Consider the following 57,357-nt stretch of genomic DNA (forward strand, 5'->3'; position numbering starts at 1 on the left):
GAACGGATTAGGCAATGGATTTCACTTTCGACTCGACTACTGAGGACTATCGTTCGCGGTTGCTGGGTTTCATGGACGAGTTTGTTTATCCGAATGAGCATTATTTTCATGACCGGCCGGGCGAGGGCTCTCTGCAGTGGGAGCGGCCGGCAGTCATGGCGGATCTGAAGGAGCAAGCGCGTAGCCGTGGCTTGTGGAATCTCTTTTTGCCTCATCACGCAGAGGGTGCGGGTCTGTCGAATCTGCAGTACGCACCGCTGGCCGAGATCACGGGCTGGAGTCCAGAAGTCGCCCCCGAGGCTCTGAACTGCAATCCGCCCGATACGGGGAACATGGAGTTGTTGACCATGTTCGGGTCTGAGGCTCAGAAGCACGATTGGCTGGCGCCGTTGCTCGATGGGAGCATTCGGTCTGCGTACTGCATGACCGAACCGAATGTGTCGTCTTCTGATGCGGCCAATCTGGTCACATCGATCACCGAAGACGGGGACCACTGGGTGGTGAACGGCACGAAGTGGTGGTCGACCGGTGCGATGAGCAGCGATTGCAAGGTGCTGATCGTGATGGGTGTGTCCGACCCTGACGCGGATGCTCGGGGGCGGCACAGTTTGGTTCTGGTACCGACCGACACCCCTGGTGTGACCGTTGAGCGGGGTCTGGAGATCTTCGGGTTCACTCACGGTGCGCATGGTGGTCATGCGCAGGTGCGTTTCGATGGGGTCCGGGTTCCCAAGGCGAACATGCTGGGGGAGCGTGGTCGTGGGCAGGCGTTGGCGCAGGCGCGCTTGGGGCCAGGGCGGATCCATCACTGCATGCGGATGATCGGTATGGCCGAGCGCGCGATCGATCTGATGTGCCGCCGCGCCAATGAGCGCGAAGCATTCGGTAGTCGTCTGGCCGATCAGGGCATTGTGCAGCATTGGATCGCGCAGTCTCGGGTCCGTGTTGATCAGCTGAGATTGTTCGTTCTTCGTGCGGCCTGGTTGATCGACACCGTGGGGGCGCGCGAGGCGCGTACGGATATCTCTGCTATCAAGGTGGCGGCGCCGGACACCACGGAGTGGGTGTTGGACAAGGCGATTCAAGTTTTCGGGGCGGGTGGGATGACGCAGGACCATCCTTTGGCGATGCTGTGGGCGCAGGCCAGGACGATGCGCTTCATCGATGGTGCCGACGAAGTCCATCGGATGGTTGTAGCGAAAAGCGAACTGCGTCCGCGGGCGGTACCTGGTGGTTGAAGTGTTCAGGCGACCCGGGCGGCGTTCGCACCTCAGGGCATGACGATGCCGCCATTGACACTGAGAATCTGGCCGGTGGTATAGGACGAGAGGGGCGAGCACAGATAGTCGACGGCTGACGCCACCTCATCTGCGGTGCCGAGTCGGCGCATCGGGATTCCCCCGCGCAGTTTCTCCATGAAATCGGGATTGCCGCTGGCAACATCCTGCAGCATCGCCGTCTCGATGAGTCCGGGACAGATGGCGTTGCTGGTAACGCCCCTTTTGGCTGTTTCCCGGGCCAGCGATTTTGCGAAGCCGAGCAACCCTGCCTTGGTGGCGGAGTAGGCGCACTCGCCTCCGCCGCCCGCGCGGGCACTGTCTGTGGAGACGAAAACGATTCGTCCCCACCCGCGCTCGATCATGTGAGGAACAACCAGCTGTGACAGCAGCATGGGGGCGCGTAAGTTCACCTGCCACATCGCATCCCACGTCGCCGGTTCGCTCTCCGTGAATCGCTCGACACGGGTGAGTCCGGCGTTGTTCACGAGAATGTCTATCTCGTCGAGCCCGCTCAGTCGCGCGGTGATCTGATCGGGGTCACCAAGGTCGACCTCGCAGACTTCGGCATCCGTCAGGGTGTCGGCGACTGATTTCGCGGCTGCGCCGTCGCGGTCGACCACCACGACTTTTGCGCCCTGCGCAGACAGATTCCGGGCGATGGCGGCACCGATACCCGCCCCCGCCCCGGTCACCAGAGCAGTCTTGCCTGCCAGTTGTGAGGAAGTCATAGCGATGATTCTACGAGATCAAGCAAGCATTTGGTCAAATAAATCCCAAGTTCCTCCGATCACGAGAACATTCCGGCGCAACCAGCTAGACAAGCGCTTGTTCAAGTAACTACTCTGTGTGGCATGTCACTAGTTGCACCCAGCGCGGCACACGGATATGCCCTCGGGATCGATGTCGGCGGAACCTTCACCGACGTCGTACTCGCCGGACCGTTCGGTCAAGAGGCCGTGGCCAAAACCCTGAGTACTCACAACGACCCGACCGAGGGGATACGAACCGGCGTACGACGCGCATTGGACGTGGCCGGAGTACGGCCCGACCAGGTGACGCGCGTCGTTCACGCCACCACGTTGGCGACGAACGCGATCTTGGAGAACAAGGGCGAGCGGGTTGCCCACATCGGCACAGCCGGTTTTCGCAGCCTTCTGCCGCTCGGTCGGTACGCACGTGTGGAGGAAGACCGGTTCGACACCTTTTTCGACCCACCCGCCGCACCGATACCCGCCGAGGACTGCTACGAGGTCGTTGAGCGGATGGACAGCGCCGGACAGGTCGTCGTGGCTTTGGACGAATCGTCGGTGCGAGACGTTGCCGAGCGGATTCGCCTGCGCGGGATCGAGTCGGTGGCAATCACGCTGCTCCACAGCTACGCGAACCGTCGTCACGAAGACCGCGTCGGCGAGATCGTCCGCGAGGTTCTGGGTCCTGACGCCACCGTGGTGACATCAGCAGAGATCTGGCCCGAGGTTCGTGAATACGAACGTACGACGACCACATTGATGTCGGCCTACATCGGACCGGTGATGGTGAAGTATCTGCGCAACCTGGAGCGGCGTCTTGCGGATATGGGGGTCGAGGCCCGGGTGCAGGTCATGGAGTCGGGCGGTGGCGTGATGTCGGCCGACCTCGCGGGTCGGCGAGCGGTGGCAACCATCGAATCGGGTCCTGCGGCAGGTGTACTCGCCGCGCGCGCGGCGGGCCTGGCCGCCGGCAGATCTGACGTCATTTCCTTCGACATGGGAGGCACCACTGCCAAGGCGTCCGTGATCCGGAACGGGATCGCCGCCATCACAACCGAGTTCCATGTCGGCGGCAAGGGGAGTTTCGGCGGACGACGCGCGGGTACAGGTGTCCCGATCAAGACCCCTGCCATCGACTTGGCGGAGGTCGGTGCCGGCGGCGGCAGTATCGCGTGGGTGGATCACGGTGGTGCACTGCGCGTGGGACCGAACTCGGCCGGCTCCGAGCCGGGCCCCGCCTGCTACGGCAACGGCGGTTCGGATCCCACTGTGACCGACGCCAACGTGGTCCTCGGGTATCTGGATCCGATCGGATTCGCCGGCGGCTCACTGGAACTGCGGCCTGATCTCTCGGCGAAAGAGATCGAGGAGAAAGTGGCTGGTCCGATGGGCGTCGACCTGTCGGCGGCGGCCAACGCAATTCATCAGATCGCCAATGCGGCAATGGCATCTGCGGTCCAGGTCGTCACGGTACAACGCGGGCTCGACCCCAGAGGTTTTGCGGTCGTCGCGTTCGGTGGTGCCGGTCCGATGCATGCAGCCCGGGTCGCCGAGCCATTCGGCATCGACACTGTGATCGTGCCACCGTCATGTGGCGTCGGATCGGCGGTGGGTCTCCTCGGTACAGATCTGAGCACGGACCGGGTGATGACCCGGATATGTCACGAGAACGACCTCGCCGCAGCGGATGTCGATGCCGCCTTCGCAGAATTGGCAGCTGCGGGAACTGTAGATCTCGGCGTCGACATCGATGGTCCGTCGACACGGATCGAGAAGTCGCTGGACGTCCGGCTGGCGGGTCAGGCACACGAACTGACGATTCGGCTGAGCGACGACGCCGACAATTGGAACGATGCTTCGCTCGAGAAGCTGCGCGTCGGATTCGCGGAGAAGTACCAGGAGGCGTACGGAATAGACGGCACCGGTCCGATCGAGGTGGTCAGTTTCCGGGTTCGGGTGACCAACCTGGTGGAGAAAGTTCCACTGGGTCAAAGGGCGACACCCAGTGCCGTCCAGGGTCCCTCGCGCAAGCGGGCGGTGTGGTTCCAAGAGTTCGGCGAATACCGCGAGACGCCGGTGTACGAGCGCGACGGTCTGATCGGTGGGACGTCCGTGAGCGGACCGCTCGTCGTGGCCGATTCTGAATCCACAATCGTGGTCCCACCGACCTGGAGTGCGCGGGTCGACGACGAGTTCAACGTTATTTTGACCCGTACCGCCCAGGAGGCGAAATGACCGATGTGATTCTCGACGACCGGCTCGATGCGGCTGACGACCTGACGTCCGAGGTGCTGCGTAACGCGTTGGTGGTGGCAGCGGAGGAAGCCAGCATCGTTGTGGTGCGCTCGGCGTATTCGACCTTCGTGGTCGAAGGATCCGACGCCTCGGCTGCGTTGCTGGACAAGACCGGCCGGCTCATCGCCCATTCGATGGCGACCACGCTCATGAACAGCATGGCGTTGTCTGTCGCGGTTCCGTTCCTCCTCGAGGACATTCCTGCCTCCGAGATGCGTCCCGGTGATGTTTTCGCCACCAATGATGCCTACAAGGGTGGGGTTCATACCAACGACATCCTCATCTTCAGGCCGATATTCGTCGCCGGGGTCGTGGAGTATTTCGCTGCCACCCTGATTCACGTGTCGGACATCGGGGGCGCTTCCGCGGGCGGAATGGCTTCGTTGGCAACGGAGATCTTCTCCGAAGGCCTCCAGCTACCGCCGGTGCTCATCGCCACCGCCGCTGGACTCGAGCGCCCGATCATGGAGATCCTGGCCCTCAACAGCCGGACTCCGGAGAAGGTCAAGGGCGATGTCCGTGCGTTGATCGCCGGCGCGAGTACTGCGGCGCGGCGGGTCGAGGAACTGATCGACACCTACGGCGCGGCGGGTTTCTCCGACGGAGTCACGGCGTACCTCGATTACACCGAGACACTGACCCGCAAGGCGGTCGCTGAGCTGCCCGCCGGCACCTACGTCGCCGACTACACCATCGACGACGACGGAGTGACCGATATCCGGGGACACCGGGTTCAGGTGACGGTCACGATCGACGGTGACGGAGTCCGGCTGGACTTCACCGGCACGGACGGGCAGGTCGCTGCAGCCGTCAACTCGAGCATCTCGCAGTCGCTGGCCGCTGCAGTGTTCGCATTCCGCTGCTTCATCGACCCCGAGATACCCATGAACGATGGATGTCTGCGCGTACTCGACGTCCACCTACCCCTGGGGTCGCTTCTCAATGCGGAGGCCCCCTACCCGTGCGGCGGACGCTTCCTTCCGGCCTACGCTGCCATGGAGGCGGTCCTGACGGCACTGTCGGATGCGGTTCCCGAGCGGGCCATCGCCGCATCGGGCATACTTCAACCCTTTTCGATCGCGGCCACAACCGCTCCGTATTGGGTGCACCTCGCCTACGAGTTCGGCGGCGTGGGTGCTCGATACGGCAAAGACGGACCCGACGCGACGGGGATCCACTTCGGCTTGGGACGGAACTCGGTTCCTCAGGTCGAGCCGGTCGAGACGCGCTGCCCCCTGCTCGTCGAGGGCGTCGAGTACATCCCCGACTCAGGTGGGCCGGGAAAGTGGCGTGGTGGGCTGGGCACCAGGACCACGTTCAAGCTGCTCGCGGATGCGTACATCACCACCCGTGGAGATCGACTCGCCATGGGCCCGCGCGGCCGCGACGGAGGAATGCCCGGAGTGACCGGAGCATTCCTCCGGCGAACCGTCGACGGTGAGACGATTCGACTCGCTTCCAAAGTCAGCAATCACTTCTTCGCCGCCGGGGACCGCTTCATCGTCGAGACCAGCGGGGGTGGTGGCATCGGCGATCCGTCGACGCGCTCTAGGGACGATATTGCTGCCGATCATCGATCCGGCCGCATCACCAAAGAAGGCGCCCGACGCGATTATGACGTCGTGATCGATGACAGTGGAGAAATCGTGTCCGGCGCCGGCAATGCCGCACCCCCTGCGTGAATCCGTTCGAGTCGAGTTTCAAACCAAACTAAGGAGTGACCGCCGGTGACCGCACGCGAGAGCAGGATGAAGTTCGGGGTGTTCCTCGGTCCTGAGCACAAGCCATCAAACAATCCGACCTGGGACCTCGAACGGGACCTTCAGTTCATCGAGCACCTCGACCGTTTGGGTTATGACGAAGCCTTTGTCGGAGAGCATCATTCGAGTGGGTGGGAGATCATCTCCAGTCCCGAGCTGTTCTTGGCCGCGGCCGCGCAGCGGACGCGGGACATCAAACTCGGCACCGGGGTGATCTCGTTGCCTTACCACCATCCACTGATGGTGGCCGAACGAATGACCCTGCTCGACCATCTGACACGAGGCCGGTTGATCATGGGTGTCGGACCGGGTGCGCTTCCGTCCGACGCCGCGATGATGGGGTTGGAGTATTCCTCGCTGCGCGAGCGCATGGAGGAGTCCCTAGAAGCGATACTGGCACTGTTTCGCGCCGATGGACACATTGATCGCAAGACCGAGTGGTTCGAACTGCGGCAGGCACAGTTGCAGATGTTGCCCTATTCGCGTCCGCATCCGGAAGTTGCTGTTACTGCCGTGATCTCGCCAGCCGGTGCGACGTTGGCGGGTCGATTCGGGTTGCCCATGTTGGCGCTGGCCGCTGCCACCGACGCCGGTAGCAAGGTACTCGCCGAGCACTGGGACATCTACTCCGAGCAGCGCGAGCTGCACGGTCACGGACCAGGAAACCGGGCAGATTGGCGACTGGTCAGCGTGATTCATGTGGCGCCTACCCGTGAAGAGGCCGAGCGTCAGGTCTCGTACGCCATCGAAGAGGCCGGTCGCTACCTCTTCCGCGATGCGAGTTTCCTGAAGGCGATCTTCCAGACGTCGGGCATGGACCCGGACGCACCAATTCTCGACATCTTCCGGGCGTCGAATCTCGGCGTTGTCGGCACACCCCAGGACGCGATCGACCACATCGAGAAGATGCAGGAGATGTCCGGAGGCTATGGAACACACCTGATCCGCGTCCTTGATTGGGCGTCCCCGAGGGACACGCTCGACTCGTACGAGTTGTTCGCACGTGAGGTCGTTCCGCACTTCCAGGATTCGAATCGGCGCCGAATCGAGAACTGGAACACGTTCCACAACTCCGAGGACGACTTCCAGGTGGCACTCGGAGCAGCAAACGCTCGGGCACGTGCACGCTACGAGGCAACCAAGAACAACGCAGTGTAAGAGAGGGAAAATGACACAACAGGTTTCGGTGGGGAACGTACTGTACCCCGTGAAAGACGTCGATGCGGCCGTGAACTTCTACGCGTCCGTGCTGTCGCTGGCGACCAAGTTCCAAGACGGTACGCGATTCGCTGCGCTCGACGGTGGCAGCGTGAGTGTGGCGTTGGCCGGAGACGAAGAAGACGTGACCGACGGGCGAGTCGCCGCCTCGTTCAAGGTCGACGATGTGCAGCAGGCCGTCGACAGCGCGGTGAACAACGGTGCGAGAGTGTTGCGCGCGCCGGAACAAGGACCGCACGAGATCCGCGCGGTCCTGATCGATCCCTGGGACAACCCGTTGGTCGTGTATTCGCGGACCTGACCGGAGATCATCACCTCACCTACGACAAGAGCCATAGCCCGTGGGGCTATGGCTCTTGTCGTAGGTCTGTCGGATCACATCGCGAACCGGGCCTGCGGATCGCCGCCGATCTCATGACCCATGCGCAGTTCCTTGGTGCGCAGGTATGCGCGATTGTGCTGGTTGACGTGTGGGGGTCGCGCAACACGCTCCACAACGGTGATCCCGTGTTCTTCGAGTGCAGCGGTCTTGTCCGGGTTGTTGGTGATCAGGCGAATACGATCAACGCCCAGGTCGCGCAGGATGGCTGCCGCCTGCCAGTACTGCCTGGCATCGACGGGCAGGCCGAGATCGAGATTGGCATCGACAGTGTCTCGTCCCTGCTCTTGCAACGCGTAGGCCGCGATCTTCGCGCCGAGGCCGACTCCACGCCCCTCGTGCCCGCGGACATAGACGAGGACGCCACGCCCTTCATATGCGATGGCCCGGAGTGAATCCTGCAACTGTGGCCCGCAGTCGCAGCGAAGCGAACCGAGGACGTCGCCTGTCATGCATTCACTGTGGAGTCGCACCAGCGGGGCGGCATCGGATGTGCTGGCCGCGAGATGTGGGGATCCGATGACCAGAGCGAGATGCTCGACGCCGTCGCGGTCGACGAACACGTGCCCGGTGAACTCGCCGTCCATGGTGGGGATCTGAGCGGCGGAGACGCGTGACACCTGGGGTTCGTTGCGCCGACGGTAAGCGATCAGTTCCCGCACCGAGATGATCGGCAGGTCATGTCGTCGCGCAAATGCGAACAGTGATGGTCTCCTGGACATCTCACCGTCGTCGTCTACCAGCTCGCAGAGCACTCCGACCGGTGCGCACCCGGCGAGAGAACACAGATCGACTGTGGCCTCGGTATGGCCGGCGCGGACGAGAACACCACCGTCGCGGGCACGTAGCGGCATCACGTGTCCGGGTCGGGTGAGGCCGTCGGGAGTGGTGCGCGCATCGGCGAGGGCGCGCGCGGTCGTCGCGCGGTCCTTCGCCGAGATGCCGGTGGTCACCGACGTGCCGGCGTCCACCGACACCGCAAACGCCGTGCGCAACGACTCGCCGTTGTTCTGCTCGCTCACCATCAACGGAAGATCGAGCTCGTCTGCGCGTTCGCCGGTCATTGCGACGCAGATGAATCCGGAGGTGTACCGAACGAGGAACGCCATGTTCTCGGTGGTTGCGTGCTCCGCGGCGAGTATCAGGTCACCCTCGTTCTCCCTGTCCTCGTCATCGACGACCACGACGGGTCGCCCGGCCGCGACAGCGTTGATTGCGTCCTGGACGTCGTCGAAACGAGGGGAGCGGTCGGGGCCGGGGTTGGGGAACGGTTGTGGTGCTGCAGGTTTTCTCATGGTGGCTCCTGATGCGGGATGGAAGTGATCAGCCCCGGCCGCGGTCGAGGCTGATCGGGTACATCGGACTACTCGCTGAGCAGTCGGCTGTATTTGCCCTTGTGGAACAGCAGGGGCGCGCGTCCGTCGGCGTACAGGTGGTTCACGCGAGAGACGACGATGACATGGTCGCCTGCAACATGTTCGGCATCGACCTGCGCCTCGATCCACGCAACAGCGTTGTCGAGGATCGGTGCGCCATTGGGTGAAGGACTCCAGTCGAGGCCGGCGAACTTGTCGCCACCCTTGACCGCGAGCTGGCGCCCGACGTGTTCCTGGTCTTCGGCGAGGATGTTGATCACGAACTTTTCGGCACGTTTCACTGCAGGCCACGAACCGCTCGAGTGCGCCACGCAGAAGGCGACCAAGGGCGGGTCGAGGGATACCGATGTGAACGAGTTGGCGGCGAGTCCAGCGCCTTTGCCGGTGTCGGGATCGATCGCCGTGATCGCGATCACTCCGGTGGCGAAGTGTCCGAGCACCGATCGCAGCATGGTGGAATCGACCGGTTCGAATGCGGCAGCGGGTTCCGAGGTGGTTGTCATCATGTCCTCCATTGAGTGATGTCAGGCGTGGATGTGGTGTCCGCGGTCGTCGCGAATCGACGGTGGCTCGGGCGACTCCCGAACTACCGGGTCGATCTCGACGTCGATCGAGATCGGGGTGAGGGTGGTCAGAGACTGCTTGATCCGGGAGTGCCACATACCGTTGTTGACGAGGCTCTCGCGGTTGAAGGCGACAACGACGGTGGCCGAGTCGAGGGTGCCCCGTCGGGCAACCCGTAACTCCCAGTGGGCGATACCATCGATGCCCTTGAGTGCTTTTGTCAGTGCATTCAATGACAACCATCGTCCCCGGATCAGGATCTGATCACCGTAGGTGTTGGTGGGCATCGACAGGACATCGGATTCGGTGAGATATCCGGTACGAACAACCTTGCTGCCCAGTACAGAATGCCACGGATAGCCGACGGCGAGTTCGAATCTGCCCTTGGCAGGTGCGGATTCGACTTCGACGAGTGTCAGAAGCCCGTCGCGGACCGGTGTGATCGTCTCGTCGGACGGCCCCTGAAATCCCAGAGGTAGTCCGCTGACCGGATCGGTGAACAGCTCGACGCACTGTGCTCCGAACTCGCGTGCGAGGTGTTCCCGGTTCCCGGGTTCAGAAATCTCGCCGGTCAGCAGAATGAGCCGGAGTTCGAGATCGAGAGGGTCGACCAGGAACTCGAGGTGAAGGCGCGCCAGGAAGTCTGCAACGCCGGTAGGCGTACCGATCAGGACGTTGGCTCGCAGGTGTTCGATCGTCCGTAGGAGACGCATCCGGCCCCGCGGTCCGCTCGAGGCCGCCGCCGACGCCACGCGGGACGCGGCCGTGGCGTAGGTGTTTCCGCCGAGATCACCGTCGTTGTTGAGCGCCACCACCACGCGATCTTTGTCGCGCAGGCCGGCCGCGGTGAGTGTCTCTGCCGCCAACCCTACGGCTGCCTCGGCATCGGCCGACGCGAGGGGGAACGCGTACTCCGCTGTTGGGTCGATCGAGAGCAGGCCTGTGGCCTTGCCGGCAGCGAAACCGTTGCGGGACAGCTCGGTGCGGCTCACCGCGCCGCTGGCTGGTGCATGTGTCGAAGTGCTCATCAGATCTCCACAACGTCTGAGGCGAACAGTTTGATGGAACTCAGCACATGCGAGTTGTCGAGTCCGCCGACCTGGAACTGCCCGATCAGGTCGGTGACCCCGGCGTCTTCGAGGCGCTGGACGCATTTGCGTGAACCGGCGACGTCGTCGATGACGATCATCAGATTGTCGCGAAGGGTCTCGATGGCTTGTTCTTGCGATTGTCCGGCTGCCAATGCGCCCAGGACGCGATGGCTGGCGTGGCGGGCGTCGTAATAATCTGGCGGTGCAACGAGATTCACCTGCCTACGGATGTACCACATCACCGCATCGGCGGCGTTGGAGAGAGCCTCGTCGGTGGTGGGTGCGACATGCCAGGGCACCATCAGTGCGATCTTCCGTGTCTCGGGATCATGGCCGTAGCGTTCGAGTTCTGCCTTGTACTTGGAGATGTCCTCGGCTACCTGATCGATACCGGTGAGCATGGTCATCCCGAGCAGGTTGTAACCGCGCCGCGCCGCCTGCAGGTATCCGTCCAAACTGGTCGATGCGACCCATACGGGCGGATGGGGTTCCTGGACAGGGCGAGGATAGACGCCTACGTCGGGAACGCTCCAGTACTCGTGCTCAGCGCTGAAGGGTTCGCCGTCGGCCTCCCAGATCCCCAGGACTGTGTCGAGGTTCTCCTCCCACAATGCCCGGGACTGTTCGAACGGTCGCTGAAAGGCCTGGTACTCCAGCGGAGAAGCGCCGCGTCCGGTTCCGAACTCGATTCGCCCGTTCGAGATGATGTCCATGGTCGCGACACGCTCGGCCGTACGGATCGGGTGCGAGAAGGGCAGCAGGACCACGCCGAGCCCGAGTCGGATCCGGTTGGTGATCGATGCCAGGGCGCTCAGCACGATGTCGGGCGCCGAGGAATGAGAAAAACCGCGGGTGAAGTGGTGCTCGACCATCCATGCCGTGGTGTATCCGAGGCTGTCGGCCAGGACCACTTGCTCGAGGAGGTTGTGAAACGCCTGTTGCTCCACCTCTTTGGTCCGTCCGCGTACTTCCAACTCGTAGCCGAGCCCTGCGCGCAGTTTCGCCATTCTCGATCTCCTATCAGTTTGTGTCCAACGACTGGCTTCGGCGACTTCCATCTCAGCGTAACCCAAGCGCTTGCTCAAATACTATAGTCTGGCGTCATGGACTTGAGTGAATGGTCGGACTTCGACCTGGGGACGAGGCTCGTGAGCTACGACGAGGACGACGTGATGCTCTACGCGTTGGCGGTCGGCGCCCAGGCGGGCGACCTTCCGCTCATCTTCGAACGCGATCTTCGAGTGCTTCCTACATTCGCTCTGCCGCTAGGTCTGTGGGTTGCTGATGCGGCGTCGTCGGCCGGCGCGTTTGAACCCGCGGCGGCTCTGCATGCCGAACAAGGACTGCGATCGTTTCGAGCGCTGCCGGGTTCCGGACAATTCGAGGTCACAGGCAGAATTTCGCAGGTGCGCGACACGGGACGCTCGGCCATCCTCGACATCACCGCCGAATCCGAGTTTTTCGCCGCGACCTACTCGGTGATCCTGCCGGGGCAAGGTGGCTTTTCCAAGGGCTCAGCGGTTGCTCAAAAGGCACCTTCCGAGAATCGTCCGGTCGGTACCGCCCGCGCCATCGGCCCGATGGCACTGTCCGAACGCGCGGCGGTTCTGTACCGGCTGACGGGGGACAAACATCTGATCCATGTGGATCCGAAAGCTGCCCGCGCCGCCGGATTTGCGAGGCCTCTGCTTCACGGATTGTGCACTCTCGGAACCACCGCCCTCGCGATAGCTCGTGACTCGGCGGCCGCCCCGTGGGAGCTAAGCGAGCTCGACGCCCGTTTCGCTGCGCCGGTGTATCCCGGTCAGATGCTCAATATCGTGACGTGGCCTGCCAACACCGGCACAGGCGGCTACTGCTTCGGTGCTTCGGTCGACGAAGCCGAAGTGCTGACCAGAGGGCGTATTTCTTTCTCGTGAGACGAGTCTCGTCGTCTGCCGCGTTCAGCTGCGCTCGAGGACGAGGGCGCTGCCGTAGCTCCCCCCGAAGCCCGTGCACAAGGCGATGGAGGGGGAAGGGACCTGGTTGACCCCCGCTGTGGCGCGTAGTTGTCGGACCGCTTCGAGCACGTTGTTGAGGCCGTGTACGTAGCCCTCCGACAGGAGGCCGCCGGACGGATTCACCGGAAGGTCACCGGAAGGGAGCGTGCGGCCTTCCCTGAACATGCTTCCTGCCCCGCCCGGTTCGCAGAACCCGAGGTCCTCGAGCTGTTGCAGGACGACCGGTGAATACGCGTCATAGATCATTGCCACGTCGATGTCGGAGGGTATGACACCGGCTGTTTCCCAGAGCTTTTCGCGTAGGTGGTGCGTGAAGAGCGTGCTGACCGAAGGCGCTTTGTCCATGGCGGACGCGCCCGGGCCGCCGCCACGTACGGCGGCGCGTATGCGTGGGCCGATTCGTGCTTGCGGGCAGTTGTCGGTGCGGCTGACCACCAGTGCGGCGGCAGCGTCAGTCTCCTGGCAACAATCCACTCTCCGTAGCGGGCTGGCGATCATCGGGCTCTTGTCGTATTCCTCGCGCGTGAGCCGGGTGCGGACCAGCGCTCGCTCATTGTCCGCCGCCAGCTCGCGCGATTGCATCACCACGGCTGCGAGGTCGTCGGTGGTGGCACCGCTCTCATGCATCCAGCGTGTTGTGGACAGCGCGAACAGATTCACTGGGCCCGCCATTCCGTAGGGAAGAGTGAACTGTTGCTCGCCACCGGCCATCGAGAGCGCCGCTTGGCCCATTCGCTTGCCGGATCGCCCGTTGAGGGCCCGGAACACCAGTACGTTCGAGGCGGTCCCACTCTCGATCAGCATTGCTGCGTCCCCGAGGATGGATGCGGATTGCGTTCCACCACCGAAGATTTCATTCGTCCAGATGCCGGGGTCGAGGCCCAGACGTTCCGAGACCTGATTCACCGGACAGGAATCGTTGAGGTGGTAGCTCAACACGCCGTCGATGTCGCCGGGTGAGAGATCGGCATCAGCGATCGCCTCGCGGGAGGCGCGCAGGGCGAGGTTCAAGGGATCGGTGCCGGAATCTCGACTGATTTCGGTCATCCCGATGCCGGATATGGCTGTGAGCCCGGAGAAGGACTGCATGGACAACTCCCTCTTGTTAAACAAGCGCTTGGTTGCGAGCATAACGTCATGTTGATCTTGCGTGCCCCGGACGTCGGAGACCTCTCCAGGCCCTTCTGGGAGGGGTGCCGAGAGCATGAGCTCCGACTGCAGAGGTGCCTGGCTTGTCTGCGTTTCATTCACCACCCGGAGCGAGAGTGTCCGTTCTGTCACTCGGCCGAGTTTCGGTTCGAGGCGGTTGAAGGAGTCGGCGTGGTGGACACCTTCACCGAGATCCACCGGACTTTCGTCCCTGAGTACCGCGGCGCTGAGCCCTACATCGTCGGGTGGATTGCATTGGCCGGACACGAGATTGTTCGGATGTTCGGCCGAATCGTGCAGTCGAGCAGTGCGCAGGTCGCGATCGGGTCGCCGGTGCACGTGGCATTCGACACGGTGCCGGGCTTCGGGGAAGTGCCGTACTTCGTTCTCGGCTGAGTCGCGGGCGACACGGATACGCTGTGGCGATCAAGCGATTGAATCAATCGATCCAAACATGTAGCGTGATCGGTGGTGGCACACGCCACACATGCATCTCCGGGCTGGCCGGCGAACCGCATGCGAGTTTCGGAGAGCGATTGTGCAGGAAGTCACGTCACAGGCGACAGTTCCCTTCGACCAAGAGATCGTCCGGCGCCACCTGATCGATCTCTATGAGGTCGACGAGCACGATCCCATCTCGGTGAAATTGCTGGCGGGTGGGCGGTCCAATCTGACCTACCAATTGGCGAGCTCCACCCGGACCTGGGTTCTGCGACGACCCCCGCTGGGTGAGCGGTTGGCTACCGCACATGACATGAGACGCGAGGTCTCGGTGCAGCGCGCACTCTCCGACACTCCGGTCCGCGTACCCCGAATCGTGTTTGCGACCGACGAGGACCACGCCGGGGGTTCGTACTATGTGATGGACAAGGTCGACGGCTCGGTGCTTCGGACCGACGCAGACTTCCAGCGGGTCACGCCTGGATCGCGCCCAGCGATGGCGCGCGAATACATTGCCGCCCTTGCTCTCCTGCACAACCAGGATCACGAAGCCCTGGGGCTCGGTGAGTTCGGGCGACCTGAAGGATATCTGGAACGCCAGATCCGGCGGTGGACCAAGCAATTGTCGAACTCGGCAACACGCGAACTGCCGCAACTCGGAAGCCTCGGTGACTTGCTCGCACGGCGCCTGCCGCCGTCCGGCCCGGCCGCGATCGTGCACGGAGACTTTCGCTTCGACAACATGATCATGGACCTCTCGCCCACTCCGCGGGTGGTCGCAGTTCTCGACTGGGAGATGTCCACCATCGGCGACCCGCTGACGGACCTCGGATTGGTGTACCTGTTCTGGGAGGGTTGGAGTGGCATAGACAACCCCATTGCCGGATCTCCGGGGTCGATCGAGGGATATCCCACGTTCGATGACTTGGCTGCCGACTACCAGCGCGCCAGCGGACAGGATCTTTCGAACCTGCCGTGGTACATAGCCTTTGGATTCTTCAAGATGGCCGTGATCCTCGAGGGCATCCAACGTCGCTACGTCGACGGCAACACGGTTGGTGAGGGATTCGAGAACATCGGCGACATGGTTGTTCCGTTGGCGTCGCGTGGACTCGACGCGCTCGGCTGACAACCCCTCCTGACATCGAAGAACGGATTAGGCAATGGATTTCACTTTCGACTCGACTACTGAGGACTATCGTTCGCGGTTGCTGGGTTTCATGGACGAGTTTGTTTATCCGAATGAGCATTATTTTCATGACCGGCCGGGCGAGGGCTCTCTGCAGTGGGAGCGGCCGGCAGTCATGGCGGATCTGAAGGAGCAAGCGCGTAGCCGTGGCTTGTGGAATCTCTTTTTGCCTCATCACGCAGAGGGTGCGGGTCTGTCGAATCTGCAGTACGCACCGCTGGCCGAGATCACGGGCTGGAGTCCAGAAGTCGCCCCCGAGGCTCTGAACTGCAATCCGCCCGATACGGGGAACATGGAGTTGTTGACCATGTTCGGGTCTGAGGCTCAGAAGCACGATTGGCTGGCGCCGTTGCTCGATGGGAGCATTCGGTCTGCGTACTGCATGACCGAACCGAATGTGTCGTCTTCTGATGCGGCCAATCTGGTCACATCGATCACCGAAGACGGGGACCACTGGGTGGTGAACGGCACGAAGTGGTGGTCGACCGGTGCGATGAGCAGCGATTGCAAGGTGCTGATCGTGATGGGTGTGTCCGACCCTGACGCGGATGCTCGGGGGCGGCACAGTTTGGTTCTGGTACCGACCGACACCCCTGGTGTGACCGTTGAGCGGGGTCTGGAGATCTTCGGGTTCACTCACGGTGCGCATGGTGGTCATGCGCAGGTGCGTTTCGATGGGGTCCGGGTTCCCAAGGCGAACATGCTGGGGGAGCGTGGTCGTGGGCAGGCGTTGGCGCAGGCGCGCTTGGGGCCAGGGCGGATCCATCACTGCATGCGGATGATCGGTATGGCCGAGCGCGCGATCGATCTGATGTGCCGCCGCGCCAATGAGCGCGAAGCATTCGGTAGTCGTCTGGCCGATCAGGGCATTGTGCAGCATTGGATCGCGCAGTCTCGGGTCCGTGTTGATCAGCTGAGATTGTTCGTTCTTCGTGCGGCCTGGTTGATCGACACCGTGGGGGCGCGCGAGGCGCGTACGGATATCTCTGCTATCAAGGTGGCGGCGCCGGACACCACGGAGTGGGTGTTGGACAAGGCGATTCAAGTTTTCGGGGCGGGTGGGATGACGCAGGACCATCCTTTGGCGATGCTGTGGGCGCAGGCCAGGACGATGCGCTTCATCGATGGTGCCGACGAAGTCCATCGGATGGTCGTGGCCACAAGGGAACTGCGCAGTCACTGATGCTTCTACGCTCGCCGCAGACCCGTTCGGTCGATCTCGGCTCGATTCGTCTGCGTCTCACCGCCGTCGGCGCCATAAATGGCAAAGCACCGCTCAACGTCAAACGTTGGCCGGCGGAACAGCACGCAGCGGTCCATCTGGTGGGCTCGAGTAGTGGTGTGTGGTTTCTCAAAATGCCACTCTCGGGCATACACACTGTGCCATCGGAGGTGCTGGCGCTCGACCTACTGCAGGGGAGTGATGTTCCGGTCCCCACCCTGGTCGCAGATGCGCAACTCGGGGCGTCTGCGGGTTATCTGGTCCGCCGGACTCCCGGTAGGACTGTCCACGAGGATGCGGAGGTCGCGCTCGTACCGAAATCGCATCGACACCGGCTGTCCGTCAGTTTCATCGATACCCTCGCCGCGATCCACGTGCACAAGCCCGCCGGTTGCGACCGGCTGCCGGTGGCGAGTTCGGCGGATCTGCTGACCCGGCTCGGCATGGAGTTGATGACACATGGTGCAACTCCCCAGGAGCTTCGCCTCCTCGAGTTGCTCGAAAGGACCCGGCCCCCGGGGCAGCGAGCCAGTCTTGTTCACGGTGACTACCGTCTCGGCAACGTCGTGATCGACAGTGAGAGACCCGAACATATTCTCGCGGTGGAAAATTGGGAGTTTGCCCAGGTCGGAGATCCGTTGACGGATCTGGCGATCGCAGCGACCTACTGGTCGACTCGGCCGACTTCAGCGGTGGCTGCGAGACCGGCAGCGCACGAGGGCTTCCCCCAGTTCGAGGATCTCGTCGATCGGTATGCCGGATCAACCGGGATCGATGTCGACGACCTCTGGTGGCATCGTGCCCTCGCCGGCCTCATCGTCGCACGGCGGTGGCGTGAACCACGCACGCCGGCGATCAAGAGGCGGCGTAGTTGTCGAGACACCACAGCGTTCTGCCGCAACCTGATCGATGACAGTCTCGGATTGTTCTGACCGCGGATATTCACACGCATCTGGTTTGGACTTCGCTGTGTGGCGGGGGGGGGGGGGGGGGCGGGGGCCCCCCCCCCCCCCCCACCCCGCCGGGGGCGGGGGCGCACACCGCATGGTGTTGTTTGTCTCGGCGGTGTCTAACCCCCTCGCGTTTGGTGGGGCGGGGGGGGGGGGGGGGGGGGGCCCCCCCCCCCCCCCCCCCCGCCACACGCAAGACCGGCTGTCAGTGGAGGATCAGCTCGTCTTCTGTCTGGCGCCCTCGGCGTATGAAGAGTGCAACGACGGATCCACCGAGCGCGACGACGGCCGCGATCCACAACGTGGTGTGCATTCCCGAAATGAAGGTCGTAGCCGTGATATCGGCCAGGGTGGCCTGAATTTCAGGTGTAGCGGATGGCACCGGCGGCGTCACTCCCTGAGCCACCAAGCGTGAGGCCTCGCCGCTGACCTCGGTGACCACACTCTCTGGGACCCCGGCGGCTGAAGCGTTCTCCCCGAACCGGCGAGCGACGATGGTCGCCATGATCGCGCCGAGGACCGAGGTGCCGACGATGCCACCGGCCTGACTTGCGGTCTGATGAACACCCGAAGCGGCGCCTGCGTCGGCCTCACTGGCGTTCCCGATCACGGCTTGTGCTGACGCGGTCATCACCAAACCGATTCCGAGGCCGAGTACTGCGAACGACGGGCACATTCCCCAGAAGTCGGTGGTCAGGTCGATCGTGGTCATGAGAGCGAGGCCGGCGGACGTGAGGAGCATTCCGATCACCAACGGTGGCCGGGGACCCCAGCGGCGGATCAGACCACCTGTCGCGGTCGCCCCGATCACGTTGGCGATCGACATCGGGAGCAGCTGCAGTCCTGCTGTCATCGGCGAATCCCCTTTGACCTGCTGCAGATACAGCAGCATGAAGAACAGCGAACCGACCATCGCGAAGAAGGTCAGCAGGATCATGGTCACTCCGATCGAGATCGATCGGTCACGGAACAACCGCAGGGGGACAAGCGGATCCGCAGCTCGTCGTTCGATCAGCAGAAATGCGATGCCCATGGCGGTGCCGGCGCCCAACGCAACCCACACCAGGGGAGCTGACCAGCTCTCTTCACCCGCGTGGATCACGCCATACGTCAGCGGGAGAAGCGCTCCGATCAGCAACAGGGCACCGGGAACATCGAACCGGGTGTTCGTGACCCGCTCCGGTTGCTTGATGACGACGATGCCGATGAGCGCGCTCACCACCGCGATCGGTGCATTGACGAGAAACGCCCAACGCCAACTGAGGCTCTCGACGAGGATGCCCCCGAGGATCGGGCCCCCGGCGCTGGCCGCGCCGATCAAGGCAGAGAACACCGAGATGGCCCACGGCAGTTTTTCGATACTGAATGTCGATCTGAGCAGCGACAGCGCATTGGTGATGATGAGCGCGCCGAACAGGCCCTGCAATCCACGAAACACGATCACCGACATCACGGAAGGAGACAGTCCGATCCCGACCGACGCCACTCCGAATCCGATGATTCCGACGATGAAGATCGTCTTTTTGCCGTATCGGTCGCCGAGGCGTCCCGCGAGGACAAGCATCGAGGCGAGGGCGAGCAAGTAGACATTGGTGATCCATTGCAGACCACCGAGGCTGGCCCCCAAGTCCTTGGCGAGAACCGGATTGGCGACGGCCGTGATGGTGCCGTCGAGCGCGACTATGAACACGCCCATCGCGATCGCCGCGAGAGCAGCCCAGGGATTGCCGGCCGCCCTTTCCTCGCGCTTGACGGTGGCGGTATCAGTTGTCACGTGTAAGCCTTCCAGCTGTCCAGAGGGAGCGTCATGGTCGATTTGGGGGGCTCGATCCACGTCACGAATGCGAGTGCAGCGGCTTGCCGGCCAATGCCATGGCTGCTTCGCCGAGGGATTCGTTTTGGGTGGGATGGGCGTGGATGAGCTGGGCATAGTCCTCAGGCGTCGTGCCGAGGTGTACCGCCATCGCTGCCTCTCCGACCTGCTCACTGATCCGCGAACCGATCATGTGGACCCCGACGATGGATCCGCCACGCTGCCTGACGAGTTTCACCGCTCCGCCGGTACCGAGGATCTGTGATTTGCCGTTGCCGCCGAGGTTGTATTCGACCGTGTCGACCTCGCCGAACTTCTCGGCCGCTTCGGCTTCGGTGAGCCCGACCGACGCTATCTCCGGATCGCAGTAGGTGACCTTGGGAATCTTCGAGTCCTCGATGGGATCCGGCGAGAGACCGGCGATGTCCTCTGCGACGAAGATGCCGTGCGCAAATCCGCGATGGGCGAGTTGAGGACCTTCGACGAGGTCACCCACGGCGTAGATTCCCGGCACGGTCGTCCGTAGGCGTTCGTTCGTCGCAACCCAGCCGCGATGGAGTTGAACTCCGAGTTCATCGAGGCCCAGGCCCGTTGTGCGAGGTTCGCGGCCGACGGCGACCAGGACGACGTCGGCATTCAGAGTTTGACCGTCAGCGAGCGTGACTGTCGCCGTCTCCTGGGTCTGCTCGACGCCTATCACCTTGGCGTTGGCTTTCACTTTGATCTTTCGCTTCCGAAAGGCTCGTTCGAGCTTCTTCGAGATGGACGGATCTTCCTGCGGTACCAGGGACCCCATCGTTTCGATCACGGTCACGTCAGCACCGAGCGAACGCCACAGACTGGCGAATTCCACACCGATCACCGATCCGCCGATGATCACCACCGTCTCCGGGATGTTCGGCAGGTTCAGCGCTTGTTCGCTGGTCATGACGCGACCCTCGATCGTCAGGCCTGGAAGGGTGCGGGCCAGGGCGCCGGTTGCCAGCACGAGATATTTGCCGGTGATGCAGTGTCCGTCGACCTCGACCGTCTTCTCGGAAACGAGCTTTCCTCTTCCGTCGATCACGGTGATTCCTGCGGACGCGATCAACCCGTTCAGGCCCTTGTGCAGACGATCGATGACCCCGGCTTTGTACGTGTTGACCTGGGCCATGTCGATGCCCGTGAGAGATGCGGTGACGCCGAACGAAGTGCTGTCACGAACGGTATCGGCTACCTCGGCGGCGTGGAGGAGCGCCTTCGTCGGGATACATCCGTTGTGTAGGCACGTCCCGCCGGTCCGATCCTGCTCGATGATCGCGACAGACATTCCGAGTTGTGCTGACCGGAGCGCACAGGCGTAGCCACCGCTTCCGCCACCGACGATCACGACGTCAAAAGTGTGTTCTGTCAACTGTTTTCCATTCTCAATGGTTCGGGGCGATAGGCGAGATCGCCTATCGCCCCGGGTGTGGATTGTGCTACTTGCTCGCCAGCTCTCGTGCGGCGAATGCAATCTGCTCGGGGGTAGGCCGCATCATCGCTTCCAGACGCAGCGTCTGAGGCGCGGGGACGTCCGGTGCACACACCCGGACCACGGGGGCCTTCAACGAAGCAAAGAGCTCCTCGTAGATCTTGACCGCGATCTCTGATGCCGGGCCGGCGGTCAGTGCTGCTTCGTTGACGACCATGGCGCGGCCGGTCTTCGCCACCGATTCGAAGACGGTGGGGTAGTCCAGCGGCACCAGCGATTTCAAGTCGATCACCTCGACGGAAATGCCTTCGGCTGCCAGCTCCGCAGCGGCGGTCAGACTTTCTTTCCGCATGTGGCCGTACGTGATGAGGGTGACGTCGGAGCCTACGGTCACCACCTCGGCAACTCCGATCGGAACCACGAAATCGGGGTCGGTCGGTACCGGGCCCTTGATGAAGTTGAGTGACCGGACCTCGTGAAAGAGGACAGGGTTCGGGTCACGGACGGCCGCCTTGAGCAGCCCCTTGGCGTCAGCTGCCGTTCCTGGGACCACAACCTTGAGGCCTGGCATGTGCATTCCGAGGACCTCGTAGCTGTTGGAATGCTCTGGCCCTGCGGCATCTTGGTGCCCACCCGGAAGGCGTATGACGGCCGGGAGTTCGAACTTTCCGCCGTGCATGTATCGCCACTTCGCGAGCTTGTGGTAGATCTCGTCGCCGGCGATGAGGGAGAACCCTGCGAAGCCCATCTGGATGATCGGGCGCATGCCGACCATCGCCGCCCCGGCCGCGGATCCGGCCATGAAGGCCTCGGTGATTCCGGAGTCGCGGACTCGTTTGGTTCCGAACTCTTCGGCGAGGGTCTTGGCGCCCTTCTTGCCGAAGAAGCCGCCGATGCTGACGCCTTGGCCAAGGGTGAAGACAGATTCGTCGCGCGCCATCTCCTCCCAGATTGCTGATTCGATGGCTTCGATGTAGCGCATCCGCTTGGTTTCGCCTTCGACGCGAGCGGCTTCGGCGCTGGTTACTGTACTCACGCGTACACGTCCTTCCAGAGGATGTCGGGATCGGCGACGGGCGCCGCGAGCGCGTCGGCGTAGGCCTGACGGACATCAGCCTCCGCACGTGCGATGACCGCGTTTGCGTCCGGGATTCGGGCCGAGAGGATGTCGATCGGGTCCCGATAGGTGTCGGCGTCCGCACGATGCAGGTCGCCTTCGTAGTGACCGCGGGTTCGGGTCACGTGAGCTTCGACGATGCTCGGTCCGTGACCGGCACGTGCGCGGGCAACTGCCTCAGCTGTCGCTTCGTGGACTGCGACGGCATCTTGCCCATCCACCTCGACCCCGGGAACCCCGTATGCGACACCGCGTTCGGCAACGGTCTTGGTCGGGCTGTACACCTCGAAGGGAGTTGCGACCTGCCAGTGGTTGTTCTCGCAGAAAAAGACCACGGGGAGGTTCCAGACCGCTGCTTGGGTCAAGGTCTCATGGAAGGTGCCGCGAGCGGCTGTCGCATCACCGAACGCGGCGAGCGCAACCTGATCGGTGCCGCGGATGTCGATGGCGAGGGCTGCGCCGCCGGCTATGACGAACGCACTGCCGAGCGTTCCGCCTTCGCCGAGCAAACCGATGGCGGGGTCTGCCCACTTCGGCGAACCGGCGCCTTTTCCGCCGGTCGAACCGGTGACCCGTCCGAAGATGTCGCCGACGACGGGCTCGAGGGCCATACCTTTGCCGAGGGCCCACGCTGAGCCGCGGAAATGGTACGCCAGGTAGTCGTCGTCGCGTAGCGCTGCGGTGGCACCGATCGGTGCCGCTTCATGTCCTTCGCCGGGATGCCAGTACCCATCGAAACGATTGTCTTTCGAATACTCCGTCACCACGCGGTCGATGGTGCGGGCGTACACCATTCGCTCGAGCATCGTGCGGAGCTGCTCGTCGCTGAGTTGCCCCATCGCGTTACCTCCTGTTGGATCCGAGCGCTGCGCGCCCGATCGTGACTGTGGGTTACACCACACAGTCGTACAGTAGGTGAATCAAGTGCTCCGGTCAATCGATTGGATCAATTGATTCAAGCAATGTTGGTGGCGCCGAGTGAGGCGCTGATCCCGCCCGCGAGGAAGTGCACGAGGAACTCGAGGTGGGCCGCTGCCTGTTCCCGGCAGCTGGGGTCTGTGGAGAGGAGATCCTCGGTGAGGTTGGCGAGTTCGCGGACGAAGACGCCGATCGACAGTGTCAGCGCCCGCTGGATGTCGGCGGTGGGCACGGTCGGATAGGCGTGCTGAACCGACTCGGCGATTGCCAGTTCTGCGGTCTCGTTGGTCACGCGATCGACATCAGACGAGAGGTACTGGTTCACCAGGCGGATCCAGTTGGCTCCGTCCCTGCCGCGAGTGTCGAGAAGCTCGAGGTACGCGTTGACGATCACCCGGATCAGCTGCTCGGGGTCGGGCCGGTCGGTCGCGGCATTCAACTCGTTTGAGCGCTTCAAGATGCTGGCGACGACTTCGTCGCCGTAGAGGTGCAGAACCTCGTCGATGAGTGCGTTCTTGGTACTGAAGTGATAGTGAACCGAAGCCGGACCCAGTCCGGCGGCCCGGTTGACTGCCCTGATCGACACGGCGTCCACCCCCTCCGTGGCGAACAGTCCCAAAGCAGCGTTGATGAGGAGGGTCTTGCCCTCTCCGTCCGGTCTTTTGCTCATTCGTTACCCCTGATTGCTCGTGCGCTTGCGGTCAATAGTAGGCGGTTCACGAGCCTTCCGATTGAATCACTTGCACCAATCACTTGATCGGCGTTACGCTCGGCGAAGTGACGCACGTCATGCCGATGTGCGCAAGAGGAACGATCGGAGAGATCATGGCCGACATCATCGAGGTGAAGATTCCCCACAGCGGTTCGGTGGAGAACGTAGAGATCAACGAGTGGCTGGTGGCGGTCGGCGACGATGTAGAGGCTGACCAGGCCATCGCCGATGTCAGCACCGACAAGGTCGATACAGAACTGGTGGCGCCCTGTGACGGTCGCATCGCCGCCCTGCTGTTCGGCGACGAATCGGAACTGTCGGTGGGAACCGTGGCGGCGCTGATGGTCGCCCCGGGTGTCAGCGACGAAGACGCCGCTGCAGCGGTGGCCGACTACACGCCCTCGAGCGACGGCTGAGATGGCGACAGCCGACACCGGTGCGGCGACACTCCCGCCCGGTTACGAAGAGGTACCCCACACGATCGAACGTCACCGGGCGCGCCGTCGTGCGATCGCGCGCAATTTGACTGCAGCAGCGGCGATTCCCTCGCTGACGGCAGACATGCAGTTCGATCTGACGCAACTGCTTGCGGTACGCGCCGCCTGGGACTCCGGACCCAAGCCGTCGGTGCTCGCTTTCGTGGCCAAGGCGTCGGTCGCTTCGCTGGACGATCACCCCGATCTCAACGCGACCTATGGCGAGCGAGAGTTCATCCGATGGTCGACCGTCAACCTCGGTGTCGCAGTCGACGCTCCAGGTGGCCTGGTGGTGCCGGTCATCAGAGACGCCCATACCCTGACGGTCTCCCAGATCGCGGAGGCGGTACGAGACCTCGCCAGTCGTGCCCGGGCGAAGGAACTTGCGCTCTCCGATTTGGAGGCCGGAACGTTCACCCTGAGCAATCCCGGTGCAGTTGCGCCCTCGCTGCGTGCGGAGGCTCTCCTCAATCCGCCCCAGGTGGCGCTTCTTGGGTTACCGGGTATGCGCCGCGTCCCGGTGGTGGTCGACGACGGCGAGGGCGAACGGATCGAGGCCCGCTCCGTGCTGGCGCCGTCGTTGACCTTTGACCACCGTGCACTTGATGGTGGAACTGTACTTCGGTACCTCGATTCGGTGCGGGAAAAGGTTGAGGGCTGGCGGGCGGCCGACTATCTCGCAGCGCCATGACTGCGCCGGAACGGCGAAAGCTGTTGAGGATCGAGGTCCGTAATCAGCGCACCCCGATCGAGTCCAAGCCGGCCTGGATTCGTACCACTGCGAAATCCAGTCCCGGCTATCGTGAACTACTACAGCTCGTCGACGACAAGGATCTGCACACGGTTTGCCAAGAAGCCAGCTGTCCCAACATCTTCGAATGTTGGACTGATCGCGAGGCGACCTTTTTGATCGGCGGATCGCAATGCACGCGCCGGTGCGACTTCTGCCAGATCGATACCGGGAAACCGGAACCGCTGGACCGCGACGAGCCACGACGGGTCGCGGAATCCGTTCGCGCCATGGGGCTACGGTATTCAACGGTCACCGGTGTCGCCCGCGACGACCTTCCTGATGGAGGTGCATGGTTGTACGCCGAAACCGTGCGAGCCATCAAGAAGCTCAACCCGGAAACCGGGGTGGAGGTGTTGATCCCTGACTTCAACGGCAAACCCGACCAGCTTCGAGAAGTGTTTCGAAGCGAACCAGATGTGTTGGCGCACAACGTGGAAACGGTTCCTCGATTGTTCAAGAGGGTGCGACCCGCTTTTGAGTACGGTCGGTCTCTCGGCGTCATCGAATCGGCACGAAGCGCGGGTCTGGTGACAAAGTCCAACATCATCCTGGGAATGGGTGAGACGCCCGACGAAGTCCCGGCCCTCCTGAGCGACCTACATGCCGCCGGCTGCGAGATAGTCACCATTACCCAGTACCTCCGTCCTTCCTCCCGGCATCTCCCCGTTGACCGTTGGGTTCATCCCGACGAATTCGAGGACCACGCCGAGTGCGCGCGAGCTATCGGCTTCTCAGGCGTCCTGTCGGGTCCACTGGTCCGGTCGTCCTATCGGGCCGGCAGTCTGTATAAATCGGCGCGTGAAACGCGACGAACTGGTGGTGGTTTGCGCCCTGGGGGATCGCCGGAAACGGCTCCTGAGCAGGAATGAAAAGCTCCTGATCAAATGAAGCAATCAAGTGCTCCGATCAAGTGATTGACGAACGGGGCGAAATGTGTGAGAGTGCTCTTTGTGACCCAGGTCTCTCAGTCACCTGAATGTCGCGCAGTACGCAGTGGCGTGCTGATCTCAGTCCCCCAAGGAGAACGATCATGGACGGCAACAACTCGCACCCGATCAGCGGAAGTAAACGCACGCTGGCGGTCGATGAGCGGGCCCTCGCGGAAGCCGAGAAGGCGCAGGAACGCGGCCGCGGGCGCTGGATCCTGGCAATTGTGGTGTTGGTGGTGCTGACCGAGCAGACCGCACTCGGCTTCCAGCTCATTGCGCCTGCACTGACCGACATCGCAGTCAAATACGATACGACGCAGGTCATCTGGGTCATCACGGCGTTCACCCTCGTCGGCGGCGTCGTGACACCGATCATCGGCAAGCTCGGCGACCGATTCGGCAAGCGACGGGTACTCATCTACGCAGCACTCATCTCCATCGTCGGAGCAGCGATCAGCGCGTTGGCCCCCAGTTTCGAGATCCTGCTCGCCGGACGCGCACTCACCGGCGTCAGCACCGCGTTCTTGCCGATCACCTACGCGCTCATGCGTGACGTGTTCCCAGCGGGAATGCGCGATATGAGCATCAGCATCGCGACCAACGGCGTCGGTGTCGTCACCATTGCCGGTCCGTTCATCGCAGGCTTTCTCATAGACAATGTGTCGATGGAATCGGTCTTCTGGTTCGTGGCAGTGCTGTCGGCGATCGGCGCGATCGGCACGATTGCGCTGGTCCCTGAGTCGCCCGTCCGAGACGCGTCGAAGATCGACTTCGTCGGTGCTGCAGGCGTCGCGATTGCCGGATTCATGCTCTTGCTGGGCATCTCACAGATATCCACGTGGGACTTCATCGACCCACGCACTCTGAGTCTTCTGATCGGCGGACTTGTCGTGCTGGCCCTGTGGTGGATGTGGGAAAAGCGCCACGCGGAGCCCTTCATCAGCCCGGAGATCTTGAAAAACCGTTCTACCGCCACGGTTCTGTTCGCCTATGCGTTCGCCGGTGGCGCCATCACCGTGATCGCCAGCTACCTTCCGACACTGCTACAGACGCCGCGAGAGCTCGCCGTGGACTATGGATTTGGTGTCGATGCGACCGGCGTTGCGCGTTATCTACTCGTGCCCGGGATCATGACGGTTCTTGGTGGGATTGTCGTCGGCTTCGCGGCGAAGAAGTACGGGTTCCGCGTCTTCTTGATCATCGGTGCATTCCTCATCGCACTCGGATCGGTGGGTCTGGCGACCTTCACCACTCAGTGGTGGGGGCCGGTGATCGGCTACGGCATAGTCGGTTTCGGCGCAATGGTGTACGCGGCGGGGCCCAACTTGCTGATGCAGGTTGCGCCGGCTGAACAGCGTGGGGTATCGGCAGGAATGCTTGGCGCTCTGGCGGGTGTTCTCGGCAGCCTGTTTGCGCAATTGGGCGGACTGATCTTGAGCAAGAACACCTTGCAAGTCGTGGCAGGTCTACCGATCTACAGTGGCAAGGGCGTCACGATGTTCTTCCTGCTGGCGGCTGCGGTTGCCGTCGTGGGCGGAGTGATCGCGTTCTTGGTGCCCCGCCGAGCGGAGCCGCTCGCGGAAGAGCCCGAAGAACTGATCGCCGCGATCGAAGGAAAGTAGGCAGGCCATGCGCGCAGCAGCACTGTCGGACGGCCAGATCAGTGCTACCGACGTTCCCGAACCCCCGGCGTTGGGTAGTGACCAACTGCTGATCAGCGTGCACAGCTGTGGGATCTGCGGCAGCGATCTCAGCCTCTGGAAGGACGCTGACACGTTCGTGGACGTGTCCATCCGAGGCTCAAACGCCCTGTCGATATTCGATCCACGGCGGCCGGTGGTGCCAGGTCATGAGTTCTCGGGCACCGTGCTCGATGTCGGGTCAGCCGTCGACGACTTCGCGAGGGGCGACCGGGTCAGCGGTATCGGCATCGCCACCGATCCGGACACGGATGAAATGACGATCATCGGCTACTCGAACAAGTATCCCGGCGGGTTTGCGGAACGGATAGTGATCGATTCGTCTTGGGCGCGAAAGGTTCCCGATGCTCTCGGCTTGGACGCTGCGTCGTTGGCTGAGCCGCTCCACGTCGGCGAGACCCACGTGCAGCAGTCCAGCTATCGAGATGGTGACGTCGGTCTGGTGATCGGTGCCGGCACCATCGGTCTGGGAGTGGTGATCGCGTTGGCCGCCCGTGGCTGCCAGTCGATCGTCGTCGTCGAACCGTCACCCAAGAGACGCGAGTTGGCGCAGACATTGGGAGCCCAGGTGGTGAGTCCACCTCTCGAAGGTGGTGCTGCGCAGGCACTCGATGCGCAGAACCCGGGCAGGGTCATCGCTTACGAGTGCAGTGGTCGTCAAGGCACCTTGGATGAGCTGATACGAACCTTGCCGTTCGGATCGGCCATCCAGGTCGTCGCATCGCCGTTCAAACCGGAGTCCATCACTCCTGTCATCGCGCAGTGGAAGCAGATCGTGGTGAACTTCGGTGGGGGACCGGTGGAGGATCCTTACGGAATCACTCTGCAGCGCCTGGCTGCCGGCGAGATCGACCCGGAGCTGTTCATCACCGGACACGTGGACATCGCAGGTGTCGGCGCGGCGTTCGCCGATCTCAGAGATCCTGAGCGGCACGTCAAAATACTGGTGCATCCGAACGCCTGAAGCCATGTTCTGTACACAAGCCTGCGTGGCCACACAAAGGAGTACCGGATAAGATGCGCTCACCCGCCACGCTTTTCGGCACCTTACGCATTCGGCGGGTCGTTTCCGCCGTCACCCTGGGGTTCGCGCTCGGCGTGATACCTCACGTCGGGCCCGCCGCGGCAGATACACCCGGCGCCGAAGCGTCTGCCCTGGAGCACGACCTGTTTCGACGGCCGCCGTCCGACCTGGCTTCGCTGAGTCCGGGCCAGATCGTCGAGACGCGCCCGACCACTCCGGTCCTCGACGGTGATGTGATCCCGGATGTCCGCGGGTGGCAGATCTCCTATCGAAGCAACGACACCAACGATGAAGCGATCCTGGCGATCACGACCCTGATCGTTCCGGTCGTGGAATGGACCGGCCCGGGAGCACGACCTGTGGTGTCCCAGCAGTTCGCCCAGGATTCCGCCGGTCAGCACTGTGCACCATCGGTGTCGATGTCGACCGCGTCGGGGGATCCTCGCATCTTTCTGGACCGGAACTGGGCGGTGGCGATACCTGACCACGAGGGTCCCCGAGCGGCGTTCATGGCAGGAGTATCCGGGGGTCACGTTGTGCTCGACGGTATCCGCGCGGTGCGCAACCTCGGCGAAGGCGGTATCGCCCAGGAAAACCCGTGGGCAATGGACGGCTACTCCGGAGGTGCTCAGCCCACCGGATGGGCGGCCCAGCTGCAGCCGACCTACGCAGCGGAGCTTCCTCTGAAAGGCGTCGCCCTCGGCGGGCTACCGGCCGATCCCGCCGTGGTCGCCCGACATCTCGACGGAACGCCGTTCAGCGGGCTGATGCTTGCCGGACTGGCGGGACTCTCCGCCGAACATCCAGAAGCGGGTATCGAAGGGATGTTGAACACGCGGGGACAGGCCATGCTCCGAGAGATGCGGTCGTCCTGCGTGGATGTGATCTCGAACTATGCCCTGCGCAAACTCAGCGACTACACCACGGTTCGGGACCCGATCTCGCAACCGGGCCCCGCCTCGGCGCTGCGCCGTCATGCGCTCGGGGGTGCCGCGCCGACGGTGCCGGTGTACAGCTATCACGGGAATCTCGACGAGATAATCCCTGTCGGACAAGCAGATTCCTTGACGAGAGCATGGTGCTCGGACGGGACGCCCGTTCAAAGCGTTCGCAGTCCTGTCGCCGAACACGTCACCGAAGAGATCCTCAACCATCAGCAGGCTGTCGGCTATCTGGCCGACCGGTTCGACGAAAAACCAGCACCTGACAACTGCTGAGCCCTCGAGATGGCCGAGGACAGCGTCGTGACTGTGTCGCTCCCCACTCGTCGAGGACGGCCATCCGTTCGCCGAACCGGCCTACCCACTGCAAATACCAGCGGGCAACGACGGTCGCGAGGACGAGGGCATGAACGCGTATCTCATGTCCTGGATGGGAGGAATCAGCGTATCGGCGTCGGCGCGTGGACCGAGGGTTACGGTTCGTACGTGGAGCGATCACTCATGGATGTGGGGAGATAGCGAATGACGTCGGTACGGTCAGCCTTCAGCTTGCCTCTGGTCAGCTCGGTCGACGACAACCTGGAGCTCGCCCGCCTCGGGGAAGAACTCGGCTACGAAGACGTGTGGCTGGCAGACACGGCGACCATCGATGTGTTCGTACTGGCGGCCCTTGTGGCGTCCGCCACGAGGGCGGTGCGGATCGGGACCGCGGTTGTGCCGGTGTTCACCCGTCCGCCGGCGCTGCTGGCCGCCGCGGCGGCGTCGGTCAGTCAGGTCGCGGGCCCCGATCGGTTCATCCTGGGGCTGGGTTCGTCATCGCCGGCCATCGTCGAGGACTGGTGCGGGATACCGTTCGAGCGTCCCGTCACCCGTGTCCGCGAGACCGTCGAAGCACTCCGGGTCATGTTCTCCGAACCGAAGGTCTCCTACTCGGGGGCCACGACCCGGGTGAGGAACTTTCGTCTCGGTGTGCCGCCGGCCGGTGAGGTACCGCTGTGGATCGGTGCGCAACGTCCGGTGATGGCCGGGGTCGCCGGCGAGTTCGCGGATGGCGTCGCATGTAACTTCATTCCCGCGTCTGCGGTCCCGACCTTCAAGCAGACGGTCGCGGTCGGCGCCGCCCGAGCGGCGAAGACTGCGTCGCTACCTCTCGTCGTGAGACTGCAGACGATCGTGACGGACGATCGGGCGTCGGCGTTGGAGACATTGCGAGCGTCGATGGGGCCCTATCTCGCAACCCCGACCTACAACTCGTTTCTCGCCTCGTGTGGTTACGAAGCCGAGGCCGCGAAGATCAAGGCGGGCTGGGACGATCGCGACCGCGCAGGTTTGGCCGCCGGTGTCACCGATGAGCTCATCTCGGACCTCGCCATCGTCGGCGACGAGGTCGAATGCCGCGAGAAAGTTGCGCGTTTCGTGGAGTCCGGCGTCGACATCCCCATGATCCACCCCGTCGCAAGAACGAAACGCGAGGCAGCTGCGATGCTCGAGGCGTTGCGCCCGCACTGACTCGAGTCAGGCGATCTGCAGGGATTCGATGATGTCGCGAGTGGCCGCCCTGCCCTCCGGTGTGGGGGTGAGGGGAAAGATGTGCAGACCCGACGGGCAGGTGTGCAACCGCACCTCGGATCCCGCCGCCGCGGCCAGCTCCTGAAAACGGATGGCGTCTGGGTAGAGCAGATCGTGTGTACCGATGTGGATATCTGTCGGAGCGAGGTTGCTCAGGTCGCCGTAGATCGGCGAGACCGACGAATGGGTGAGCATCGTGTTGGGCGCCCAGGCCCGGGCCGCCATGTCGAGCGTGATGCGGCTGAGCCAGGGATCACGACGTTCTACGGGGCCGATGCGGGGATTGCTCAGGGACAGGTCGACCCAGGGGGAGATGAGTATCAGGCGATCGGGTGGGGGCAGCTGTAGTTTGGCGGCTGCCTGGGCCAGCACCAGAGCCAGTCCGCCACCGGCGGAGTCGCCGACAAAGGAGATCGGTTGCCCGGGGTTCTCTGCAAGCACACGTTGATAGACGGCGGTCAGGAACTCATAAGCGTCGTGGTGGTCGTAGCGGGGCGCGAGGCCGTAGATCGGCACTTCGACCTGTATGCCGGCATCGGCGAGTTGGCTGATGAGCGTCCAGTGGCCCGGCCCGATCTCGCTGACGTAGCCGCCGCCGTAGAGATACAGCACGGTCGAGTCCGTTCTGGTGGTACGCGAGATCACCCGGTAGGTGGGGAATCCAGCGACGAGGCGCTGGGTGACGATGTGTGTCTCACGCAAGTCTGCCGGCGGGGTCGCCGCGATCTTGGTGCGGTTGATGTAAGCACGCACGCTCGCCGCGGTGTCCCCGCGGCGATACGTCTGGAACCGCAGCAACGCTGACAGTGCCTTCATCTGAATGCTCATCATTTGTGATGGTACGGACCGATTGTGTGCATGGACCACGCGAAATCATGAGAATCGGCTGATGATGGAGCTGTGAGCCGGGACGCAGTCGTCGGTCAGTGGGCCAGTTTCAAACCGACGACCGCGCCGATGATGACGAAAATCAAGACGATCTTCAGAACAGATGCGGTCTCGCTACCGGTGATCATCGCGTACGAAACGGTCAGCGCAGCGCCGATCCCCACCCATATCGCGTAGGACGTCCCGGTGGGGAGGGTCCGCATCGCGTAGGCGAGCCCGAGCATCGAGATGATCAAACCGCCGACGAACACGATGGTCGGTGTCAGCTTGCTGAAACCTTCGGATCGACCGAGCGCAGTGGCCCACACGGCTTCGAAAACACCGGAGGCAATCAATACCAGCCATGCCATGACGTACTCCCTTCTTGGGGAAGTACCGTCTTGTCGGCGTCCGGGTACGGTTTCGATCGTCCGGCGTGATCATCAGTGATCACGATCGATGGTAACTGCGGCCTGGAACAGTGTCAGGGGCGCAGGCCGTTGACGAGTACGCGGACGTAGCTGTCCAGGGCTTCGCGGCCGGCCGCCCGGACTGCGAAGGCGGTACCGCAGATCAGGTGCCGGATGTCGTCGGCGTCGAGTTCGGCCGACACGATGCCCTCTCGGACGCCCCTCTCGAGCAGTTGTGACGTGAGCTCCCCGAGCTCTCCGATGATCGCCATCGTGTCGGTGCACGCGCAGGTCTCGGACGCCAGCACCGCGCTCAAGCCGGCGTCGTCGAGTTGGAGTTCGATCTCGGCGACGATCAGGCGGTGCAGCGCACCCGCGGTATCCGGGTCGTGTGTGAGGTCGCGCGCCTCGACGACCAGCTTGTCGAACGAATCCACGGCGAGCGCCTCGAGCAGCACCTGCCGAGAAGGAAAGTGTCGGTAGGCGGTGCCGACGCCGACGCAGGCCTCTTTCGCCAGCGCGTTCATCGCGAGGGTGTCGTCGCCGGCCTCCAGGCTCCGACGCGCCACCGTGAGCAACGCGTCGCGGTTCCGGACAGCGTCCGACCTCAGCCCTGCCGGGCTCCGCGCATGCAAGCTGTCGTCCACACCGCGAGTATACCGGAATGTTCATCGACTCGGATGATCTATCCGCTTCTGCTAGTGTTTGGTCAACCGGATTTGCTATCCGATTCGACAGACCGAGGAGAAGCGATGAGCGACAACTACTTCCACTGGACACGGGCCGACATGCCGTCTCAGGTCGGCCGCCGGATCATCGTCACTGGCGCCAGTAGTGGTCTCGGTGCCATCGCGGCTCGTGAGCTGGCCGGCGCCGGCGCCCATGTGATCCTCGCGGTCCGTGACCTCGAGAAAGGGGATCGTGTCGCGACGAGCATCCGGGCGAGCAGCCCGGGAGCGGTATGCCGTGTCGAGCACCTCGACCTGTCCGAACTGTCGTCAGTTCGATCATTCGCCGACCGAATGCTCACCGCGGGTCAACCACTCGACGTCCTGCTCCTCAACGCCGGCGTCAGCAATCAGCCCTACTCGTTCACCGACGACGGCATCGAGAAGACGTTCGCCACCAACGTCGTCGGACACTTCGCACTCACCAACCTGTTGCTCCCGCTGCTGGAGATGGGCGGAGATCCCCGCGTGGTCAGCGTGGGGTCCAACCTGTACCGCCGCTTCCGCGCGGACCTCGCATTCGACGACCTCGCGTTCGGTGATTACTACTCACCGCAGGGCTCTTATGTCCGGTCGAAGGTCGCCACGGTGCTGTTCGCCGCCGAACTCGAGCGACGCCTACGGTCCGTCGAGTCGCCGGTACGCAGCCTCATCGCCCACCCGGGGATGAGCACGACCCCCATGCACGACAATGTCGGCGGGTTCGCCCAGAAGTCGGTGATGGGTCTCGCGCACGCTCTGATCTCGCGGGACGCAGAAGAGGGTGTGTTGCCGCTGCTGTTCGCGGCGACCAGCGAGCAGGCACCCTCGATGCGATTCCTCGGTTGGCATACGCGCCGATCCGACAAGCGGCTGTGGAGCGACGAGTTCGTCGGGCGCGGCGCGGACGAGGATCTCGCCCGGAAGCTGTGGAAGACGCTCGACAGCGTCACCGCAGAGGACCTCGGCGTATTCGAGCGCGACTCCGCTTGAATTTCGGCACCCGATCGTGACCGGGCGTCAGGGCGAACGCGGTTAGGATCAGCCGCGTGCGCCTATCCACATCAGCCCCATTGGCAACTCTGGTAACGCTTGGGTGCATGGCTGCCGTCGTCGCCTGCACGTCTGATGCCACCGCTGACCAGCAGCATTCCCAGACGTCCTGCCAGAGCGTGGTGCATGTCGGTGATTCGCTGTCGCTGGGCATCACGGCCGAGGCGCACAGCCCCGGCGCCGAGATCGCATCGCAGTACGAGGCCGCCGGGGTGAGGACCTCGTTCTTCGATGTCGCGGGCGGACGATCGAGCATCGAAACAGTGGACGACAAGCCCAACGCTGTCTCGGCTGCGCAAGAACTGAGTCGCACGCACCCCGCTACGGGCCGGTGCTGGGTGCTGCAGATCGGCACCAATGACGCTGCCAACATCTCCGCCGGGTCGGGAGTTGACGCAACTGCGCGGATCGACCAACTGATGCACGTGGTCGGCGACGAACCGGTGCTGTGGCCGAATCTCAAGACGATCGCATCTGCGCCGACGCACTACGAGCCCGAAAACATGGTTGCCTACAACGGTGCTCTCATGGCGGCCTGCACGCGGTACCCCAACCTGCGGATCTACGACGCCGCAGCAGACCTTCCAGACACCGCGTTCGTCGACGGAATCCATCACACGGGTGCAGGTTCGGAGGTGTTCGCCGGCGGTATCGCGGGCGCTCTGGCCACCGCCTTCCCGGTAGCCTCAGATCCCACACCGGCGTGTGTGGTGGGATCGACAACGCCCGGGTCCTCACCGGAGGGTCCGCCGGGCCCGATTGCCGCACCTCTGCCCGGCAACGGGCGGGTCTGCTTCGCCCCGGTCCTAGATTTTTGTTTACCGACAACAGCTTTCGGTTCGTCGTCAACGACCAACCGTTGACGTCGCGCGGTTGATGTAGCGTAATCAGACGATACTGCCGGTGATCTCGCCGGGATAGGCTGGCCACCTGTCCGCCCTCCTGGGCGGCCTCGGGGGCGAGGTAGAACACATGATTCCCACGGATGGTGGGTCTCAGCACACCTTGTGACCGACGCGATCTCAAGAGTCGATCAAAGGAACCGTCAGCACGACATGCCACGTCCAGTTGAGACCGACGCGACCTACTTGCCAGCCCTCGACGGAATCCGCGCGCTCGCAGTCACGTTCGTCGTGCTGTACCACCTCGGAATCCCCGGTGTCACCGGTGGACTGCTCGGGGTCGGGGTCTTCTTCACCCTGTCGGGTTACCTGATCACCTCGATCCTGATCTCCGGTAAAGAGAAGTCCAGCAAGTGGCACCTCGGCACATTCTGGATTAAACGCCTGCGCCGCTTGCTACCTGCCGTCGTACTGGTGCTGGCGGCCACACTCGCCGCCGCCGCGATTGCCCAACCTGGCCGGCTCGGCGAATACGCCGGGCAGGCCCTCAGCTCGCTCGGCTATGTCAACAACTGGCACAACATCTTTGCCGAGACGTCCTATTTCGATCGGTTCGGCCCGCCGAGTCCGCTCGGTCACATGTGGTCGCTGTCGATCGAGGAACAGTTCTACCTCATCTGGCCACTGGTGCTCGCGGCGATGTTCTTCGTCGTGCGGCGGCGCGCGTTGATCACCCTGGCGACCGTCGCGCTCGCGCTCCTCTCGTTTTATCTCCTCTACGATCTCTCGGTGGCGGGCTTCGACAACACCCGCGCGTATGAGGGAACCGATACGCGTGCGGGAGGACTGCTGGTGGGCGCCGCGGTCGCGATGTGGTGGCCCGCACGCTCGACCATCGTGTCGCACAACGGAAGATGCGCCCTCGATGTCGCGGCGTTGGTGGGTTTGGTGACGGTCGTGGCGCTGGTGACGACGACGCCCGACGGCGGAGCCGGCCTGTACACCTACGGAATCGCGCTGCTGAGCCTCGCGACGGCCGCGGTGCTGATCGCGGCCGTCGTCCCGGCAACGCTCGTCGCGACCGTGCTCGGTCTGGCACCGCTCCGCTGGATCGGGGAACGGTCGTACGGGATCTACCTCTGGCATATGCCGTTGATCGCTTTCACGCCCATGGCCTTTCGGGCCTACTCGCGTCCCATCAGTTCTGTGGTGATCATCGTCGCGACGGTGATCCTCGCAGCGCTGTCGTGGCGGTTCGTCGAGAATCCGATCCGTACCCATGGATTCGCCGGAGCCTGGCGTCTCGGCGTCGAGCGTGAACGCCCACTCATCGCTTCGCTGGTCGACAAGATCATCGCAGGACTCGAGAGGCTCAGAGCGCCCCGCGTCCGCCGGCAGAGGTGGTCCATCGTGGGAAGCTGCGCGCTTGTGCTGACGCTCGCCGCCGGGGCGATGGTCGGGTTGAGTGGGCTCAACACCGACACCGCCTTCGTGAACGCGCTTCCCGGTTCCGGTCCGGCGACGACGTCGATCAACGCGCTGCCCGTCGCCCCGATATCGGCCCCCGAGAAGGTCTCAGCCGGGCCGACCGTACCCATCGAGCAACGCCGCACCGAGTGCGCCACGGTCATCCACGTGGGCGACTCCACCTCGGTGGGGATGATCAGCGAGGAGACCCTGCCCGATCCGATCACCAGGGTGCCGGCGCAGTACGAGCGCGTGGGAGCGACCACGGTTATCACCGACATCTCTGGCGCGCGGTCGAGTCTGGAAGAGGTCGCCGGAGAGCCCAATGCCGTCGATGCCATCAAGGGGCACATCGACCGAGGTGAGTCCGGCTGCTGGGTGATGGCGATGGGTATCAACGACACCGCCAATGTTGTGGTCGGCGGCCTGGGTCCGGTGGACATGAGAATCGATCGGCTGCTGAAGCCCCTCGGCGACCAGCCTGTGCTGTGGCCGACGGTTCGCACGACTGAACTGAACGCCAACCCGGCGTACGACAACGGCGAGATGGAGAAGTTCAATCTCGCGCTGCTGCGGGCCTGCAAGCGGTATCCGAATCTGCGGCTTTACGACTGGGCAGCAGAAACCGATCCCTCGTGGTTCACCGACGGGATCCACTACACCGCGGCCGGTTATACCGAGCGGGGCCGCCGGTTCGCGACGGCATTGGCCACCGCCTTCCCGGCGACCGATCACGAACCCGCGGGTTGCGTGGTCAGGGCGGACGCCTGATCCGGCATCTGGTCGGTCAGCTCAACGGGGGACAGAGGTCGGTGGCAGGTGAATGGTTCATGGAATCTATCGACGCGGTTGACGGTTGGACGATGGCATGAGTACTCCCGCCCTCTTCGAGCCCATCACCCTGCGCGACCTGACCATCGCGAATCGGATCTGGCTGGCACCGATGTGCCAGTACAGCTGCTTCGCCGAGGACGGCGTACCCACCGACTGGCACCTCGTCCATCTCGGTTCGCACGCCACCGGCGGCTTCGGGCTCATCTTGACGGAAGCCGCCGCGGTGGTACCGGACGGTCGGATCAGTCCGCAGGACGCCGGGATCTGGAACGAGGAGCAGGCGACCGCCTGGCGACGGATCGTGGACTTCGTACACGCCCAAGACTCGGCGATCGGCGTTCAACTGGCGCACGCAGGCCGTAAGGCGTCTACCTATTCGCCCTTCGCAGACAAGGAAGGCTCGCTGCCTGCAGCCGAGGGAGGCTGGGTGACCAGCGCTCCGTCGCCGATCGCATTCGAGGGCTACGACGTGCCTACTGCGCTGAGCGTCACCGAGATCGCCGACCTCGTCGGTGCGTTCGCTGCTGCCGCCCGGCGCGCCGATGAAGCCGGATTCGATGTCGTCGAGATCCACGCTGCTCACGGCTACCTGCTGCACGAGTTCCTCTCGCCGCTGTCCAATCAGCGTGATGACCAGTACGGCGGAGACTTCGCGGGGCGAACCCGTTTCCTGGTCGAGGTGGTCGACGCCGTCCGCGCGGTATGGCCACAGGGCAAACCCCTGTTCGTCCGAATCTCGGCAACCGACTGGGTCGACGGTGGGTGGACCGCCCAGGAAAGCGCAGAGCTGGCATCGGCGCTGGCACCACACGGAGTCGACCTCATTGACGCGTCGACCGGCGGCAACGTACTCGCCGAGATCCCGGTCGGCCCCGGATATCAGGTGGAGTTCGCGCAGAGCATCCGCGAGGAGTCGGGGGTCCCTACTGCAGCAGTGGGCCTGATCACCGAGCCCGGGCAGGCCGAGAAAATCCTCACCTCCGACGCCGCCGACGCGATCCTGCTCGCCCGCGTCGCTCTCCGCGAGCCGGCCTGGCCGCTGCGGGCCGCGCATGAACTCGGGGTCAGCCGAAACGATGCTCCGTACCGCCCGCAGTACGTTCGCGGTGCATGGCGGGATAGGTGAACTGCCGCTACTGGGGAAGCTCGACGTAGATGCGGGTCCACGGTTGGTCGTCGATCAGCTCCCAGCGGTGGCCACCGCCGACGGTGTCGTGGGCAAGGAGCACGTCGCCCGGGGCCACGACGAACTCGTCGCCGCCCCGGGTGGTGAAACGCAGGGTGCCGGTGAGTGTGATCACGTACTGACGGTGCGGGGCGGTGTGCCACTCGTATGTTCCACCCGCAGGGGTGACGGTGGCGTGGACGCGCAACGCGTCCTGAATGGGTATGTCGAATTCGCGTTCGGCGTAGTGACTTTCGCCGTCATCGCCGGTCCATAGTTCGATCAGTCGACTCACGTGTTTGTCCCGCTCCTTCGGTTGCCCATGCGCAGGCCCACCCTAACGGCGGCGCGGCCGTCGGTTGCACAATCGTCAAATGTCGCGACAATCGAATTGACGGCCGGGCCGCCGCGGACGAGGGGTCGATGGGATGCGTAGTAGAAGGCACATGGGGCACAGCAAGCGTGCCGCACCTTTGGGTGCGCTCAGCAGGCCGGTCGATCGCTACGAAATTCGACTCCGTCGATGGCTGATCCTGATCGTTGCAGTCGTGGCCGCGATCCCGGTGCTCGCCGGGGTGATGGTCTGGAAAGCCGCTGCTCCGGCAGGATCTCCCGTGGTGATCTCCCAGGCCCGGGCAGTGGTCGACACGCCCGCCCCACCGATCACGGCGCAGACCATGGGCGCGCCGTTGGTGTCGGTTCAAGCGCATTGGGAGTGGAACGGCCGCCGGCTCGACGGCGTGATCGCGGTCCCTTCCGGCACGGCGGCCGGAGCGGGCATAACCATCAATGTCGACGAGAACGGTAACTGGGCCGGCGAAGTGTCGGCCGCCGAGAAGCGGATGTACGGCACGACGGCGGCCGTGGTGCTCTCGGTGTTCTTGACGATGTTGCTGATCGCGGTCGCACGCGAGCGCTCGCGGCAACTACTCGAGCGTCGCCAAGAGCACTACTGGACCGAGAGTTTGCGCCGCTTCTTCGCCACCCTGCCCGACTGAAACGCCGTCCGACCGCACTCCAACATTTGGGTTCAGCAGCAACGTCCCTGCGGATTCGCATCCTGGTTTCGGTATCTCATCCGCCAGTAGTCGCTCTCGCTCAGCGGTGGGACGCCGGGGTGCTGTGCCGACTGGTGCGTCACATACCGCCGGTAGTGATTGTCGCCCATGACCGAACCGACGTACCAGCGGAGCGCTCCGGCTCCACGCCGCAGGTTCTCGATCAGTGTGACGTCCTTTCTGACCTGCCGATCTTCTCCCACTCCTTCTCCACCTCCTTCTCGGTCCGGGTCGCGATCAGACCGCTCGGCGCGAAGATCTTCGACTCCACCGGTTCGTCCTCGGTGGTCGGGAGTCCGCCTTTGCGTATGGCCTTGACGCACACGACCGCGGCCGCGGCCGCAACGATGAGCACGAGAACCGCGAAGATGATGGACAGCGTTCCCTGGATGAACGTGTTGCGGATCACCGCATCGATCGCGTCTGGGGTCGACGCCGTTTTGAACTCGCCGAGCCCCTGATCCTTCGCGTTCTTGAAGTCGCTGTGCTGCTGCCAGTACCCGATCGCGGGATTGTTCGAGAAGATCTTCTGGTAGGACGCGGTCATGGTCACCGTCAGATCCCAGGCCAGCGGGATACCGGGTATCCACGCCCATTTGAGGAGGCCGCGTTTGAGTACGACCACCAGGATCAGGGTCAGCGCGATCGCGGCCAGCAGCTGATTGGCTATACCGAAGAGCGGGAACAGCGTGTTGATGCCACCGAGCGGATCGGTGACACCCATCAGCAAGATGGAACCCCACAAGCCGACAACGATGAGCGTGCACAGCCAGGCGCCGGGCTTCCACGACGGATCCTTGAAGCGCTTGCCGCCCTTCACATTGCTCAGTCCGTCCGAGAGCATGAACCGCGCCACGCGGGTACCGGCGTCGACCGTGGTCAGGATGAACAGCGCCTCGAACATGATCGCGAAGTGGTACCAGAACGATCGGAGGGATTCGCCGCCGAACGCGCTCTGCATGGTGTCGGCCATACCCATGGCCAGCGTCGGGGCGCCACCGGTCTTGGAGATGATCGATTCCTCGCCGACTGCCTTGGCGGCGGCGTCGAGCGCTGCCGCGGTCGTCGGATCACCCGACAGGTTGAGCTTGGTGTTGACGTACTCGGCCGCGCCTTCGGCTGTCCCGCCGGTGACCCCCTTGGGGGCGTTCATGGCGAAGTAGAGGTGCTGGTTGAGGATGCATGCGGTGATCAGCGCCATGATCGCGACAAACGACTCGGTGAGCATGCCCCCATACCCGATGATGCGCGCCTGACTTTCCTTCTCCATCAACTTCGGGGTGGTACCCGAGGCGATCAGCGCGTGGAATCCGGACAGCGCACCACAGGCAATCGTGATGAACAGGAACGGGAACAGCGAACCGGCGAACGCGGGGCCCTGACCGTTGTGCGCGAACTCGCTGACCGCGGGTGCCTGCATCACGGGCCGGGCGATGACGATACCCAGGGCGAGAAGCACGATGGTCCCGACCTTCATGAAGGTCGACAGGTAATCACGCGGAGCCAGCAGCAACCACACAGGCAGCACTGCGGCGGCGAAACCGTAGATGATGATCGCCCAGCTCAGGAAGACGGGGGACAGACTGAACCAGTCAGAGCCCCAGCTCGATTCGCCGACGTACCGGCCCATGACGATGGCGAGCATCAGCAGCACGAAGCCGATGAGTGAGACCTCCGAGACCCGGCCGGGGCGCAGGAATCGCAGGTACACGCCCATGAACAGCGCGATGGGGATGGTCATGGCCAGAGAGAAGACGCCCCAAGGGCTTTCAGCCAGGGCGTTGACCACGACGAGTCCGAGGACGGCGATGAGGATGATCATGATGACGAACACCGCGATGAGGGCTGCGAACCCACCGACGTCTCCGAGTTCGTCGCGTGCCATCTGCCCGAGGCTGCGGCCGCGACGTCGCGTGGAGATGGTGAGCACAAGATAGTCCTGGACACATCCGGCGAACACCGCGCCGATGATGATCCAGATCGTTCCCGGCAGGTATCCCATCTGCGCGGCGAGGACCGGCCCGACCAGGGGGCCTGCGCCGGCGATCGCGGCGAAGTGGTGCCCGAAGAGCACGCGGCGATCGGTCGGCATGTAGTCCTGCGAGTTGTCGAGGACTTCGGCCGGCGTGGCCTGATCGTCGCGGGGCTTGACGACCTTCATCTCGATCAGTCGCGCGTAGAAGCGGTAGCCGATCACGTAGGTACACAGGGCTGCGATCACGAACCAGATCGCGTTGACGGTCTCGCCGCGGACGAAGGCGATGATCGCCCACGCGATGGCGCCGATGACGGCGATGACGGCGAACATGATGCGTTTGCCGACGGTCATCGGACTGCGATCGATGATCGCGACGGGGGGAAGATCGGGGTCTGTTTTGACGAGATCGATATTCGGATCTCTGTCGCGTTCCTGGGTGAGCGTCACCATTACTCCTGTGCGTTGTGGGCGGTAGGAGGACTTACCGCTTCCGGTGTGGTGACGGAGGCGTTGGATCCGGCGCCACCCTGGCTCGCGGGTATGAACCAGTGTGGCGCGCGTCACTCTACGCCCGACCCCGATCGGAGATTTCCACCCCCTTTCCTTTGCGAAGGTTCTGCCGTGGGGTAGGCAACCTCAGCGATTGATCGTCGATTTGCCCAGCGCGAGCCCGGCGAACACGACCACCAGCCACACACCGCTGACGACGCCGGGGAATCCAGGAAGGCCGAACGCGGCGACCGTCACGATGACGGGCAGGACGGCCAGCACGCTCACGACACCGATCCAGCGCGACACCAGGCGCTCGCCGAAGGCCATCCACGCGATCGCCCCCGCAGCGACCGTCACGCCGAGGTATCCGATGAACGACCCGAAGTCGTTGAGGACGTAGAGCACGTACAGGCCGGCTTTGTCGAAGGTCTCGTCTTCGTTGCCGCCGTTGTACAGACCCATCGCGCCCTTCCAGCCGTAGCCCAGGGACAAGGCGCCGGCCGACGCCGTGAATCCGAGGGGAACGACGCGGGCCGCGGTGCTCGACGGGGTGCGGGGTTCGACGTGGCGCTTCCACGAGGCAGCGAGGACGAGCAACAGGGCCACGGTGAGGTAGCCGGTGATGATCGATCCATGAGCTTTGCCGCTACTGATGTCGTCGACAATGTCCGCGGTGTACGGGGTGTTCTCGTCCCACTCCGGATGCAGATCGAAAGCGAGCGTTGCTGCCAAGGCGCCGATGCCGGCAGCCACGCCCACCCAGGGCCAGCGACCCCTGCTCGTGGTGGTCTCCGTCTCGGTCAGTGATGTCGTGCTGGTCGGGGTGGTCATCGTTCTTCTCCTGTGGTCGGTTGGATGTGTCGGTGGTTGACATGGCGAAACGGTGCGGCGGGAGGAGTCCCGGCCAACAGGGACGCCGGTCCCGGATCGACGGGAATCTTCGCCCGACCAGCGACTTCGGCCGATCTGACATGCCACGATGACCTGGTGAGCGATTTTGTCCATCGTCTGGCCGGCAGGGTCGGTGACGCGGCGCTGCGCCGGATTGGTCTCGCGGGCGGGATCGTCGCGGTCGCCTGCGTCCTCGGCACGATCGTCCTGAATCACGAACTCACGCAGCGGGTCGAGGTGGACCCGATGTTCGCGAGCGACCTCGTGCTGGGGTCGGTGTGGCCCGCAGCAGGTGTGGTTGTGCTGCACCAACAGCCGCGCAATCGATGCGGTTGGCTGCTGGTTGCCACCGGGCTGATCAGCGTCTACCTGTTGATGGGCCAGTACAGCGTCTGGAGTGCCAAGGTCGCTCCGCTGCCCGGAGCCGCTGTGTCCGACTGGGTCTCGATGTTCGGCTTCGGCGTGTACTTCGTCGTACTGCCGTTGCTGACGCTGATCTTCCCCGACGGCAGGCTCGGGTCTCGGCCCGAGAAGTTCTTGGCGGTATCGGCGCTGTCGGCGGCCGGTGCGGCGATTCTCGCCCGCATGGTGGTTCCCGGTCCTGCGGATGTCGATTCGGTGATCCGTAACCCAATCGGCATCTCAGCGCTCGAGCCGCTCAACTTCGTGACTCTCGTGAGCTCGTTCTATTGCCTGGCGGTCGCAACTCCACTGACGGTCATCGCGCTTGTGATGCGGACCCGTCGCACGGTCGGTGTGCAGCGGGCTCAACTCCAGTGGTTCATGGTCGGTGGCATCGTGATGGCCTGTTCGCTGATCGTCGCGCTGCTCCTCCGGGACGACAGTCGGCTCGGCGACACCTTTTTCGTGGTGGCGTTGTTGGCTCCGCCGGTGGCAATTGTGTTGGCGACGTTGCGGTATCGCTTGGTCGACGCCGAGTTCGCGCTGAGCCGGTCGATCGTTCTGGTGCTCGTGGTCGTACTCGTGGCGACGGTAGGTGGACTGGTGTTGTGGCAGATCGATCCGGAGCTGGCGGGGTCGCGGGCCGGCATCGCACTGGTGGTGGTCTGCGTCTTGGCGGCGTTTGCGGTGCGCGCGGTGCTCCAACGGGTCATCGACGACTGGTGGTTCCCGCAACTACGCGGCTCCCGCACCCTCGCTCCGCGAATCTCGGAGGCGGTGTCGCTGAGTTCGGAACCTCGTGCGGCACTGACCGATTTGATCTCGGTGTTGCGGACCGAACTGCGAATGCCCTATGTGGCGTTCGACGGGGTCGTCCGGGTCAGCGCCGGTCGTCGCCCCGAGCGGGTGGTGTCGATCGAGGCAATCGCATTGGGCCGCAGCGTCGGTCAGCTCGAGGTCGCGCCCCGGCGCGCGGGCGACGGGTTCAGTGTCGACGAGCGCAGGCTTCTCGAACAGGCAGCCGCGCATGCGGCGATGATGGCGTACGCGGCGTCGCTCGTCATGGAGACCGAGATCTCTCGGTCGCGCATCGTCACCGCGCGGGAAGAAGAACGGCGTCGACTGCGCAACGATCTGCACGACGGTGTCGGTCCGAGTCTCGCGGGTATCGCATTGCAGATGGACGCCCTGGCGGCGGCGTTGGAACGTGGGGGTGACCGGGAGGACGCCGAGAACGCCCGCGCGATCCGGGATCGGGTGCGCGAGACCGTGGCCCAGGTGCGGGCGGTCTCACACGGGTTGAGGCCGCCGGTGCTCGATCAGCTGGGTCTCGAGCAGGCGCTGCGGCAACTCGTCGACGGGTTGGGTGTGATCGAGGGGTCGACCGGTCTCGACGACCTCACCGAACTCCCGGCGGCGGCCGAGGTCGCCACCTACGCCATCGCCGCGGAGGCGGTGGCCAACGTAGTCCGACACAGCGCGGCGTCTCGGGTCCGGATCGATGTCGAGCGGGATGAGAGCAGCCTCGAACTACGGGTCAGCGACAACGGCCGCGGCATGCCGGGCCGTCCGGCACCCGGCGTAGGGCTGACGAGTATGCGCCAGCGTGCCACCGAGGTCGGTGGACGTCTGGAACATCTCTCCGCCACCGGCGGCGGAACAGTTGTGCGATTGGTGTTGCCGATGGACCCTGTTCTGGCACAGGAAAAGGTGGCACAAGCGTGACGGTCAGGGTGCTGGTGGTCGACGATCATGCGTTGTTCCGGGCGGGCCTACTCGCGGTGTTGTCGGCCATGGACGACGTGGACGTGGTCGGGGAGGCGGCCGACGGTGAGCAGGCGCTGGTCGCGGTGGCCGAGCTGAAACCGCAGGTTGTGCTCATGGATTTGCGGATGCCTGGCATCGGTGGGCTTGCCGCGACGGCGCGGGTGGTGGAACGACATCCGGACGTGGCCGTTGTGGTCCTGACGATGAGCGAGGACCCGGATTCGGTGTTCGCGGCGCTGCGGGCCGGTGCCCGCGGGTACCTCCTCAAAGAAGCCGAGGCCAGGGACGTTGAGCGGACCATCGCAGCGGTGGCCAATGGTGAGGCGGTCTTCGGTGCGCGGGTCGCCGAGCAGGTGGTCGGCTTCTTCTCGGCGTCAGCGACCACATCGGCCGAGCCACAGGCATTTCCTGATCTCACGGCCCGGGAGCGTGAGGTCTTGGAGATGATGGCCCGCGGTCTGGACAACGCCAGTATCGCCAGGCGGCTCTTCCTGTCGGAGAAAACCGTTCGAAATCGCGTCAGTGACATTTTGGCAAAGCTGCGGGCCCGGACCCGCGCTGAAGCGGTGGCCCGAGCCCGCGACGCCGGTATCGGCGGCAGCGGCGCCTGACCTTCCGCCGACCGTGCCAGTAATCGCGTCGATCGTGCCAGTAATCGCGTCGATCGTGCCTTTGTCGACGTCGATCGTGCCCTTTGCGAGTTATGCAGCAGCGCAACCAGTTACCCGCGCGAACAACCGGTTTCACTGTCTTAGGTCACTGATAACCTTCAATCGAAGGCACTGTGCCCGAGTCGAGTCAGTGTGTGGTGTCCCAGATTCTGTTGACTGCCAGTAGTATTCATCCGTTCGGACCACTTGCGAACATATGTTCGAACGGTTAGATTGGTGTTAGTCGATCGACCTGGGGAGGGGTTCGATGAACATCCGCGCCACTACTGAAGACATGATCGGTCTGGTGGTACCAGACGATCCCGGTGACCTGGCGTCACTGACGAAAGACCTGATCACCCTGCGCAATGCCACCGAGTCGAAGCTGTCGGTCTGCGCGGCGATGATCGACCGGCTCGGGTTCGCGAAGAAAGCCGGCACCACACCGTCGAAGTGGCTGCAAGACAACGGCGCCGCCCCAGCATCAGCATCACGCTGGCTACGTATCGGCGCCGGCGTCGCGACGCTCGATCGCACCGCCGGCTACTTCCGGGACGGATTCCTCTCCACCGAGCACGTCGACGCCGTGGTCAAAGGGATCAAGCAGATCAACGACCGGTCAGAGGCCGCGATCACCGACGAGGAACGAGTCGTCTTCGAAAAAAAATTGTTGACTCACGCCATCTCCGGAGCGCGGCCCACCGAGATCGAGAAGATCGCCCAGGGTCTGGGAAACCAAGTCGCCCACGACACCGGCGGACCCACCCCGGCCGAGGATCCCGCACTGAACAAACTCGACTACGCGTTCAGTGAGGGACGGTTGGTGGGTCGGTTCGATGTGGATGCGCAGATCGGGGAGAAGCTGTACGCTGCGCTGGACCTGTGGAGCCGGCCACGCCCAGAGCCTGATGGGTCTGATGATGCCCGCAGCGACACCCAGCGTCGCGCCGACGCCCTGCATCGACTGCTCGACAGTGGTGGCGGTGCTGGTGGTGGCGGCGACGGGCTGATCTCGGCGCCGCGGACCGAGGTGAATGTGTCTGTCCCCGCCGATCACCCCGAGCGTGCGACGCTGGCGTGGATGGGCCCGATCACCGAGGACCTCGCGAAATTGCTGGCGTGTGATTCCTCGATGGCATCGGTCATCCTCGACCAGCATGGGGTGCCGATCGACATGGGACCCTCCACACGCCTGTTCACCGGCGCTGTTCGCAAGGCGATCATCATCCGCGACCAATGCTGGGTCAAGTGGGGGGCGCCCGTGAGCGCAGGATGGGCCGCGCGGGATGCAGTGAGGAACGAGGGAGCGCAGCGACTGAGAGACGAGGGAAGAGTGCGCATGAAGGCCCATCCCCAGCGAACAATAGATACAGCATGGGAAATCACCATGGGCTCTGATGGGCACCCGTGGCTGATCCCGCCCGCCGAGATGGATCGGCAACGAAGACCCCTACCCGCCTACAACAGGCGAACCATGACACTCGCAGCCTGACCTACCTACACAACAACTTCCAGACCGCTCGACCCCCGCGCACCCGAGAACGCATCGGGACCGCGCACGCAAATTGACAACTCCACAGTGTGAAACGCACGGTGCTGCCGCCCGGATGGGCCGGACGGCAGCACCACGGTCTCCGCCCTGTTTTCGGACGAACCGCACGAGATACGACTCGAGTGAGCTGGTCAGGGGCTTCGCTACTCCGTCGGCACTGGAGCGAATGTTCCCGGTATCAAAAGCACGGTCAACGCGCGAAATGGCACGATCAGCGGACGGTGCGGGCCAGGGTCAGACCGCGGTCGAGGCGGCGGATGTTGTCGGCGATGTCGCGGACACGCCCGACGAAGGTGTCTCTGGTGACCCCGGACGAGTGCGGGGTCATCAGCAGATTCGGCAGCTCGGCGAACGGCAGGTCGCCGGGATCGCCGTTACCGTTTGGACCAGGGTAGGAGTACCAGACATCGATGGCGGCGGCGCGGATGACTGTGCGATGCAACGCATCGTAGAGCGCATTCTGTTGAACGAGTGGTCCGCGCCCGACGTTGATCAGGACGCCGTCACTGCCCAGCGCCTTGAACTCGGTTTGGCCGATCATCCCGCGGGTGTGGTCATTGAGGGGTGCGGATACCACCACGACGTCGGATCCGGTCATCAGACGGCCGAGATGGCTTGCGTCACCGCTCCAGGACAGGCCGGCGGCCGCAGCGTCGACAGTGCCGCGGCCGGTGACCGCAGACCCGGTACATCCCAGGCCGCGGAGCAGATTCCAGCTCTTCGACCCGATGTGCCCGAACCCGACGAAGCCGATGTGAGCGTCCTTCATCGACAACGGCTGGGGGAGGGAGTCGTCGTAGACGGAACTCGACCACTCGCCCTGTCGCAGCGCCCGGTCCTGGGTGAGGAATCCGCGCCGCAACAGGATCGCGGTGGACAGCACATACTCGGCGATCGAATCCTCATGGTGAAAGGTGTTGGCCACCTTGGTACGTGGATCCAGGGACGCGAAGGCGACGTTGTCGGTACCTGCCCCGGCAACATGGACCAGCTGCAACCGGGGTGAGGCGGCCGCCATTGCCGCGGTGAACTTGCCGCCGACATAGACGTCGGCCGTACCCAGGTCCGCGATGATCGCCGCTTCGTCGAAGGTTTCGTGCCAGATCAGGTCGGTGTGCGCCGGAACCAGGCTCTCCAGGAGCTCCCGGTGGGGCAATAGGTTTCGATCGCCGATGACCACGCGCATGCTTGTCCCGATCTGTTCAGGCCCGCACGAGTGCGGGTCGTTTGCTGTCGAAGGTCCAGTTGGGAATCAGGAATTGCATACCGACCGAGTCGTCACGGGAACCGAGACCCTCTCGCAGGTACAACTCGTGGGCGGCCTCGACCTGGTCCATGTCGAGGTCGACGCCCAGCCCTGGTCGGTCGGGGACCGAGAGGTAGCCGTCCACGATCTCGAAGGGTGCTGTGGTGATCCGCTGTCCGTCTTGCCAAATCCAGTGGGTGTCGATGGCCGTGACGTCGCCGGGGGCCGCGGCTGCCACGTGGGTGAACATGGCCAGCGACACGTCGAAGTGGTTGTTGGAGTGCGACCCCCAGGTCAGGCCCCAGGCATCGCACAACTGCGCGACGCGCACCGATCCGGCCATCGTCCAGAAGTGCGGGTCGGCGAGCGGGATGTCGACGGCCCCCGACCGGATGGTGTGGCCAAGCTCGCGCCAGTCGGTTGCGATCATGTTGGTGGCGGTCGGCAGCCCGGTGGCCCGTTTGAACTCGCTCATCACCTCGCGGCCAGAGAAGCCGCCCTCTGGTCCGACCGGATCCTCGGCGTAGGCGAGCACATCACGCAGGCCGCGGCAGGTCTCGATCGCCTCCGAGAGGAGCCACCCACCATTGGGATCGAGGGTGATCCTGGCCTCGGGAAACCGTTGCGCCAGGGCGGTGACAGCTGCCGCCTCATCGGGAGGGGTGAGCACGCCGCCCTTGAGTTTGAAGTCCTCGAAACCGTAACGGGATTGCGCGGCTTCGGCGAGTGCGACCACCGCCTCCGGGGTCAACGCCTCCTGGTGCCGAAGCCGAAACCAGTCGTCGGTCTCACCGGCACCGTCGGCATAGTCGAGTCCGGTCTTGTTCCGGTCGCCCACGAAGAACAGGTAGCCGAGCGCCTGCACCCGATCACGGTGTTGCCCTTCACCGAGGAGGGCGGCCACCGGAACGTCGAGGTGTTGCCCGAGGAGATCGAGCAGGGCGGATTCCACGGCCGTGACGGCGTGGATCGCGATCCGGAGGTCGAACGTCTGGTTACCGCGACCCCCGGCGTCGCGATCGGCGAAGGTGCGTCGCATGTCGCCGAGAACCGCGTTGTGGTCGCCGATTTTGCGGCCGACGACCAGTTGCCGGGCATCGTCGAGCGTCTGCCGGATCGGCTCGCCGCCGGGTACCTCACCGACACCGGTGTTGCCGTCGGAGTCGGTGACAATCACCAGGTTTCGGGTGAAGAACGGCGCGTGCGCACCGGACAGGTTGAGCAGCATGCTGTCGCGGCCCGCGATAGGGATCACGCGCATGTCGGTGACGACGGGCGCGCCGCGGTTTGCCGAGTTCGGGTGTGTGGTCATTCCTGCGGCCTTTCGGGTGGTGGTGATCAAAGAATTTGTTGTCCGATGAGGAGGACGGCCCCGACGGATGAGATCCCGATCGAGAGCCACCGCAGACGAGCCGGGTCGAGGATCCGATTCACGAAACGCGATGCGACGTAACCCAGAACGGTGGCCGGGATGAGCACCACGAACATCTCGGTGTTCTCCCGCTCGATCGCTCCGGCGGCCGCAAGTACGGCGATCGACATGATCGAACCGACGAGGAAGAAGGCGCTCATATTGCTGCGGAGCCGGGCACCGGTCGAGCCTTGCAGCACCAACGCCATGGGTGGGCCGCCGATGGAGGTCGCGGTCCCGAGCAGTCCCGAGGCTGCGCCTGCCGTCGCCAGGTTCCGTCGCAGCGGTTGCGGCGCCCACCCCATCGTCGCCATGACGACGCCGGCGAGCACCACCGCGGCGAGCAGGATCGACAGTCCCCGTTCAGGCAGGAACAGCAGCAGCGCCGCGCCGGCGAGGGTGCCGGGCACCCGGCCGGCCAACGCCCAACCGGTGCCACGCAGGTCGAGGCTCTGCCGCTCTCGCAGCACCACCAGCAACGTGACGACAACCGCCGACATGATGAGGGTGCCGGGGATCAGACTGGGCTCGACCAGAGCCACGATCGGGGCCGCGAGCATGCCCATCCCGAATCCGATCGAGGCCTGCATGCAGGCGGCGGCGAAGACCGCCAGTGCCACCAGGCAAAAGGCGGCGGCGCTCACCCGACCGCAGTGGGTATGCCCAGCGATACCGAGCCCCGGGGATGGAAGCACTCCGCGATGTGCGAGGGTTCGCTCAGCTCGGCCCGGATCGACTTGCCCGGTGCCACATCGGTCGCGACGGGTGGCGCCGACTCCGCGCATTCGGCCGTGGCATGCATGCAGCGAGTGCGGAATCGGCAGCCCGACGGTGGATTCAGTGGCGACGGGACCTCGCCGTCGAGGATGATGCGCGTCCGGCGGGTGCTTGGGTCGAGCGTGGGGGCCGCTGACATCAGCGCTTCGGTGTACGGGTGCAGGGGTTTGTCGAAAACTGTTTCGGTCGGTCCTGTTTCGACGATCCGTCCGAGGTACATCACCGCGACGCGGTCGGCGACGTGCCGGACAACCGACAGGTCATGCGAGATGAAGATGTAGGAGATCCCCAGTTCCTTCTGCAGGTCGTTGAGGAGGTTGAGCACCTGCGCTTGGACGGAGAGGTCGAGTGCGGAGACGGGCTCATCGCAGATGACCACCGACGGGTTGAGGGCGAGCGCGCGGGCGATGCCGAGCCGTTGCCGCTGACCGCCTGAGAACTCCTGCGGTGAGCGGTGCTCGTCGCTCGGTCGCAGTCCCACCAGGTGTAGGAGTTCGCGGACCCGGGCAGCCCGGTCGCGCTTCGACTTGTAGAGCGTCTTGTGTGTCCGCCACGGCTCGGAGACGATTTCCGCTGCTGTCATCCGGGCGTTCAGGGAGGCGTATGGATCCTGGAAGACCATCTGGACGCGGCGCCGCAGGGCGAGCATGTCCTTGCTACCTAGGGTGTAGGGATCGATTCCGTCCCAGCTGACCGTGCCGTCGTCCGGACGCTCCAACATCATCAGGGTCCGGGCGAGCGTCGACTTGCCGCAACCGGATTCTCCGACGAGGCCGAGGGTCTCGCCGCGGGCGAGATCGAGGCTGATTCCGTCCAGCGCGCGAAGCTGCGTCTTCCCGTCCTTACCGGCGGGCACCTTGAACGTCTTGGTGAGATCCCGAACCTCGAGGACCTTCGCTTTCTTGGCGACTTGGGTTGATTCAGGCATTGCCGACCTCCTCGGTGAAATGGCACGCTGCCGAGCGTTCGGTGTCGAGCGACAGCAGTGCGGGACGCGTGGTGCGGCAGATGTCTTGTGCCAGTGGGCATCGCGCTTGATAGACGCATCCGGTGGGGATCGAGTGCAGATCCGGCGGGGTGCCGCCGATGGACTTGAGATCCTCGCCCCGCTTGGTGTGCACTGGCACCGAATCGAGCAGGCCCTTGGTGTACGGGTGACGGGGATTGGCAAAGACCTCCGAGACCGGCCCGGTCTCGACGACGTTGCCCGCGTACATGATCGCGACACGGTCGGCCTGCTCGGCGACGAGTGCGAGGTCGTGGGTGATCAGGATGACCGCCATGTCGAACTCGGTCCGCAGATTCTGCAGCAGCGACATGATCTGCGCCTGCACGGTGACGTCGAGTGCGGTGGTCGGTTCGTCGGCGAGTAGCACCTTCGGACTCAGGGCCACGGCCATGGCGATCAGCAACCGTTGCCGCATACCGCCCGAGAACTGGTGCGGGTAGGAATCGATCCGCGACTCCGGTTCGGGGATCCCGACGTGTTCCATCAGCCGGATCGCCTCGCGCCTGGCGGCTTTGGCCGACAACTTGCGATGGATCCGGAACGGCTCGGCCAGTTGTGTCCCAACCGTGTACACGGGGTTGAGTGCAGTGAGAGCGTCCTGGAAAACGATCGCCAGTTCGGTGCCAGCGACTCGACGCCGCGTCCGTTTGCTGGCCGTCGTCAGATTGGTCTCGCCCAGAAGCACCGTCCCGTCGGTGACGTCGGCGATGGGATCGAGCAGCCCGACCAGCGCCTGAGCGGTCATGGACTTGCCGCATCCGGATTCGCCGAGCAGGGCCAGGGTCTCACCACGGCGGGCGATGAACGACACGTGGTCGACGGCGCGCACGACACCGGTCGGCGTACGCAGATCGACAGTCAGATCCGAGACATCCAGCGCGATCCGGTCGTCGGCGGCGGTGGCGGTCGGGTTGTCGATGGCGGGAGCACTCATGCGACTGCCTTTCGTGAGGAGAACAGACGGCGGCGGGCACGCGGCACCGTCAGGCGCCAACGCTGACCGGGATCGGTGGCGATGCGGGCCCACGCCGCGAGGATGGTTGCCGACACGGTGGTCACCACGATGGCCAGTCCGGGGAAGAACGAGAGCCACCATGCGGTCTGCAGATAGGTGCGCCCTTGCGACACCATCAGGCCCCAACTGATGTCCGGGGGCTGGATCCCGATCCCCAGGAAGCTCAGTGACGACTCGGCCAGCATCACGAAGCAGAAGTCGAGGGTGGCGACGGTCAGCAGCGTCGGGAGCAGGATGGGGAAGACGTGCGAGCGGATGATCGATCCGCTGCTGGCCCCGAATGTTCTTGCGGCGTCCACGAATATCCGGCTCTGCAGTTCAGCCGACTCGGCGCGGGCGGTGCGCAGGTAGATGGGGATCCGGGTGAAGGCCAGCACCAGCACGATGTTGGCGGCGCTCGGCGAGAACACGTAGAGCACGACGACCGCCAGGAGCAACGACGGGAAACTCATGATGACGTCGGCGACCCGCATCGCGGTGGTCTCACGCCAGCCGCGGTGGTAACCGGCCCACATGCCGATCACCGATCCGATGATGCCCGAGATGACCACTGCGGGTAGCGCAACCATCATCGTCGTCTGGCAGGCCACGATCAGTCGGGCCAGCATGCTGCGGCCGAGCGGATCGGTACCCAGGACGTTCATCCAACCGGTGTCGAGATTGAACGGGGCCAGGTTCGACTCGTCCAGATTCTGGTCGGTCGCGGCACCGCCGACCAGCCACGGCCCGAAGACCGCGACCAGTAGGACGAAGGTGAGGATTCCCGCGGCGACGGTGGCCATCGGGTCCCGCAACAGCAGACGCCAGAGCGGCATCTTGCCGGACGGGACCTTGCCGGTGGCGACGGAATCGCCGGCGAGGTCGGTGGGTGCGACCAGAGACCCGGTGGGGTCGGTGACGGTGGACTCGGTGGGTCCGGTGGCAATCGACATGTCGTTCTCCTAGACCTTGACCTTTTCGCGGACCCGCGCATCGAGCAGCGCGTATCCGGCGTCGATGACGACGTTGAGAATGAAGATGCTGACTGCAGTCAGCAGCACCGCGGCCTGCAGCACCGCGAAATCGCGCTGCAGGATCGAATCGATCATCAGCTTGCCGATGCCGGGCCACCCGAAGATGGCCTCGACCACCACGGCACCGTTGACGAGGGCGACGGCGAGATCACCGGCGACGGTGAGAGCCGGCGCGGCAGCGTTGCGTAGGGCGTGGTGGGTGACGACCCGGAAGTCGCCTGCACCCTTGCTGCGGGCGAGTCGGACGTAGGGTGCCGACAGCGCCTGCACCATCGCTCCGCGGACGACCTGGGTCAGAACACCCAGCGGCCGGATCAGCAGGGTCGCGATCGGCAGGATCCAGGACAAGGTGCTGCCGGTGCCCGAGGTGGGCAACCACCCGAACACCACCGCGAAGATCCAGATCCCGGTGATGGCGAACCAGAAGTCGGGGACGCTCGCCGCTGTCATCGACAGCAGTGACGAGAAGCGGTCGGCGAGGGAGTTCGGGCGCAGGGCCGCCCAGCATCCGAGGATCACTGCTCCGACAATGGCCAGCAGCATGGTGAAGAACGCGAGCTGCAGGGTGGCCGGGAACGCGCGCAGGGCCATTCCGGCGGCGGACTCCCCGGTACGCAACGACTCGCCGAAGTCCAGGTGGATGACGCCACCTAGATAGTCGAGCATCTGGTTCCAGACGGGCTTGTCGAGGCCGTTCTCGGCGGCGAACTCGGCGCGCTGGTCGGGAGTGGCGGAGACCGGTAGGTAGAGATTGGTGGGATCACCGGTCAGGCGGGCGAGCAGGAAGACACCGAAGAGGACGACCAGTAGTGGGATGAGGCTGGTGTACATGCGGCGTCGCAGGAAGGCGAACATCTCTCACCGCTTTCTCGGTTGAGTGGGACTGGTCATGACGGTTCCTTCTAATGGGCTGCAGAGCGCAAATGGGGTGCAGAGCGCAAGTGGGCTCACGGCGATGTCAGTCGTTGCCGGATGCGGTGGCGTGGGTCATCTCGGCCAATCGCATCTCGTCGCCGGTCGCGGAATTGGGTTGGTATGCAACGGTCGGCGCCTTGGCGAGGACGGCGTTCATGTGCGCGATGTAGGCATACTGGCGGATCAGGCGTGGCTCGTCGGCGAGCACCGCCGCGAACGCATCCTGGCGAGCGTCGCCGATCTGTTCCTGAGCGGTCTCGATCTCGCGGTCGAAGGCGGCGGTGCCATAGGTGCTCTGGTAGCCATCGCTGAGCAGGTATTGCTCTGCGGTGAACTGGGCGTCTCCGGCCTGGTTTCCGTGCTGGATCATCAGGATGACCGGGCCCTCGTCAGGGAAAGGGCGGATCTGGTACAGCATCTGTCCCGAGGTGTCCATCATCTCGATCTTCACGTTGAGACCGGCCTGGTCGAGAGAGTTCTGGATGACCTCGATCGTCTCGTTGATCTTGGGGAACATTCCCGTCCGCCCGATCAGTTTGATCTGTTTGTCGACCGGAACACCGTCGGCTTTCGCTTCTGCCACAAGCTCTTTCGCCCGAGCCAGATCGTAGGCGGTGGGCGTGATCTCGTCGTTGAATCCGACGATGCTCGGACCGACGAGTTGCGACGCCGGATCTCCCAAGCCTCGGAACAGGGCCTTGATGATGCCGTCACGATTGACCGACAGGTCGATGGCCTCGCGGACCCGGTAGTCGTCGAGCGGTGGTTCGTCTGCCTGCATCCGCAGCGCGGTGGTCTCGTTGTTCGGGTAGGAGACCCCGAGATCGCCGGCACCGTCCTCGGGGCCGAGGTAGGTGGCGATCTCCGCCTCGTCGTTGGTCACCATCGCGGCCCGAACACTGCCCTCGGTGCGCCACTGGTACACCGCGCGGGTGTATTCCGGTGCCGGACCGGAGTATTCGGGATTCAGTGCGAGTGCCAGCTTCTGGCCCGCGTCCCAGTAGTCGACAAGGTAGGGCCCGGTCCCGATCGGGATGCGTACCTTGTCTCCTGCATCGGTGGTGGTGGGGACCATCTCGATGAACGAGATGCGCAGCGGCAGAATGGGGTCAGGCGTCGGCGTGGTGACGGTGACCGTGGCGGGATCGGTGGCCTCGACGACGAGCTCGTCGTCGCCGAAGACGTATCCGTCTACTTCGCATCCGATCGAGGAGTTGATGGTGCGGTTGATGGAGAAGGCGGCGTCTTCGGCGTCGAACGTGGTGCCGTCGCTGAACTTCACTCCCTGGTGGATGCGGAAGGTCCACGTGTTCGGCGAGGTCTGCTCCCAGGAGTCGGCGAGCTTGGGTTCGAGGTCGCCGCTGTCGGGGTTGCGCTCGATGAGCGGTTCGGTGATGTTGGAACGGACCACTGGCCCGGTGGCGGTCAGCGAGGCGTCGCACGGTTCGAGTGTGGGCGGCTCCTGCGGGAGCACGATGCGGAGGGTGTTGGGGTCGGCGGCGTCGGTCTGTGTCGTGTTGGCGACAGAACATCCGGTGGCGAGCGCGGCGACTGCGGCGGCAGCCACGACAGCGCGCAGGGTGCGTCGGGAAGCCGGCTGCATCGGGGCTGCGGCGTGCATGGTTCCTCCGTTGTGAAGATGAATCGCGTCGGTCATACGACGCTGCCGTTTGTGACGGTAGCCACAACGTAGGAGGGCTCCGAGAACGCGTCAACAGGCCAAAACGCCTGGAAAAGGCTCTTTTGGCCGATGATGACCATCTCCGAGGCGCCGAACTGGTGACTTGAATCACTGTAAATATACTGCGTGACCAGCCGATTCTCCGAATGGCCCGACACGTCCGACGAGCGGTGCCGAGTGAATCATGCCGTTTGGGTATCAGTTGATGTTATTTACGAGTTGGACAGGTATTCCTGAAGCGGCATACCGTACCTGTAGCCCAGTGGTGGACCACGATGGTTCTGCCCTGCCGTCAGGAGGCGCGATGGTGAACGCAGCAACAGCCGCGACAAGAGATGCGAAATCGGTTGTGAAACAGGCTGATCGGGTGCTCCAAGTCGGCCCACTGAAGCCTTCACTCGCCACGTCGCTGGCCGTCGACCACGACGCGATCCTGCTGCCCACCGATGAGACCAGGGCCGCGTTCCTCGCCGAGCACGGAGACGCTGTTCGCGCCGTTGTCACCTCGGGACGCACCGGAGTCGACGCCGCTCTCATGGCGGACCTGCCGAACCTCGGCGCGATCGTGCATTTCGGTGTCGGCTACGACACCACCGACGTCGAGCTCGCGGAACAGCGCGGCGTCGGGGTCAGCAACACCCCTGACGTCCTGACCGACTGCGTGGCGGACACGGCCGTGGGGCTGCTCATCGACACCCTGCGCGGCTTCTCCGCCGCAGACCGCTTCGTGCGGGCAGGCCGTTGGCCGAGCGAAGGCAACGTCCCGCTGTCCCGCAAGGTGAGCGGATCCCGCGTCGGCATCATCGGTCTCGGCCGGATCGGCGCAGCCATCGCCGACCGGCTCGTCGGATTCGGCTGCGACATCGCGTACCACAACCGCAACGAGGTCCCGGGTTCGCAGTTTCGATACGCAGCGTCGCCAATGGAACTGGCGGCGTCGGTTGATGTCCTGGTGGTCGCGGCCTCCGGGGGCAAGGGCACGCGAGCGCTGGTGGATCGGGAGGTCCTCACGGCGTTGGGTGCCGACGGGTTCCTGATCAATGTCGC

At 64.0% G+C, this 57,357-nt stretch carries 52 protein-coding genes and 1 riboswitch (1 of these 53 only partly in view); of the genes, 26 read left to right on the plus strand and 26 right to left on the minus strand.

Features of this window, described 5'->3' with window-relative positions:
• Window positions 1–14: 14 nt before the first annotated feature.
• Complete coding sequence (locus tag J3S28_RS11955) at window positions 15–1,238, plus strand: acyl-CoA dehydrogenase family protein (RefSeq protein ID WP_207840855.1); 1,224 nt, start codon at window positions 15–17, stop codon at window positions 1,236–1,238.
• A gap of 32 nt (window positions 1,239–1,270) precedes the next feature.
• Here the strand turns inward: J3S28_RS11955 and J3S28_RS11960 are convergent, their stop codons facing one another.
• On the minus strand, window positions 1,271–2,008 hold the full coding sequence (locus tag J3S28_RS11960) for an SDR family NAD(P)-dependent oxidoreductase (protein ID WP_207840857.1): 738 nt from the start codon (window positions 2,006–2,008) through the stop codon (window positions 1,271–1,273).
• Window positions 2,009–2,131: 123 nt separating this feature from the next.
• Between J3S28_RS11960 and J3S28_RS11965 the strand changes: the two genes are divergently transcribed.
• From J3S28_RS11965 to J3S28_RS11980, 4 genes are read left to right on the plus strand one after another with little or no spacing between them, the layout of a single operon-like run.
• On the plus strand, window positions 2,132–4,264 hold the full coding sequence (locus J3S28_RS11965) for a hydantoinase/oxoprolinase family protein (protein ID WP_207840859.1): 2,133 nt from the start codon (window positions 2,132–2,134) through the stop codon (window positions 4,262–4,264).
• Window positions 4,261–6,006, plus strand: a complete 1,746-nt coding sequence (locus J3S28_RS11970; protein ID WP_207840861.1) for a hydantoinase B/oxoprolinase family protein — start codon at window positions 4,261–4,263, stop codon at window positions 6,004–6,006. The genes J3S28_RS11965 and J3S28_RS11970 overlap by 4 nt, the downstream gene beginning before the upstream one ends.
• Window positions 6,007–6,051: 45 nt before the next feature.
• Window positions 6,052–7,242: an LLM class flavin-dependent oxidoreductase gene (locus J3S28_RS11975; RefSeq protein WP_207840863.1), complete on the plus strand. Its 1,191-nt coding sequence runs from the start codon at window positions 6,052–6,054 to the stop codon at window positions 7,240–7,242.
• Window positions 7,243–7,252: 10 nt separating this feature from the next.
• Window positions 7,253–7,603, plus strand: coding sequence for a VOC family protein (locus J3S28_RS11980; RefSeq protein WP_207840865.1), 351 nt, complete (start codon window positions 7,253–7,255; stop codon window positions 7,601–7,603).
• A 74-nt stretch (window positions 7,604–7,677) separates the two neighbouring features.
• Here J3S28_RS11980 and J3S28_RS11985 read toward each other — a convergent pair whose 3' ends face one another.
• From J3S28_RS11985 to J3S28_RS12000, 4 genes are all read right to left on the minus strand, one after another.
• Window positions 7,678–8,976, minus strand: coding sequence for a bifunctional 3,4-dihydroxy-2-butanone-4-phosphate synthase/GTP cyclohydrolase II (locus tag J3S28_RS11985; protein WP_207840867.1), 1,299 nt, complete (start codon window positions 8,974–8,976; stop codon window positions 7,678–7,680).
• 68 nt (window positions 8,977–9,044) lie between these two features.
• Window positions 9,045–9,560: a flavin reductase family protein gene (locus tag J3S28_RS11990; protein ID WP_207840869.1), complete on the minus strand. Its 516-nt coding sequence runs from the start codon at window positions 9,558–9,560 to the stop codon at window positions 9,045–9,047.
• Window positions 9,561–9,581: 21 nt separating this feature from the next.
• Window positions 9,582–10,649: a hypothetical protein gene (locus tag J3S28_RS11995; RefSeq protein ID WP_237341483.1), complete on the minus strand. Its 1,068-nt coding sequence runs from the start codon at window positions 10,647–10,649 to the stop codon at window positions 9,582–9,584.
• Window positions 10,649–11,719 (minus strand): LLM class flavin-dependent oxidoreductase, encoded by a 1,071-nt coding sequence (locus tag J3S28_RS12000; RefSeq protein ID WP_207840871.1) that lies wholly within the window; start codon window positions 11,717–11,719, stop codon window positions 10,649–10,651. The genes J3S28_RS11995 and J3S28_RS12000 overlap by 1 nt, the downstream gene beginning before the upstream one ends.
• A gap of 96 nt (window positions 11,720–11,815) precedes the next feature.
• Between J3S28_RS12000 and J3S28_RS12005 the strand changes: the two genes are divergently transcribed.
• Window positions 11,816–12,631 (plus strand): MaoC/PaaZ C-terminal domain-containing protein, encoded by an 816-nt coding sequence (locus tag J3S28_RS12005; protein ID WP_207840873.1) that lies wholly within the window; start codon window positions 11,816–11,818, stop codon window positions 12,629–12,631.
• A gap of 24 nt (window positions 12,632–12,655) precedes the next feature.
• On the opposite strand, the gene J3S28_RS12010 is transcribed toward J3S28_RS12005, so the two are convergent.
• Window positions 12,656–13,801: a thiolase C-terminal domain-containing protein gene (locus J3S28_RS12010; RefSeq protein ID WP_237341484.1), complete on the minus strand. Its 1,146-nt coding sequence runs from the start codon at window positions 13,799–13,801 to the stop codon at window positions 12,656–12,658.
• Between the two features lie 48 nt (window positions 13,802–13,849).
• Here J3S28_RS12010 and J3S28_RS12015 point away from each other — a divergent pair, with 48 nt between their 5' ends.
• From J3S28_RS12015 to J3S28_RS12030, 4 genes are all read left to right on the plus strand, one after another.
• Window positions 13,850–14,257: a Zn-ribbon domain-containing OB-fold protein gene (locus J3S28_RS12015; protein WP_207840875.1), complete on the plus strand. Its 408-nt coding sequence runs from the start codon at window positions 13,850–13,852 to the stop codon at window positions 14,255–14,257.
• Between the two features lie 142 nt (window positions 14,258–14,399).
• Window positions 14,400–15,431 carry a phosphotransferase family protein gene (locus tag J3S28_RS12020; protein WP_307797064.1) on the plus strand — a complete coding sequence of 344 codons (1,032 nt, stop codon included), beginning with the start codon at window positions 14,400–14,402 and terminating at the stop codon, window positions 15,429–15,431.
• 34 nt (window positions 15,432–15,465) lie between these two features.
• The gene (locus J3S28_RS12025; protein WP_207840879.1) at window positions 15,466–16,674 is read left to right on the plus strand and encodes an acyl-CoA dehydrogenase family protein; all 1,209 of its coding nucleotides are present in this window, start codon (window positions 15,466–15,468) and stop codon (window positions 16,672–16,674) included.
• On the plus strand, window positions 16,674–17,645 hold the full coding sequence (locus J3S28_RS12030; RefSeq protein ID WP_207840881.1) for a phosphotransferase: 972 nt from the start codon (window positions 16,674–16,676) through the stop codon (window positions 17,643–17,645). Before J3S28_RS12025 ends, J3S28_RS12030 begins: the two co-directional genes overlap by 1 nt.
• 223 nt (window positions 17,646–17,868) lie before the next feature.
• Here J3S28_RS12030 and J3S28_RS12035 read toward each other — a convergent pair whose 3' ends face one another.
• The 5 genes from J3S28_RS12035 to J3S28_RS12055 all read right to left on the minus strand — a co-directional run bounded on the left by J3S28_RS12035 (window position 17,869) and on the right by J3S28_RS12055 (window position 23,634).
• Window positions 17,869–19,437 carry an MFS transporter gene (locus J3S28_RS12035; RefSeq protein ID WP_307797066.1) on the minus strand — a complete coding sequence of 523 codons (1,569 nt, stop codon included), beginning with the start codon at window positions 19,435–19,437 and terminating at the stop codon, window positions 17,869–17,871.
• A gap of 61 nt (window positions 19,438–19,498) precedes the next feature.
• Entirely contained in the window at window positions 19,499–20,869 is a 1,371-nt protein-coding gene (gene lpdA, locus J3S28_RS12040) for a dihydrolipoyl dehydrogenase (RefSeq protein ID WP_207840883.1), read from the minus strand.
• Between the two features lie 67 nt (window positions 20,870–20,936).
• Window positions 20,937–21,965: an alpha-ketoacid dehydrogenase subunit beta gene (locus J3S28_RS12045; protein ID WP_307797067.1), complete on the minus strand. Its 1,029-nt coding sequence runs from the start codon at window positions 21,963–21,965 to the stop codon at window positions 20,937–20,939.
• Complete coding sequence (locus J3S28_RS12050) at window positions 21,962–22,885, minus strand: thiamine pyrophosphate-dependent dehydrogenase E1 component subunit alpha (protein ID WP_207840885.1); 924 nt, start codon at window positions 22,883–22,885, stop codon at window positions 21,962–21,964. Before J3S28_RS12050 ends, J3S28_RS12045 begins: the two co-directional genes overlap by 4 nt.
• 116 nt (window positions 22,886–23,001) lie before the next feature.
• Window positions 23,002–23,634, minus strand: a complete 633-nt coding sequence (locus tag J3S28_RS12055) for a TetR/AcrR family transcriptional regulator (RefSeq protein ID WP_207840887.1) — start codon at window positions 23,632–23,634, stop codon at window positions 23,002–23,004.
• Between the two features lie 107 nt (window positions 23,635–23,741).
• Between J3S28_RS12055 and J3S28_RS12060 the strand changes: the two genes are divergently transcribed.
• The 7 genes from J3S28_RS12060 to J3S28_RS12090 all read left to right on the plus strand — a co-directional run bounded on the left by J3S28_RS12060 (window position 23,742) and on the right by J3S28_RS12090 (window position 31,048).
• Window positions 23,742–24,092, plus strand: a complete 351-nt coding sequence (locus J3S28_RS12060) for a biotin/lipoyl-containing protein (RefSeq protein WP_207840889.1) — start codon at window positions 23,742–23,744, stop codon at window positions 24,090–24,092.
• 1 nt (window position 24,093) lies between these two features.
• Window positions 24,094–24,843: a 2-oxo acid dehydrogenase subunit E2 gene (locus tag J3S28_RS12065; protein WP_207840891.1), complete on the plus strand. Its 750-nt coding sequence runs from the start codon at window positions 24,094–24,096 to the stop codon at window positions 24,841–24,843.
• Window positions 24,840–25,814 (plus strand): lipoyl synthase, encoded by a 975-nt coding sequence (gene lipA, locus J3S28_RS12070; protein WP_207840892.1) that lies wholly within the window; start codon window positions 24,840–24,842, stop codon window positions 25,812–25,814. The genes J3S28_RS12065 and lipA overlap by 4 nt, the downstream gene beginning before the upstream one ends.
• 161 nt (window positions 25,815–25,975) lie before the next feature.
• Window positions 25,976–27,496, plus strand: a complete 1,521-nt coding sequence (locus J3S28_RS12075; protein ID WP_207840894.1) for an MFS transporter — start codon at window positions 25,976–25,978, stop codon at window positions 27,494–27,496.
• A 7-nt stretch (window positions 27,497–27,503) separates the two neighbouring features.
• A complete protein-coding gene (locus J3S28_RS12080; protein WP_207840896.1) occupies window positions 27,504–28,538 on the plus strand; it encodes an alcohol dehydrogenase catalytic domain-containing protein in 1,035 nt (344 codons plus the stop codon).
• 53 nt (window positions 28,539–28,591) lie between these two features.
• Window positions 28,592–29,815: a lipase family protein gene (locus J3S28_RS12085; protein WP_207840899.1), complete on the plus strand. Its 1,224-nt coding sequence runs from the start codon at window positions 28,592–28,594 to the stop codon at window positions 29,813–29,815.
• Between the two features lie 246 nt (window positions 29,816–30,061).
• Window positions 30,062–31,048, plus strand: coding sequence for an LLM class flavin-dependent oxidoreductase (locus tag J3S28_RS12090; protein ID WP_207840901.1), 987 nt, complete (start codon window positions 30,062–30,064; stop codon window positions 31,046–31,048).
• 6 nt (window positions 31,049–31,054) lie between these two features.
• Here J3S28_RS12090 and J3S28_RS12095 read toward each other — a convergent pair whose 3' ends face one another.
• The 3 genes from J3S28_RS12095 to J3S28_RS12105 form a co-directional block, all read right to left on the minus strand.
• The gene (locus J3S28_RS12095) at window positions 31,055–31,936 is read right to left on the minus strand and encodes an alpha/beta hydrolase fold domain-containing protein (RefSeq protein WP_207840903.1); all 882 of its coding nucleotides are present in this window, start codon (window positions 31,934–31,936) and stop codon (window positions 31,055–31,057) included.
• 95 nt (window positions 31,937–32,031) lie between these two features.
• Complete coding sequence (locus tag J3S28_RS12100; protein ID WP_207840905.1) at window positions 32,032–32,346, minus strand: DMT family transporter; 315 nt, start codon at window positions 32,344–32,346, stop codon at window positions 32,032–32,034.
• A gap of 19 nt (window positions 32,347–32,365) precedes the next feature.
• Window positions 32,366–32,432, minus strand: a riboswitch (guanidine-III (ykkC-III) riboswitch).
• 27 nt (window positions 32,433–32,459) lie between these two features.
• Window positions 32,460–33,032 (minus strand): TetR/AcrR family transcriptional regulator, encoded by a 573-nt coding sequence (locus J3S28_RS12105; RefSeq protein WP_207840907.1) that lies wholly within the window; start codon window positions 33,030–33,032, stop codon window positions 32,460–32,462.
• Window positions 33,033–33,137: 105 nt separating this feature from the next.
• On the opposite strand from J3S28_RS12105, the gene J3S28_RS12110 reads away from it, so the two are divergent.
• The 4 genes from J3S28_RS12110 (at window position 33,138) to J3S28_RS12125 (ending at window position 38,414) form a co-directional block, all read left to right on the plus strand.
• Window positions 33,138–34,085, plus strand: coding sequence for an SDR family NAD(P)-dependent oxidoreductase (locus tag J3S28_RS12110; protein WP_207840910.1), 948 nt, complete (start codon window positions 33,138–33,140; stop codon window positions 34,083–34,085).
• A 107-nt stretch (window positions 34,086–34,192) separates the two neighbouring features.
• A complete protein-coding gene (locus J3S28_RS12115; RefSeq protein ID WP_207840912.1) occupies window positions 34,193–35,008 on the plus strand; it encodes an SGNH/GDSL hydrolase family protein in 816 nt (271 codons plus the stop codon).
• Window positions 35,009–35,200: 192 nt separating this feature from the next.
• A complete protein-coding gene (locus J3S28_RS12120; RefSeq protein ID WP_207840914.1) occupies window positions 35,201–37,225 on the plus strand; it encodes an acyltransferase family protein in 2,025 nt (674 codons plus the stop codon).
• A gap of 97 nt (window positions 37,226–37,322) precedes the next feature.
• Entirely contained in the window at window positions 37,323–38,414 is a 1,092-nt protein-coding gene (locus tag J3S28_RS12125) for an NADH:flavin oxidoreductase/NADH oxidase (RefSeq protein ID WP_207840916.1), read from the plus strand.
• A gap of 7 nt (window positions 38,415–38,421) precedes the next feature.
• Here J3S28_RS12125 and J3S28_RS12130 read toward each other — a convergent pair whose 3' ends face one another.
• Window positions 38,422–38,748, minus strand: a complete 327-nt coding sequence (locus J3S28_RS12130; protein WP_207840918.1) for a cupin domain-containing protein — start codon at window positions 38,746–38,748, stop codon at window positions 38,422–38,424.
• A gap of 151 nt (window positions 38,749–38,899) precedes the next feature.
• Here J3S28_RS12130 and J3S28_RS12135 point away from each other — a divergent pair, with 151 nt between their 5' ends.
• Complete coding sequence (locus J3S28_RS12135; RefSeq protein ID WP_207840920.1) at window positions 38,900–39,451, plus strand: hypothetical protein; 552 nt, start codon at window positions 38,900–38,902, stop codon at window positions 39,449–39,451.
• 32 nt (window positions 39,452–39,483) lie between these two features.
• Here the strand turns inward: J3S28_RS12135 and J3S28_RS12140 are convergent, their stop codons facing one another.
• The 3 genes from J3S28_RS12140 to J3S28_RS12150 form a co-directional block, all read right to left on the minus strand.
• A complete protein-coding gene (locus J3S28_RS12140; protein WP_372435998.1) occupies window positions 39,484–39,714 on the minus strand; it encodes a YbdD/YjiX family protein in 231 nt (76 codons plus the stop codon).
• Complete coding sequence (locus tag J3S28_RS12145) at window positions 39,675–41,936, minus strand: carbon starvation CstA family protein (protein WP_307797070.1); 2,262 nt, start codon at window positions 41,934–41,936, stop codon at window positions 39,675–39,677. The genes J3S28_RS12140 and J3S28_RS12145 overlap by 40 nt, the downstream gene beginning before the upstream one ends.
• Before the next feature lie 189 nt (window positions 41,937–42,125).
• Complete coding sequence (locus J3S28_RS12150) at window positions 42,126–42,812, minus strand: hypothetical protein (RefSeq protein WP_207840925.1); 687 nt, start codon at window positions 42,810–42,812, stop codon at window positions 42,126–42,128.
• A gap of 156 nt (window positions 42,813–42,968) precedes the next feature.
• Between J3S28_RS12150 and J3S28_RS28730 the strand changes: the two genes are divergently transcribed.
• From J3S28_RS28730 to J3S28_RS12165, 3 genes are all read left to right on the plus strand, one after another.
• Complete coding sequence (locus J3S28_RS28730) at window positions 42,969–44,999, plus strand: sensor histidine kinase (RefSeq protein WP_207840927.1); 2,031 nt, start codon at window positions 42,969–42,971, stop codon at window positions 44,997–44,999.
• Complete coding sequence (locus J3S28_RS12160; RefSeq protein ID WP_307797072.1) at window positions 44,996–45,652, plus strand: response regulator; 657 nt, start codon at window positions 44,996–44,998, stop codon at window positions 45,650–45,652. Before J3S28_RS28730 ends, J3S28_RS12160 begins: the two co-directional genes overlap by 4 nt.
• 307 nt (window positions 45,653–45,959) lie before the next feature.
• Window positions 45,960–47,183 (plus strand): DUF222 domain-containing protein, encoded by a 1,224-nt coding sequence (locus tag J3S28_RS12165; protein WP_207840929.1) that lies wholly within the window; start codon window positions 45,960–45,962, stop codon window positions 47,181–47,183.
• Window positions 47,184–47,454: 271 nt separating this feature from the next.
• Here the strand turns inward: J3S28_RS12165 and J3S28_RS12170 are convergent, their stop codons facing one another.
• The 8 genes from J3S28_RS12170 to J3S28_RS12205 form a co-directional block, all read right to left on the minus strand.
• On the minus strand, window positions 47,455–48,429 hold the full coding sequence (locus J3S28_RS12170) for a 2-hydroxyacid dehydrogenase (RefSeq protein WP_207840931.1): 975 nt from the start codon (window positions 48,427–48,429) through the stop codon (window positions 47,455–47,457).
• A gap of 16 nt (window positions 48,430–48,445) precedes the next feature.
• A complete protein-coding gene (gene gudD, locus J3S28_RS12175) occupies window positions 48,446–49,801 on the minus strand; it encodes a glucarate dehydratase (protein ID WP_207840933.1) in 1,356 nt (451 codons plus the stop codon).
• A gap of 26 nt (window positions 49,802–49,827) precedes the next feature.
• Window positions 49,828–50,544, minus strand: a complete 717-nt coding sequence (locus J3S28_RS12180) for a sulfite exporter TauE/SafE family protein (protein ID WP_207840935.1) — start codon at window positions 50,542–50,544, stop codon at window positions 49,828–49,830.
• A complete protein-coding gene (locus J3S28_RS12185) occupies window positions 50,541–51,605 on the minus strand; it encodes an ABC transporter ATP-binding protein (RefSeq protein WP_207840937.1) in 1,065 nt (354 codons plus the stop codon). The genes J3S28_RS12180 and J3S28_RS12185 overlap by 4 nt, the downstream gene beginning before the upstream one ends.
• Window positions 51,598–52,620, minus strand: coding sequence for an ABC transporter ATP-binding protein (locus tag J3S28_RS12190; protein WP_207840939.1), 1,023 nt, complete (start codon window positions 52,618–52,620; stop codon window positions 51,598–51,600). The genes J3S28_RS12185 and J3S28_RS12190 overlap by 8 nt, the downstream gene beginning before the upstream one ends.
• Window positions 52,617–53,633: an ABC transporter permease gene (locus tag J3S28_RS12195; protein WP_207840941.1), complete on the minus strand. Its 1,017-nt coding sequence runs from the start codon at window positions 53,631–53,633 to the stop codon at window positions 52,617–52,619. The genes J3S28_RS12190 and J3S28_RS12195 overlap by 4 nt, the downstream gene beginning before the upstream one ends.
• A 9-nt stretch (window positions 53,634–53,642) precedes the next feature.
• Complete coding sequence (locus tag J3S28_RS12200; RefSeq protein ID WP_084836180.1) at window positions 53,643–54,569, minus strand: ABC transporter permease; 927 nt, start codon at window positions 54,567–54,569, stop codon at window positions 53,643–53,645.
• Between the two features lie 103 nt (window positions 54,570–54,672).
• Window positions 54,673–56,232 (minus strand): ABC transporter substrate-binding protein, encoded by a 1,560-nt coding sequence (locus J3S28_RS12205; protein WP_207841388.1) that lies wholly within the window; start codon window positions 56,230–56,232, stop codon window positions 54,673–54,675.
• Between the two features lie 382 nt (window positions 56,233–56,614).
• On the opposite strand from J3S28_RS12205, the gene J3S28_RS12210 reads away from it, so the two are divergent.
• Window positions 56,615–57,357 carry the 5' portion of a 2-hydroxyacid dehydrogenase gene (locus J3S28_RS12210; RefSeq protein WP_207840943.1) on the plus strand. The gene runs 280 nt beyond the window's last position, so 743 of the gene's 1,023 nt are visible here — the first part of the coding sequence; it begins with the start codon at window positions 56,615–56,617; its stop codon lies off the right edge, out of view.

This window comes from Williamsia soli (genome assembly GCF_017377795.1).
In the GTDB taxonomy this organism is placed as follows: domain Bacteria; phylum Actinomycetota; class Actinomycetes; order Mycobacteriales; family Mycobacteriaceae; genus Williamsia; species Williamsia soli.

Excerpts from the sequence above, each read along its gene's own strand:
- J3S28_RS11995 (WP_237341483.1), bottom strand. The coding sequence starts at position 10,649 with ATGAGCACTTCGACACATGCACCAGCCAGCGGCGCGGTGAGCCGCACC.
- lipA (WP_207840892.1), top strand. The coding sequence starts at position 24,840 with ATGACTGCGCCGGAACGGCGAAAGCTGTTGAGGATCGAGGTCCGTAAT.
- gudD (WP_207840933.1), bottom strand. The coding sequence starts at position 49,801 with ATGACCACACACCCGAACTCGGCAAACCGCGGCGCGCCCGTCGTCACC.
- J3S28_RS12170 (WP_207840931.1), bottom strand. The coding sequence starts at position 48,429 with ATGCGCGTGGTCATCGGCGATCGAAACCTATTGCCCCACCGGGAGCTC.
- J3S28_RS12190 (WP_207840939.1), bottom strand. The coding sequence starts at position 52,620 with ATGAGTGCTCCCGCCATCGACAACCCGACCGCCACCGCCGCCGACGAC.
- J3S28_RS12125 (WP_207840916.1), top strand. The coding sequence starts at position 37,323 with ATGAGTACTCCCGCCCTCTTCGAGCCCATCACCCTGCGCGACCTGACC.
- J3S28_RS12065 (WP_207840891.1), top strand. The coding sequence starts at position 24,094 with ATGGCGACAGCCGACACCGGTGCGGCGACACTCCCGCCCGGTTACGAA.
- J3S28_RS11960 (WP_207840857.1), bottom strand. The coding sequence starts at position 2,008 with ATGACTTCCTCACAACTGGCAGGCAAGACTGCTCTGGTGACCGGGGCG.
- J3S28_RS11970 (WP_207840861.1), top strand. The coding sequence starts at position 4,261 with ATGACCGATGTGATTCTCGACGACCGGCTCGATGCGGCTGACGACCTG.
- J3S28_RS12075 (WP_207840894.1), top strand. The coding sequence starts at position 25,976 with ATGGACGGCAACAACTCGCACCCGATCAGCGGAAGTAAACGCACGCTG.
- J3S28_RS12030 (WP_207840881.1), top strand. The coding sequence starts at position 16,674 with ATGCTTCTACGCTCGCCGCAGACCCGTTCGGTCGATCTCGGCTCGATT.
- J3S28_RS12000 (WP_207840871.1), bottom strand. The coding sequence starts at position 11,719 with ATGGCGAAACTGCGCGCAGGGCTCGGCTACGAGTTGGAAGTACGCGGA.
- J3S28_RS12095 (WP_207840903.1), bottom strand. The coding sequence starts at position 31,936 with ATGAGCATTCAGATGAAGGCACTGTCAGCGTTGCTGCGGTTCCAGACG.
- J3S28_RS12085 (WP_207840899.1), top strand. The coding sequence starts at position 28,592 with ATGCGCTCACCCGCCACGCTTTTCGGCACCTTACGCATTCGGCGGGTC.
- J3S28_RS12010 (WP_237341484.1), bottom strand. The coding sequence starts at position 13,801 with ATGCAGTCCTTCTCCGGGCTCACAGCCATATCCGGCATCGGGATGACC.
- J3S28_RS12165 (WP_207840929.1), top strand. The coding sequence starts at position 45,960 with ATGAACATCCGCGCCACTACTGAAGACATGATCGGTCTGGTGGTACCA.
- J3S28_RS12110 (WP_207840910.1), top strand. The coding sequence starts at position 33,138 with ATGAGCGACAACTACTTCCACTGGACACGGGCCGACATGCCGTCTCAG.
- J3S28_RS12015 (WP_207840875.1), top strand. The coding sequence starts at position 13,850 with ATGTTGATCTTGCGTGCCCCGGACGTCGGAGACCTCTCCAGGCCCTTC.
- J3S28_RS11985 (WP_207840867.1), bottom strand. The coding sequence starts at position 8,976 with ATGAGAAAACCTGCAGCACCACAACCGTTCCCCAACCCCGGCCCCGAC.
- J3S28_RS12135 (WP_207840920.1), top strand. The coding sequence starts at position 38,900 with ATGGGGCACAGCAAGCGTGCCGCACCTTTGGGTGCGCTCAGCAGGCCG.
- J3S28_RS12005 (WP_207840873.1), top strand. The coding sequence starts at position 11,816 with ATGGACTTGAGTGAATGGTCGGACTTCGACCTGGGGACGAGGCTCGTG.
- J3S28_RS11965 (WP_207840859.1), top strand. The coding sequence starts at position 2,132 with ATGTCACTAGTTGCACCCAGCGCGGCACACGGATATGCCCTCGGGATC.
- J3S28_RS12080 (WP_207840896.1), top strand. The coding sequence starts at position 27,504 with ATGCGCGCAGCAGCACTGTCGGACGGCCAGATCAGTGCTACCGACGTT.
- J3S28_RS12055 (WP_207840887.1), bottom strand. The coding sequence starts at position 23,634 with ATGAGCAAAAGACCGGACGGAGAGGGCAAGACCCTCCTCATCAACGCT.
- J3S28_RS12205 (WP_207841388.1), bottom strand. The coding sequence starts at position 56,232 with ATGCAGCCGGCTTCCCGACGCACCCTGCGCGCTGTCGTGGCTGCCGCC.
- J3S28_RS12150 (WP_207840925.1), bottom strand. The coding sequence starts at position 42,812 with ATGACCACCCCGACCAGCACGACATCACTGACCGAGACGGAGACCACC.
- J3S28_RS11990 (WP_207840869.1), bottom strand. The coding sequence starts at position 9,560 with ATGACAACCACCTCGGAACCCGCTGCCGCATTCGAACCGGTCGATTCC.
- J3S28_RS12185 (WP_207840937.1), bottom strand. The coding sequence starts at position 51,605 with ATGCCTGAATCAACCCAAGTCGCCAAGAAAGCGAAGGTCCTCGAGGTT.
- J3S28_RS11955 (WP_207840855.1), top strand. The coding sequence starts at position 15 with ATGGATTTCACTTTCGACTCGACTACTGAGGACTATCGTTCGCGGTTG.
- J3S28_RS12050 (WP_207840885.1), bottom strand. The coding sequence starts at position 22,885 with ATGGGGCAACTCAGCGACGAGCAGCTCCGCACGATGCTCGAGCGAATG.
- J3S28_RS11980 (WP_207840865.1), top strand. The coding sequence starts at position 7,253 with ATGACACAACAGGTTTCGGTGGGGAACGTACTGTACCCCGTGAAAGAC.
- J3S28_RS12100 (WP_207840905.1), bottom strand. The coding sequence starts at position 32,346 with ATGGCATGGCTGGTATTGATTGCCTCCGGTGTTTTCGAAGCCGTGTGG.
- J3S28_RS12025 (WP_207840879.1), top strand. The coding sequence starts at position 15,466 with ATGGATTTCACTTTCGACTCGACTACTGAGGACTATCGTTCGCGGTTG.
- J3S28_RS12090 (WP_207840901.1), top strand. The coding sequence starts at position 30,062 with ATGACGTCGGTACGGTCAGCCTTCAGCTTGCCTCTGGTCAGCTCGGTC.
- J3S28_RS12120 (WP_207840914.1), top strand. The coding sequence starts at position 35,201 with ATGCCACGTCCAGTTGAGACCGACGCGACCTACTTGCCAGCCCTCGAC.
- J3S28_RS12200 (WP_084836180.1), bottom strand. The coding sequence starts at position 54,569 with ATGTTCGCCTTCCTGCGACGCCGCATGTACACCAGCCTCATCCCACTA.
- J3S28_RS12195 (WP_207840941.1), bottom strand. The coding sequence starts at position 53,633 with ATGTCGATTGCCACCGGACCCACCGAGTCCACCGTCACCGACCCCACC.
- J3S28_RS12115 (WP_207840912.1), top strand. The coding sequence starts at position 34,193 with ATGGCTGCCGTCGTCGCCTGCACGTCTGATGCCACCGCTGACCAGCAG.